The organism is Geitlerinema sp. PCC 7407, assembly GCF_000317045.1.
Classification (GTDB): Bacteria; Cyanobacteriota; Cyanobacteriia; order PCC-7407; family PCC-7407; genus PCC-7407.
The window spans coordinates 1,108,250-1,165,920 of the sequence record NC_019703.1 but is presented as its reverse complement, the minus strand read 5'-3'; the positions used below and the strand labels follow the sequence as shown (position 1 = coordinate 1,165,920).

At 58.6% G+C, this 57,671-nt stretch carries 47 protein-coding genes (1 of these 47 cut by a window edge); 30 read left to right on the top strand and 17 right to left on the bottom strand.

The window, feature by feature from the left end:
- Position 1: 1 nt before the first annotated feature.
- The gene (locus tag GEI7407_RS04965; RefSeq protein WP_015171040.1) at positions 2–520 is read left to right on the top strand and encodes an Hsp20/alpha crystallin family protein; all 519 of its coding nucleotides are present in this window, start codon (positions 2–4) and stop codon (positions 518–520) included.
- A 217-nt stretch (positions 521–737) separates the two neighbouring features.
- On the opposite strand, the gene GEI7407_RS04960 is transcribed toward GEI7407_RS04965, so the two are convergent.
- Both GEI7407_RS04960 and GEI7407_RS19340 read right to left on the bottom strand, forming a co-directional pair.
- Positions 738–1,208, bottom strand: a complete 471-nt coding sequence (locus GEI7407_RS04960) for a peptidoglycan-binding protein (protein ID WP_015171039.1) — start codon at positions 1,206–1,208, stop codon at positions 738–740.
- Positions 1,209–1,306: 98 nt separating this feature from the next.
- Positions 1,307–4,834, bottom strand: a complete 3,528-nt coding sequence (locus tag GEI7407_RS19340; RefSeq protein ID WP_015171038.1) for a PAS domain-containing protein — start codon at positions 4,832–4,834, stop codon at positions 1,307–1,309.
- A gap of 602 nt (positions 4,835–5,436) precedes the next feature.
- On the opposite strand from GEI7407_RS19340, the gene GEI7407_RS04950 reads away from it, so the two are divergent.
- From GEI7407_RS04950 to GEI7407_RS04890, 13 genes are all read left to right on the top strand, one after another.
- Complete coding sequence (locus tag GEI7407_RS04950; RefSeq protein WP_015171037.1) at positions 5,437–6,210, top strand: WecB/TagA/CpsF family glycosyltransferase; 774 nt, start codon at positions 5,437–5,439, stop codon at positions 6,208–6,210.
- Between the two features lie 423 nt (positions 6,211–6,633).
- Entirely contained in the window at positions 6,634–8,295 is a 1,662-nt protein-coding gene (locus tag GEI7407_RS04945) for an alkaline phosphatase family protein (RefSeq protein ID WP_015171036.1), read from the top strand.
- An 89-nt stretch (positions 8,296–8,384) separates the two neighbouring features.
- On the top strand, positions 8,385–10,040 hold the full coding sequence (locus tag GEI7407_RS04940) for an alkaline phosphatase family protein (RefSeq protein ID WP_015171035.1): 1,656 nt from the start codon (positions 8,385–8,387) through the stop codon (positions 10,038–10,040).
- Positions 10,041–10,161: 121 nt separating this feature from the next.
- The gene (locus GEI7407_RS04935; RefSeq protein ID WP_015171034.1) at positions 10,162–10,890 is read left to right on the top strand and encodes an acyltransferase; all 729 of its coding nucleotides are present in this window, start codon (positions 10,162–10,164) and stop codon (positions 10,888–10,890) included.
- Positions 10,891–11,024: 134 nt separating this feature from the next.
- The gene (locus GEI7407_RS04930) at positions 11,025–12,329 is read left to right on the top strand and encodes a glycosyltransferase (protein WP_015171033.1); all 1,305 of its coding nucleotides are present in this window, start codon (positions 11,025–11,027) and stop codon (positions 12,327–12,329) included.
- Positions 12,330–12,568: 239 nt separating this feature from the next.
- Positions 12,569–13,633 carry a polysaccharide biosynthesis/export family protein gene (locus GEI7407_RS04925; RefSeq protein ID WP_015171032.1) on the top strand — a complete coding sequence of 355 codons (1,065 nt, stop codon included), beginning with the start codon at positions 12,569–12,571 and terminating at the stop codon, positions 13,631–13,633.
- The gene (locus tag GEI7407_RS04920; RefSeq protein ID WP_015171031.1) at positions 13,630–15,117 is read left to right on the top strand and encodes a hypothetical protein; all 1,488 of its coding nucleotides are present in this window, start codon (positions 13,630–13,632) and stop codon (positions 15,115–15,117) included. Before GEI7407_RS04925 ends, GEI7407_RS04920 begins: the two co-directional genes overlap by 4 nt.
- A 149-nt stretch (positions 15,118–15,266) precedes the next feature.
- Positions 15,267–16,619 carry an O-antigen ligase gene (locus GEI7407_RS04915; protein ID WP_015171030.1) on the top strand — a complete coding sequence of 451 codons (1,353 nt, stop codon included), beginning with the start codon at positions 15,267–15,269 and terminating at the stop codon, positions 16,617–16,619.
- A 199-nt stretch (positions 16,620–16,818) separates the two neighbouring features.
- Positions 16,819–17,958 (top strand): glycosyltransferase, encoded by a 1,140-nt coding sequence (locus tag GEI7407_RS04910; protein WP_015171029.1) that lies wholly within the window; start codon positions 16,819–16,821, stop codon positions 17,956–17,958.
- Between the two features lie 66 nt (positions 17,959–18,024).
- The gene (locus GEI7407_RS04905; protein WP_015171028.1) at positions 18,025–19,305 is read left to right on the top strand and encodes a lipopolysaccharide biosynthesis protein; all 1,281 of its coding nucleotides are present in this window, start codon (positions 18,025–18,027) and stop codon (positions 19,303–19,305) included.
- A 38-nt stretch (positions 19,306–19,343) separates the two neighbouring features.
- On the top strand, positions 19,344–20,375 hold the full coding sequence (locus GEI7407_RS04900) for a glycosyltransferase family 2 protein (protein WP_015171027.1): 1,032 nt from the start codon (positions 19,344–19,346) through the stop codon (positions 20,373–20,375).
- Between the two features lie 693 nt (positions 20,376–21,068).
- Entirely contained in the window at positions 21,069–22,100 is a 1,032-nt protein-coding gene (locus tag GEI7407_RS04895) for a glycosyltransferase family 2 protein (protein ID WP_015171026.1), read from the top strand.
- A gap of 190 nt (positions 22,101–22,290) precedes the next feature.
- The gene (locus GEI7407_RS04890; RefSeq protein ID WP_150109724.1) at positions 22,291–24,507 is read left to right on the top strand and encodes a hypothetical protein; all 2,217 of its coding nucleotides are present in this window, start codon (positions 22,291–22,293) and stop codon (positions 24,505–24,507) included.
- 14 nt (positions 24,508–24,521) lie between these two features.
- Here the strand turns inward: GEI7407_RS04890 and GEI7407_RS04885 are convergent, their stop codons facing one another.
- Positions 24,522–24,971 (bottom strand): hypothetical protein, encoded by a 450-nt coding sequence (locus GEI7407_RS04885; RefSeq protein ID WP_015171024.1) that lies wholly within the window; start codon positions 24,969–24,971, stop codon positions 24,522–24,524.
- A 155-nt stretch (positions 24,972–25,126) separates the two neighbouring features.
- On the opposite strand from GEI7407_RS04885, the gene GEI7407_RS04880 reads away from it, so the two are divergent.
- Entirely contained in the window at positions 25,127–25,795 is a 669-nt protein-coding gene (locus tag GEI7407_RS04880; RefSeq protein WP_015171023.1) for a class I SAM-dependent methyltransferase, read from the top strand.
- Here the strand turns inward: GEI7407_RS04880 and GEI7407_RS04875 are convergent.
- The 6 genes from GEI7407_RS04875 to GEI7407_RS04850 form a co-directional block, all read right to left on the bottom strand.
- A complete protein-coding gene (locus GEI7407_RS04875) occupies positions 25,792–26,292 on the bottom strand; it encodes a gas vesicle protein K (protein ID WP_223294484.1) in 501 nt (166 codons plus the stop codon). The genes GEI7407_RS04880 and GEI7407_RS04875 overlap by 4 nt on opposite strands.
- A gap of 108 nt (positions 26,293–26,400) precedes the next feature.
- Positions 26,401–26,799 carry a gas vesicle protein gene (locus tag GEI7407_RS04870; protein WP_015171021.1) on the bottom strand — a complete coding sequence of 133 codons (399 nt, stop codon included), beginning with the start codon at positions 26,797–26,799 and terminating at the stop codon, positions 26,401–26,403.
- A 42-nt stretch (positions 26,800–26,841) separates the two neighbouring features.
- Positions 26,842–28,200, bottom strand: coding sequence for a gas vesicle protein GvpN (gene gvpN, locus GEI7407_RS04865; RefSeq protein ID WP_015171020.1), 1,359 nt, complete (start codon positions 28,198–28,200; stop codon positions 26,842–26,844).
- Positions 28,197–29,258 (bottom strand): gas vesicle protein GvpC, encoded by a 1,062-nt coding sequence (gene gvpC, locus GEI7407_RS04860; RefSeq protein ID WP_015171019.1) that lies wholly within the window; start codon positions 29,256–29,258, stop codon positions 28,197–28,199. Before gvpC ends, gvpN begins: the two co-directional genes overlap by 4 nt.
- 98 nt (positions 29,259–29,356) lie before the next feature.
- Positions 29,357–29,575, bottom strand: a complete 219-nt coding sequence (gene gvpA, locus GEI7407_RS04855; protein WP_015171018.1) for a gas vesicle structural protein GvpA — start codon at positions 29,573–29,575, stop codon at positions 29,357–29,359.
- A 450-nt stretch (positions 29,576–30,025) separates the two neighbouring features.
- Positions 30,026–30,841, bottom strand: a complete 816-nt coding sequence (locus tag GEI7407_RS04850) for an endonuclease/exonuclease/phosphatase family protein (RefSeq protein ID WP_015171017.1) — start codon at positions 30,839–30,841, stop codon at positions 30,026–30,028.
- Between the two features lie 305 nt (positions 30,842–31,146).
- Between GEI7407_RS04850 and GEI7407_RS21775 the strand changes: the two genes are divergently transcribed.
- Positions 31,147–31,269 (top strand): hypothetical protein, encoded by a 123-nt coding sequence (locus tag GEI7407_RS21775; RefSeq protein WP_015171016.1) that lies wholly within the window; start codon positions 31,147–31,149, stop codon positions 31,267–31,269.
- 555 nt (positions 31,270–31,824) lie between these two features.
- Here the strand turns inward: GEI7407_RS21775 and uvrB are convergent.
- On the bottom strand, positions 31,825–33,828 hold the full coding sequence (uvrB, locus tag GEI7407_RS04845) for an excinuclease ABC subunit UvrB (RefSeq protein WP_015171014.1): 2,004 nt from the start codon (positions 33,826–33,828) through the stop codon (positions 31,825–31,827).
- Positions 33,829–34,192: 364 nt separating this feature from the next.
- On the opposite strand from uvrB, the gene GEI7407_RS04840 reads away from it, so the two are divergent.
- Together GEI7407_RS04840 and GEI7407_RS04835 are read left to right on the top strand one after the other, a co-directional pair.
- Positions 34,193–34,375 carry a CsbD family protein gene (locus GEI7407_RS04840; RefSeq protein ID WP_015171013.1) on the top strand — a complete coding sequence of 61 codons (183 nt, stop codon included), beginning with the start codon at positions 34,193–34,195 and terminating at the stop codon, positions 34,373–34,375.
- 575 nt (positions 34,376–34,950) lie between these two features.
- Positions 34,951–36,756 (top strand): family 10 glycosylhydrolase, encoded by a 1,806-nt coding sequence (locus GEI7407_RS04835; RefSeq protein WP_015171012.1) that lies wholly within the window; start codon positions 34,951–34,953, stop codon positions 36,754–36,756.
- Here the strand turns inward: GEI7407_RS04835 and GEI7407_RS04830 are convergent.
- Positions 36,685–37,626 (bottom strand): PIN domain-containing protein, encoded by a 942-nt coding sequence (locus GEI7407_RS04830; RefSeq protein WP_015171011.1) that lies wholly within the window; start codon positions 37,624–37,626, stop codon positions 36,685–36,687. The two genes, GEI7407_RS04835 and GEI7407_RS04830, sit on opposite strands and share 72 nt — an antisense overlap.
- Positions 37,627–37,750: 124 nt before the next feature.
- Positions 37,751–39,244: a site-2 protease family protein gene (locus tag GEI7407_RS04825; protein ID WP_015171010.1), complete on the bottom strand. Its 1,494-nt coding sequence runs from the start codon at positions 39,242–39,244 to the stop codon at positions 37,751–37,753.
- A gap of 265 nt (positions 39,245–39,509) precedes the next feature.
- On the opposite strand from GEI7407_RS04825, the gene der reads away from it, so the two are divergent.
- The 11 genes from der (at position 39,510) to GEI7407_RS04775 (ending at position 49,288) form a co-directional block, all read left to right on the top strand.
- Complete coding sequence (der, locus tag GEI7407_RS04820) at positions 39,510–40,871, top strand: ribosome biogenesis GTPase Der (protein WP_015171009.1); 1,362 nt, start codon at positions 39,510–39,512, stop codon at positions 40,869–40,871.
- A gap of 15 nt (positions 40,872–40,886) precedes the next feature.
- Positions 40,887–41,807, top strand: coding sequence for an energy-coupling factor transporter transmembrane protein EcfT (locus GEI7407_RS04815; RefSeq protein ID WP_015171008.1), 921 nt, complete (start codon positions 40,887–40,889; stop codon positions 41,805–41,807).
- Positions 41,711–43,228 carry an anthranilate synthase component I gene (locus tag GEI7407_RS04810; RefSeq protein WP_150109723.1) on the top strand — a complete coding sequence of 506 codons (1,518 nt, stop codon included), beginning with the start codon at positions 41,711–41,713 and terminating at the stop codon, positions 43,226–43,228. Before GEI7407_RS04815 ends, GEI7407_RS04810 begins: the two co-directional genes overlap by 97 nt.
- A gap of 79 nt (positions 43,229–43,307) precedes the next feature.
- Positions 43,308–43,754, top strand: a complete 447-nt coding sequence (gene acpS, locus GEI7407_RS04805) for a holo-ACP synthase (protein ID WP_015171006.1) — start codon at positions 43,308–43,310, stop codon at positions 43,752–43,754.
- 122 nt (positions 43,755–43,876) lie between these two features.
- Complete coding sequence (gene pipX, locus GEI7407_RS04800) at positions 43,877–44,149, top strand: transcriptional coactivator PipX (RefSeq protein ID WP_015171005.1); 273 nt, start codon at positions 43,877–43,879, stop codon at positions 44,147–44,149.
- Complete coding sequence (locus tag GEI7407_RS04795) at positions 44,146–44,829, top strand: YggS family pyridoxal phosphate-dependent enzyme (RefSeq protein ID WP_015171004.1); 684 nt, start codon at positions 44,146–44,148, stop codon at positions 44,827–44,829. The genes pipX and GEI7407_RS04795 overlap by 4 nt, the downstream gene beginning before the upstream one ends.
- 426 nt (positions 44,830–45,255) lie before the next feature.
- On the top strand, positions 45,256–45,843 hold the full coding sequence (locus GEI7407_RS04790) for a cell division protein SepF (protein ID WP_015171003.1): 588 nt from the start codon (positions 45,256–45,258) through the stop codon (positions 45,841–45,843).
- Between the two features lie 85 nt (positions 45,844–45,928).
- Positions 45,929–46,699 carry a pyrroline-5-carboxylate reductase gene (gene proC / locus GEI7407_RS04785; RefSeq protein WP_041268275.1) on the top strand — a complete coding sequence of 257 codons (771 nt, stop codon included), beginning with the start codon at positions 45,929–45,931 and terminating at the stop codon, positions 46,697–46,699.
- 155 nt (positions 46,700–46,854) lie between these two features.
- Complete coding sequence (locus GEI7407_RS21310; protein ID WP_015171001.1) at positions 46,855–47,031, top strand: hypothetical protein; 177 nt, start codon at positions 46,855–46,857, stop codon at positions 47,029–47,031.
- A gap of 77 nt (positions 47,032–47,108) precedes the next feature.
- A complete protein-coding gene (locus GEI7407_RS04780) occupies positions 47,109–48,329 on the top strand; it encodes a M20 family metallopeptidase (RefSeq protein WP_015171000.1) in 1,221 nt (406 codons plus the stop codon).
- Between the two features lie 554 nt (positions 48,330–48,883).
- Positions 48,884–49,288: a hypothetical protein gene (locus GEI7407_RS04775; protein ID WP_015170999.1), complete on the top strand. Its 405-nt coding sequence runs from the start codon at positions 48,884–48,886 to the stop codon at positions 49,286–49,288.
- Between the two features lie 429 nt (positions 49,289–49,717).
- Here GEI7407_RS04775 and GEI7407_RS04770 read toward each other — a convergent pair whose 3' ends face one another.
- Together GEI7407_RS04770 and GEI7407_RS04765 are read right to left on the bottom strand one after the other, a co-directional pair.
- Entirely contained in the window at positions 49,718–50,044 is a 327-nt protein-coding gene (locus GEI7407_RS04770; RefSeq protein ID WP_015170998.1) for a DUF2973 domain-containing protein, read from the bottom strand.
- 224 nt (positions 50,045–50,268) lie between these two features.
- A complete protein-coding gene (locus GEI7407_RS04765; protein ID WP_015170997.1) occupies positions 50,269–50,589 on the bottom strand; it encodes a DUF2605 domain-containing protein in 321 nt (106 codons plus the stop codon).
- Between the two features lie 213 nt (positions 50,590–50,802).
- On the opposite strand from GEI7407_RS04765, the gene thrS reads away from it, so the two are divergent.
- The gene (thrS, locus tag GEI7407_RS04760) at positions 50,803–52,644 is read left to right on the top strand and encodes a threonine--tRNA ligase (RefSeq protein ID WP_015170996.1); all 1,842 of its coding nucleotides are present in this window, start codon (positions 50,803–50,805) and stop codon (positions 52,642–52,644) included.
- Between the two features lie 88 nt (positions 52,645–52,732).
- On the opposite strand, the gene murI is transcribed toward thrS, so the two are convergent.
- The 3 genes from murI to clpB form a co-directional block, all read right to left on the bottom strand.
- The gene (gene murI / locus GEI7407_RS04755; RefSeq protein ID WP_396229531.1) at positions 52,733–53,620 is read right to left on the bottom strand and encodes a glutamate racemase; all 888 of its coding nucleotides are present in this window, start codon (positions 53,618–53,620) and stop codon (positions 52,733–52,735) included.
- Between the two features lie 83 nt (positions 53,621–53,703).
- The gene (locus tag GEI7407_RS04750) at positions 53,704–55,533 is read right to left on the bottom strand and encodes an N-acetylmuramoyl-L-alanine amidase (RefSeq protein WP_015170994.1); all 1,830 of its coding nucleotides are present in this window, start codon (positions 55,531–55,533) and stop codon (positions 53,704–53,706) included.
- 511 nt (positions 55,534–56,044) lie between these two features.
- Positions 56,045–57,671, bottom strand: partial view of an ATP-dependent chaperone ClpB gene (gene clpB / locus GEI7407_RS04745; RefSeq protein WP_015170993.1) — the 3' portion only. It continues 1,031 nt past the right edge of the window; only the last 1,627 of its 2,658 coding nucleotides appear in the window; its start codon lies beyond the right edge, outside the window; its stop codon occupies positions 56,045–56,047.

Genomic DNA, 57,671 nt, shown 5'->3' with positions numbered 1-57,671 from the left:
TATGTTGACTCGACGCTGGCACCCATTCCGGGATATCGAACTCCTGCGCCGTCAATTTGATCAGATGTTTGACGATCTGACGCACCTAGAAGGCGGCGTTCCCTTCGCCCAGGTTCCCGCCATCGAGCTTCAGGACAACGGCAATGAGCTGATTCTCAAAGCCCATCTGCCGGGTCTGGCAGCCGAGAATCTGGACATTCAGGCCACCCGAGAAGCCGTGGCGATCGCCGGAGAATATCGCCAAGAGGAGAAAACCGAAGAAAAAGGCTATCTTCGCTCTGAGTTTCGCTACGGCAAGTTCCGCCGCCTCGTGCCGCTGCCGACCCCAATTCGCAACGAGGAGGTGAAAGCAACCTACAAAAACGGCGTGCTGACGCTCACTCTGCCCAAAACCGAAGAAGCCCGCAACCGCGTGGTGAAGGTCAATTTGGCCGGTGAGCTTCCCCAGGGCGAGGTCGCCCCTGAGCCCGTCGGGACTGCCGAGGGCGATCGCGTCACGGTCGAAGTTCCTGAGCAATAGCCGCACCCGGGCGAAGCGCTGGCTCGCAAACCTAGCCCGATGGCTCTAGCAGCGCTAGCCCTTCAGCCCTAGGCAGCCCAACTCAAAAAGGTCAGACTCTCTCTGGGAGAGCCTGACCTTTTGCTTTGCATCATCGAGCGAGTCGGTACGACTCAGAACATCTAGGAGGGCAGCCAGCGGCGGCCCAGGGCCGCTTTACCCTGGGCACACCAGCCGGTTAGGCAAACGCCAGCATCTGAGCCATCTGAGCAAGCGCTGCCCAGGTCTGGCGACCCACAATGCCATCAACCGGCTTCAGCTGCCGATCTTGCTGAAACTTCTTCACTGCGGCCTCTGTGCGGGGGCCAAACTCTCCGTCGATCGCGCCAGCGTAGAATCTGGCATCCGTCAGGAGCGTCTGGGCAATCTGGACCGACGCGCCCCGGCTGCCCTGGCGAATCATCGGGTGTTCGGCCGGTTGATTGGTCTTGAGGGCCTGCCAGGTCTTGGGGCCAACCACGCCGTCTCGGGTCAGCAGCTTCGAATACTGGAAGGCTTTGACCGCCGTCTCGGTTTTGGGACCAAAGAAGCCATCAACCACTACGCGATAGTCAGCGCTGACGCGAGTGTTGAGCAGAGTTTGCAAATCCCGAACCGCAGCGCCGCGAGCATTGAGTTGGAGGGTGGGGTTTTGAATGGGAGTGAACATGGGAGCGATTTCTCGGTGAGTGAATGTTTGTATTCACTACCTCAGGGTGCAGACGGGGCTTTTCGCAGGCGATCGGGTACCCCTTCGGGTACTCTTGCTCAGTCGTCTCCTGGCTCGAGAAAGCGCGAGAGGGGTTCTTCGGGCTGCTGTAGCGGGATTTTGATCAAGAACGTGGCCCCTTGGCCGGGAGCAGAGCGGCACTCTAGAGAGCCGCCATGCTTTTCGGTGACGATCTGGTAGCTGATGGAGAGCCCCATGCCGGTGCCTTTGCCAATGGGCTTGGTGGTGAAAAAGGGGTCAAAGAGGCGCTGGAGCACGTCTTCGGGCATGCCGGGGCCGTTGTCGGCGATCGCAATCAGGACCTGGCCGTTTTCTAGGTCTTCGGTCCAGATGTGAATCTGGGGCGAGGTTTCGGAGCCGACGTCTTCGGCGTCTTCGAGAGCATCGATCGCATTACTAAGGATGTTCATGAAGACCTGATTGAGCTGGCCGGCGTAGCACGCCACCCGGGGCAAATTCCCGTAGGACTTGATCACCTCGATGCCGCAGCGATCGGACTTTGCCTTGATCCGGTTCTGCAAAATCATCAAGGTGCTGTCGATGCCGTCGTGAATATTCACGGCCTTCATGTCGGCTTCGTCCATGCGCGAGAAGGTGCGCAAGGAAGCGACAATTTTCTGGATGCGATCGGCCCCGACCTTCATGGAGTTGAAGAGCTTGGGCAAGTCCTCCACCAAGAAATCTAGGTCGATGGCGTCTGCCTCATCCCGCACCGCAGGCACCGGGTCGGGATAGTGCTGGCGATAGAGGTCCAAGAGGCCGAGCAAGTCCTGGATGTAGCTGTTGGCGTGGGCCAAGTTGCCGTAGATAAAGTTGACGGGGTTGTTGATTTCGTGGGCCACTCCCGCCACGAGCTGACCCAGGCTCGACATTTTTTCGCTCTGGATCATCTGGGCCTGGGTGCGCTGTAGCTCTAGCAGAGCATTTTGGAGCTCTTGGGCTCTGGCCTGACTCTGGGCGTAGAGCTCGGCTTGGTTGAGGGCGATCGCCAGCTGGGACATCACCGCCTGAATCAGCTCTACCTCGCTAGTCAGCCAGGGCCGAGTCTCGCCGTGATTGACGCAGACGATCGCCCCCAGCTGGCCCGACGGCATCTGCATCGGAATCAGCAGCACCGCCCTAAACTGCAGCGCCCGGCAGAAGCGCTGCCACGCCTTGTCCTGGGTCGTGTCCAGATCCACCATGGCGATCGGCTCTAGGCGCAGCAGCTTCGAGGCCATCGTGCCCATCACCGAGGTCGGATAGTGGCCCACCAGACTGGCCAGGGACGCACACCGAGCCTCCCGGGTCACCTGCCAGTGGGGGTTTTCCGTCTCGGGGTGATACCACGCAAACTGGCAGCGATCGACTCGCAAAAAGCGCTGGATCTCCTGGAGAGTCGTCGCCAAAATCGTCTCAAACTCGAGAGAGTTGCGAATACGCCGCACCAAGCGATTGAGCAGGCGCTCCCGCTGGGCCTGCTCCCGCAGCCGCTGCTCCGAAAAGCGCAGCGCTTCTTCGGCCCGCTGTCGCTCCGACGCCTCCAAAAAAGCGCTGATAAAGTCCGCGACCGACCCTGCGAAGTTGATTTCCTCCAGAGACCAAGAGCGCGGTGTGCTGGCGTGCTCAAAGCAGACAACGCCGACCATTTCCCCGCGCAGCCACACCGGCGTATCCATCAGCGCCCTCACGTCGTAGGGCTTGAGATAGGTCTCGGTAAATTCTGCGGTGCGCGGATCGGCCAGGGCATCGGGGGTCACCAAGGTCCGCTCTTCCTGAAGGGACTGGAAGTAGCGCGGGTAGTCTGCCGCCAAAAGCTTCAGGCCGTCGCCGTGCTCTCCGCTCGCGAGGGCGTAGTAATCAAAGCACTCAATGGCTGTCTGGTTTTGGCTATAAAACCACAGCCCCGCGGACACTTCCAGGGTGGCGCAGGCGATTTCTAGGACCTCTTGGACCTTGGAGCGCAGATCGTCATGATCCTCGAAGCGCTTGCGCACCAGATTCCCCAGGGCTTCGCCATAGCGGCGCAGGTTGTTTTCGCTGCGGCGCAGAGACTCTTCGGCATTTTTTTGCTCGGTGATGTCGATGTTGACGCCCAGGAGCCCCCGCACGGCTTCTCCGTCACACACGGGCACAAAGAGGGTCGAGAAGATTCGCTCCTTACCGGCGATCGCAAATCGATTTTCCTGGCGCAGCACCTCCCCGGCCATCACCCGGCGGTGCTGATCTTTCCACACCTGCAACACCGCGGGCGCCAACTCCAGATCCTCAGGCCGCTTGCCCAGCATCTCGCCCCACAGGTGAATATCGGTGGCATTTTGCATGACGTAGCGACCCTCCGGATCGCAGACCCACACCGCAAAGGGCAGGCTATCCACCAAAGTCCGCAGCCGCGCCTCGCTTTCTCTCAGGGCGGCTGTGCGCTGATTGACGCTGTCTTCGAGCTGCTCGTTCAGGCGCTGGAGGGCCAGCTCAGCCTCCTTGAGCCGGGTAATGTCCGTCATCAGGCCGTCCCACAGCACCGAGCCGTCGGGCTGCTGCTCGGGTCGCGATGCCCACTGGACCCACTTCAGGTCGCCGGTGGGCAGGGTGATGCGTCCTTCCCAGTGCAGCGGCTCTAGGGTCTGGGCCGAGCGGGCGATCGCCGTCTCCAGGCCGGGCCGGTCCTCCGGATAGATCGCCAGCTTGATCAGCTGGGCATCGAAGCGGATCTGCTTGGGCGCCAGGCCCAGCAAGGGACGAGACCCAGAGGTCACTAGGGGAAAAGACCAGGCGCCATCAGGAGCGCGGACCAGCTGAAACAGCATGCCAGGGACGTGGGCCGACAGCTTCTGGAAGCGGGACTGACTTTCGTAGAGCGCCGACTGCACAATGTGCTGGTCCGTAATATCCCGGATCGTTCCCACGATAAAGGCCTGGCCCGAGACATCGCGAAACAGGGTCTTTTTAGTCGAGATGCAGTAGGTTTGACCCGCAGCGTCGGTGAGCATCTCTTCATTCACGTTGGGCTCTCCCGTGGCCAAAACCAGGGCATCTTTCGCCCAAAATTCTTCGGCCTGCTCCGGCGGAAACACATCGTAGTCGGACTTGCCCAGCAGGGTTTCTGGCCGGTGCCCCATCATGGCCGCCATGGCCTCGTTGAGGTAGACCCAGCGATGCTGGCTGTCCTTGACGAAAAAGGGGTCGGGAAAGCTGTTGAGAACGTTCTCTAGGAAGCTGTTGGCGGCCCGGAGGTCAGCGCTGGTTTGGTAGTGCTGCGTGATGTCCACAAAGCGGTACAGCCACCCGCTCCAAAGCTGCCCAGGGGGTTGCAAAGAGGCAATGGAGATCTCGAACCAGCGGCTGGGAGCACCAGCCTGAGGGATTTCTTGGCACACAAGCCCGCTCACCGACCGGGGGCGATCGCCCGCAAACAGCGGCTCAAGCCACGCAAGCTCTGGCAGTTCGGGGAGGGTTTTGCCGACGATGGGGGTGGTGTTCGCTAGACCCGCGATCGCCCGAAAAGCCGCATTACACCCCTGAAAGACACCCTGACAATCCGTCCAGCAGAGCGGATCAGGGAGAGCATTCAAAATCGTTGACAACATCCCGCAAGTCCCTAAATTTCTAAAACATCGTCTTAAAAACAGCTCACGCAAGCCCAGAAAGCAAAATTATGGGAGCGGCGATCGCTCTCTCCACGCTGTGCCAAGGGACTCAAGCCCTAGAACTCTTCACCGCTTCAAGGCGTTCTAGAAAAACTTAAGGTCTAGTGTGCCCAAATCTTACAAAAGATCCCGTTTTGTGAGCGATCGCCCTTCCCTCACGCCCTTACCCCTGGGCCTTTTCTGCCAGTTTGGGGCAGCTTCTCCCAGATTTTGGGCAGCGGTCCCCAATCGACGCCCCGCAGAGCTCCCCGTACTCTCCCTGAGACAGCCTCCCGTCCTCAGGTCAAGGGCATTACCCTCCCCTCAAAAACACGTAGAGCGCTAGCCAAGGCGATCGCCCGCGCCAAAATCCCCGTAAAATCGCGATCAGGCCCCTTAACATAAACTTCATTTAACCTGGTCAAGAATTAACTCGTGTAATTTTTCAGTGAAGTTTACGTAGAACTACTAGTGACCGTTCAGACCCCTGTGCGAGGATTCGCGTATTCAAGTCCCACACTGCCCGAACGCTCAACTCACATTCCGACAGGGGGAATGCGTCGATGAATAAAATCAGTATCCTGAACGTCGCCGTCGATAACTTATCGCTTCAAGAGCTCCTCGAACAACTCGATCGAGGCGTCGTCTTCACGCCCAACGTCGACCACCTAGTGAAGCTTCAACAAGATCCTGATTTTTGTGAAGCCTACGACGCCGCCCACTTCCGCGTCTGCGACAGCAAAATTCTTTACTACGTCTCCCGCTTCCTGGGTTCTCCCCTGCGAGAAAAGATCTCCGGCTCGGACCTTTTCCCCGCCTTCTACGAGTACCATCGCCACAACCCCGACATTCACATCTTTCTGCTCGGCGCCCGCGAAGGCGTCGCCCACACCGCCCAGCAGAAAATCAACGCCAAAGTCGGCCGCGACATCATCATCGACTCCTACTCTCCCAGCTTCGGCTTCGAGAAAAACGAAGCGGAATGTGAGGCAATCATCGATCGCATCAACCAGTCCGGCGCCACCGTATTGGCCGTCGGAGTCGGCGCGCCAAAACAAGAGAAATGGATCTGCAAATACAAAGATCGGATGCCCAACGTCCGCATCTTCCTAGCCATCGGCGCCACCATCGACTTTGAGGCAGGCAACGTCTCTCGCGCCCCCAAATGGATGAGCGACACGGGCCTCGAGTGGCTCTATCGCCTCGTCATGGAGCCCAACCGGCTGTGGCGGCGCTACCTCCTCGAAGATCCCCTCTTCTTCTGGCTGGTCCTCAAGCAAAAGCTAAACCTGTATGCCGCTCCTATCGCGGTCTACTCCACCGAGTCCAAGTCCTGACCTTGTCGCCCTGCTGTTCTGAGCAACGGTGAGGAACTCGTGACTTTTTATCCTCCCCAAGGGTCAAAGCTTCCTGAGGCAACAACCTGCTCTAAGACGTGCAGCTTCTCCCTGCGCGTCTTTTTTTGCGGGAATTTGCAGAGCACTGCCCGATTTCAGCCCGTTGCAAAGGAACAACTGGCCTAGAAACCTCAAAGCTTCAGCTCACTTTCCTCAGTATTTCCAAGGAAACTTTACTCAAAGTTTACGCAAGCCCTAGATATCTTCGAGGAGTTTTAACCCGCCAGAGAGTCTCAACCACTAACGTATCTAAGTAGCTGCCTCGGTATTTCCTCCGCAGCAATGCTGTTGACTCGACCCGCGCTTCGCATCCTGCCTCGACTCAGGGTGTGCGTGACCTCATCCAGGACCAGAAGTATTGACATGAAAAATCCTGTTATCGCAATTGGGCTTGATGCAGCGGAACCTTCTCTGGTTGAGAAGTGGATGGCCGACGGCCACCTGCCGAACCTTCAGCGCCTGCGCGATCAAGGCGCGTACACCCGGCTCAATAACTTTGAGTACTATCGCGCAGAGACGCCCTGGACGACCTTTTTGACCGGCGCTTCGCCCCACAACACCGGCTACTGGTCACCTGTCAAGTTCCACCAAGCGGACTACAGCGCGGAAGAGATCGGCGCTTACGACTTCCAGGAGCATCCGCCCTTCTATGCCCTCAAGGACGGCCACCGGGTGGCGGTCTTTGACATGCCTCAAGCGCCGCTCTCGGACACAGTCAATGGCATTCAGGTGCTCGCCTGGGGAGCCCACTCGCCCATGACCCCGAGCCACTCCCTGCCCGCGAACCTGCTCCAGGACATCATTGAGCAGCACGGAGAGCACCCCACCCTGCGGGAAGACCACGCCAGCACTCTCGATGTGGCGGCCCTCGATGAGCTGCGCCAAAAGCTGGAAGTCGGCATCGATCGCCGCGCCAAGATTTGCCAGGACCTGCTGCAGCGCGAACCCTGGGACCTGCTGCTCACCATTTTTGGCGAGACTCACTCGGCAGGTCACTACTTCTGGCACCTGAGCCAAGAGGACCATCCCCTCTATCCGGTGGTGGGCGGCAAGCTGGCCCAAGACCCGCTGCTGTCGGTATTCAAGGCCGTTGACCGGGCGGTGGGCGACATTGTCAGCGCCGCACCGGCAAATGCGCACATCCTCGTTTTTGCGGCCCACGGCATGGGCTCCAATGTGATGGACCTGCCCAGCATGTTCTTTTTGCCAGAGTTCCTCTATCGCTGGAATTTCCCCGGTGAGTACGGGCTGGCCTACCGCGCCGATGGCCAGGTGCCCGCCGCGCCCATGGCGGGGGCTCGGGCCAAGCGGGGCTGGCTGGGAACCATGTGGAGCCTCAAGCACGAAACCAATTCCCTCAAAGGGTTCTTGCGCCAGAAGCTGCCCACGAAGGTGTTTAACAAGCTGGCGCCCCTGTTTGGCAAGGCTCGCGGCAAAGAGCTGCTCTCGCCGTTCCAGCTGCAAGCCGAAGGGGACCCGCTCTATTTCCAGCCGGCGCTGTGGTACAAGCCTTTCTGGACGCAGATGAAGGCCTTTGCACTGCCGAGCTTCTCCGAGGGCTACATCCGGATCAACCTGAAGGGCCGAGAGCCTCAGGGCGTGGTGGACCCGGCGGAGTATGACGCGGTGTGTGATGAGATCGTCCAGAAGCTGCGCCAGATGAAGGATGCCCGCACGGGAACGCCGATGGTGAAGGACATCATCCGCACGCGCCAGTCGGCCCTCGACAGCGATCCAAAGCTGCCCGATGCAGACTTGGTGGTGATCTGGCAGGAAGCTTACACGACGGATACGGTGACGAGCTCGGAATTTGGTCAGATTGGTCCGGTGCCTTATCTGCGCACGGGCAGCCATCGATCGGAAGGGTTTTTGGTGGCGAGTGGTCCAGCGGTCCAGGCGGGGGCTTCGCTGCCGACGGGTCACGCGCTGGATTTGGCGCCGACGATTTTGAGCTTGATGGAGGCGCCGATTCCGGCGCAGTACGAGGGCAAGCCGCTGGTCAATGTGCCGGTGCTCTCGAGCTAGGGGCGATCGCCTCCTGAGCTGACAGGGCTCACAAAGCCCGGATATCACTTGTTTTCCCCGTTATTTGAGCAGTTTCCACGGAGAAGGATATGAAGAGGCCCGTCATTGCTATTGGCTTGGATGCCGCTGAGCCGCCCGTGATTGAGCGCTGGCTGGCAGAAGGCCATCTACCGACCCTGCGTCGTCTGCGGGAGCAGGGCGCTTACGGACGGATCCAAAACTTTGACTATTACCGGGCGGAGACGCCGTGGACAACGTTCTTGACGGGGTGCTCTCCCCACAAGACGGGATATTGGTCGCCGATCAAGTTTCAGCCGGACAAGTACGAAGCGGATCTGGTCGAGGCCTACGAGTTTGACGAGTTCAAACCCTTCTATGCCCTCGGCCCGGACTATCGCGTGGCGGTGTTTGATATGCCGCAGACGACGCTGTCGGAGGATGTCAACGGGGTACAGGTCCTGGCCTGGGGGGCTCACTCGCCCCAGACGCCGAGCCATTCTCAGCCAGAGAGCCTGTTTCAGGAGATCGTGGATCAGTATGGTCCTCACCCCGGCCTGCACGAGGACCACGCGGACTGCTACGACCTCAAGGGGCTGGAGAAGCTGCGTCAGGTCCTGGAGACGGGCATCGAGCGGCGGGGCAAGATTTGCCGCGACCTGCTGAAGCGCGATCGCTGGGATTTGCTGCTGACGATGTTTGGGGAAGCCCACGCGGCGGGCCACTTTATGTGGCACCTGAGCCAGCCGGATCACCCACTGTATGAGGTGTTCAAGCCGCTGGCGTCGGGAGATATGATGCTGTCGGTGTTCCAGGCGATCGACCGGGCGATCGCAGAAATCATCAGCGCGGCCCCCGAAGACGCCTACGTCGTGGTGTTTTCGGCCCACGGCATGGCCTCCAATATCATGGACCTGCCCAGCGGCACCTTCTTGCCGGAGTTCCTCTATCGCTGGAGCTTCCCGGGCCAGTACGGCCTGGCCAAGGGCGACCCCAATACGCCCCCAGGTGCGCCGATCGCCCGCTGCCAAAAGGACTCCTGGCTGTGGGATGTCTGGTCCCGCAAGCACGACACCAATCCGCTCCGCAGCTTCCTGCGCAGCAAGGCTCCCTACAAGGTTTTCAAGAAGCTGGAGCCCCTGTTTGGTCGTAGCCAAGGCCCGGATCTGGTGTCGCCTCACCTGCTCAATGAGCAGTCCGATCCCCTCTGCTTCCAGCCGACGGAGTGGTACAAGCCTTGCTGGCCCCAGATGAAGGCCTTTGCGCTGCCGAGCTTCTCCGAGGGCTACATCCGGATCAACCTAAAAGGCCGCGAAGCCAATGGCATCGTGACGCCGGAAGAGTACGACGCTGTGTGCGAAGAAATCACGCGGGAGCTGCGCCAGATGAAGGACGCCCGCACCGGCACGCCCATGGTGACGGAGGTGATGCGGACCCGCAAATCAGCGCTGGACAACGATCCGAAGCTGCCCGATGCGGACCTGGTGGTGCTCTGGCAAGAGCAGTACGCCACGGATATCGTGGACAGCCCGACGGTGGGCCGCATTGGCCCGGTGCCGCACTTCCGGACGGGCAGCCACCGCTCCCAGGGCTTCCTGTTTGTTCAGGGGCCTGAGGTGGAGGCGCACTCCGAGGTGACCGGCCACGCGCTGGATCTGGCGCCGACGATCTTGAGCCTGATGGATGCGCCGATTCCGGAGCAGTGTGAAGGCAAGGCGCTGCTGAAGACCAAGGTGTTGGCGAGCTAATTTCCTGGAGGCAGGTCGGGCCTATCGCTCACCTGCCTTTTTGCTGAGGGCGATCGCCCCCTGACTGACTTTTTCTTCCCATTCTGTTGGCACTGCCCCCCAGGGCAGAGACATCCTCACTATGACTGCACCCAAAACCACTCCCGGCAAGCAACCCACCTGGCTTGAGTCCCTCTTGATTACCAGCATCGGCTGGATTCCCCTGAGTCCGGGCCGGATTCTGCGGCGGCTGCTCTACCGGCAAATCTTCGCGCGGGTGGGCGATCGCACCGATATCCAGCCCAACGTCGAATTCGCCATGACCCAAGGCATCGAGCTGGGCTACTCCGTCCAGCTTCACCGGTACGTGCGCATTCGCAGCATCGGCCAGGGCAGCCGCATCCACCTGCACGACTACGCCCACCTGGATCGGGGCGTCGACATCAAGACCCATCGTCAGGGCTTCATCGAAGTGGGCGAAAACACCTACATCGGCCCCTACACTTGCCTATCGGGCGACGCCATCCGCATCGGCAAAAACTGCATGATCGCCTCCCATTCCGGGATCTACGCCAACAACCACAACTTCGCTGACCCCAACCGCCCCATCTGTCAGCAAGGCAACAGCTACAAAGGCATCGTGATCGAAGAAGACTCCTGGCTCGGCAGCGGCGTCCGCGTCCTCGATGGCGTCACCATCGGCCGAGGCAGCGTTGTGGGCTCGGGGGCTGTGGTCACCAAGAGCCTGCCGCCCTACTCGATCGCCGTGGGCGTCCCGGCCAAGGTGATTGGTCGGCGCGGCGAAACTCAGGCGGCTGCCCAAGCCGTCGAGGCAGAAGTTCACCACGTGATTGCGGCGACGCAGTCTTAAATCCGGAAATGCCTTTCCCTGCGGCGTAGCTCCTAAGGAATTTTACTGAGGAGCGCCCTTGTGAACCTGGCAGTGTTGGGCTGCATCGCCAACGCCCTGACGTTTCTTCCCTTATTCAGTGCAGTACAGTCCCCATGGTGACCTCCTCCCGCAAACCGCGCATTTGTCTCGCGCTGCCGGGCATTCAGTACCAGCCGCGATCGCCCTACGTCCTGAGCACCCTTCCCATGGTGCCCTACCTGGAAAAGGACTTTGACATCACCCTGGTCTATCGCAAGGTGCTCGACACCAGCGAAGCCGACCACATCGAGCACAAGTACCTGACGTTGGTAGACCCCCACACCATGTCAGAGCGCGAAAAGCTCAACACCTTTTCCTACTGTGTCCCCGAAAACTACGTTGCCCTGTGGAAGTGCCGCCGCCAAATCCAGGAGTTTGCGGCCCGTCATGCCCGGGACTTTGACCTGGTTTTTGAGAAAGAGTGGCCCATTTTGGGAGCGTTTTCCAGCGCTTTCGGTCGCTACGGCGTGCCAACGGTGATTTTGGTGGAGGCGATGTACAAGTATCCCAAGGCGCCTCAGATGAGCCTGGCCAAGAAAGCCGCTAGCATTGGCTTTCAGCGTCTGCGGCCCTATCTGCGGGAGCGGTGGTGCGATCGCGTCGACAGCATCGTCGCCGAAACCCCCGAAATGAAGACCTTCTTGCAGGATTACGGCTACGTCAAGCCCGCTACCCCTATCTATCCCATTCCCTACGGCGTGGATCCGGACACCTTTGCGCCGCGCGATCGCGCCCAGTGTCGCCAGGAGCTGGGGATTCCCCAGGACGCCTACGTGCTGACCTATGTGGGCTCCCTCAACCGCTTCATCCAAGAGCCCGCGCCCATCCTCGAGGCCCTCGGTCGCGAGAAACCGGCCAATGTGGTGCTCCACGTGGTGGGAGACGGCAGCAAGCGCGAGGAGCTCGAAGCTTTGGCTCGCCAAAGCGGTGCATCTGCGGTGTTTCACGGTCGCCTCGCCCAGAAGGAGGCGGCCCGCTACATCGGGGCAGCGGACCTGACAGTGGCGCCCTACAACAAGTACCTATACATGGCGGACCAGTTTACCTGCGCCAGCCTGAAGGTGCCGGAGTATCTCTCCTGCGGGCGTCCCGTTTTGAGCATTCCGTGCGATCGCATGGAGACGCTGCTCGGGGGCGGCCAGTACGGTTTTTTGGTTGGCAATGATGTGGAGGCCTACCAGCAGTTTTTCCGGAATCTGCCCAGTCGGGAAACGCTCCACCACATGGCCGATCAGATTCTCCGCGACATCGACAATGGCACCCTCAAAGACCGGCAGATTCTGCTGCGCTGGTGGGACATTGCCGACCTCTATAAGCAGGTTTTTCTGGAAACTTTGGAGCGGAAACAAAAGTCTCAGTCTTTGGGGCTTGCTAGCTAACAGCGAAGCGTCCTCGGAAACCCTCCGAAAGCCGTATTCGCGATCGCCCTCTTTCCCTCTACCATCAGAAAGAATTCTCGCCCAGCGCCTCAGAACTCCCGCTGAACGCCTAGTTAATGAGGATTCTCCGAACGACAGAATCAAGATTGACTGCGGGGGTTTGCGCGATCGCCCTTGGCACCGCTCACCTCCCGCCGCGAGGCCTATTGCCCAGTCCCTCGATCGGTATTAGTGCGTCCATGTTTTCTAGGAAGACTTCCCTTTTTGGCCTAGCCGCCACCCTCCTCGCCGCCCTCACTAGCGGCCCTGCCCTGGCGCTGCCCCTTTCACCGGGCGATCGCCTGCGGCTTTTCATCCCGGGCGAAGAAGGCCTCCCCGAAGCCGAACGCCTGAGTGCCACCTACGAGGTCAACCTCGATGGCACCCTCAAGATTCCCTACATCCCGCCCATCCCCGTGGCTGGGCGAGAAGTCGAAGACATCGAAGCTCAGCTTGCTCAGGATCTGGTGGCTCGCGGATTTTTCCAGCCCCAGTCCTCCCAGCTCAGCCTTCAGATCTTTGAATGGGCGCCTGTCCAGGTCACGATCGCCGGGGCCGTTTTTGATCCAGGCCGCGTCCTGATCAACCAAGCCGAATCCAAAGGTCGCGACCTTCCCGCCTCGATCGCCACAGTGTCCGGGGACTATCCCCCAGAGCGCTACCTCACCTCAGCCCTCCAGCTCGTCGGAGGCATCAAGCCCAACGCCGACGTCCGCAATGTGCGCGTCCTGCGGGGCAACCGTGAGCAAGTCGTCGATCTCTCGGGGGTCTTTACCGGATCGCCCGTCGACGACATTCCCTTAGCCGCTGGCGATCAGGTCATCGTGCCGGAGCTGGCCGAAGACCAGCCCAACTTGGTCCGTCCCTCTCAGATCACCCCCACCACCGTTCGCGTCTTCTTCTCAAACTTGGCGGAGGACAACGCCCGCGGCAACGCGGGCACCGTCGAGCAGTTCGCCTACGGCGCCCGCTTCTCCCAGGCCGTGGTAGCCGCCAACTGCGTCGGCGGCAAGCGCTCGGTCAACGCCAAGCGCACCGCCGTCTTGATTCGGACCGATCGCGACACCGGCGAAACCGTCGCCATGGAGCGACCGGTCGAAAGCCTGATCAAGGACTCCGGCTCCAGTGAGGCCAATCCCTTTCTCCTGCCGGAAGACAGCGTGGTTTGTTACGATTCAAATGTCCAAAACCTCGCTGGCGTCTTCAATTTCCTAAATACCGTTCTGAACCCCATTTCTGTGATCAAGAGGATTATTTTTGAATGACTGATGAACGACTCACAGTCTCTGGACCCCTCACAGAGAAACCGGAACAGCGAGGACGCTGGCTTCGCTATCTAGGAAGCGCGATCGCCATCAATGGCGTCCTGTGGGGCGTAGCCCTGAGCTACCTCAACAACGTCAAGCCCGTCTACACCAGCGAGTGGACCATCACCCTGCCCGGCCCAGAGTCCTACACCAACGTCAACCTGCCAGACATTGGGGCGGCTTCTTCGCGCAGCGTCTCGGCCTACGAAAACCGCAACCAAGACCCGCGGGAAAACTATAAGTTTGTGGCTGGCAGCTCCAGCGTGCGCCAGCGCGCGGCCAATCAGCTCGGCGTCTCCCCGAGCGAAGTCGGCGGCATGCGCATCGAAATCATCCCCAACACGACCCTCATGCAGTTCTCGGTGAGCGCTGACACGCCCGAAGAGGCCCAAAGTAAAGCCCTCGCCCTGCATGAAGCGCTAGAATATCGCCTCGCGGAGCTGCGCAAGCAGGAAAGCGAGAAGGAAAACGCCAATCTCGAAGCGGCCCTCCAGGCAGCCCAGGCCAAGCTAGATACGGCCCAGCAGCGTCTCTCGTCCTACCAGGCCAGTACGGGCTTTGCTAGCAATGAGCAGATTGTGCAGCTGCTCAACAATATCGAAAACCTCCGCCGTCAGCGGGCAGAAACCCTGGCCAATCTCCAGCGCGTCAACGCCCAGTACACTCAGCTTTCAGGGAATCTGGAACTGTCGCCCAACGAGGCCGCTGATGCCTTCGCGCTTCAGGCTGATCCTCTCTTTCAGCAGTATCAGCAAGAGTACAGCACGGCGACAGCGGACCTGACGGTGATGACCTCCAAGCTCGGCCCCAATCACCCCAGTGTGGTCCGGGCCCGCGCCAAAGAGGAGGCGGCGCGTCTGGCAGTGCTGGAGCGCAGTCAGGCGATTTTGGGCCGATCTGTGGATTCTCTGGCGCTGGCGCGGCTCAGCCTCAATGGCGGCAACGACAGCCGGGGAACCGCCCGGGAAACGTTTTTCCAAAATATTGTGACCTCTCAGGCCGATCTCCAAGGTCTCCAAGCCCAGGCGGGCGAGCTTCAGCAGCAGATTCAGCAGCTTGAGGGCCGACTGGAAACGCTGTCTCGCTACAGCTCGGAGGTGGAGGCCCTGCGACGAGATTTGCAGGTGTCTGAGGCAGTCTTTTCTTCGACGCTGGCCAGCCTAGATTTGGGACGGACCAATGGCAATGGCTCCTATCCGCAAATTCAGCTGCTCGCGGATCCCTCTTTGCCGGATGATCCGACGTCTCCCAAGACGAAGCTGGTGCTGCTCGGGGCGATGATGGGCTCTACGCTGGTGACGCTGGGGCTGCTGATGCTGTGGCTGCGCAAGCGGCGCTTTGCGGGCGATCGCCTCAGAGAGGCTCATCCAGAGATGCGTCCGCTGCCCGAAGCCGTTCCAGCAGATCAGTGGGCTAGCAGCAGCACTGTCATTCAGGATTAGCGATACTCTGGCCCTAGTAGCGCCGATTCAGGCTGCTAACGGGCCTTTGAGACTTGCGCGCTTTTGGCTGCTCTCCTTTTGGCGCACCATCGGCCCCTAGCTCCAGCGATCCTTTGTTCTTCTACCCCACCCTCCGGGTGCGTTGCCCCATGCTTTTGCCACGGCAATCCGGCCAAACCCGCGATCGCGGGCTGTGGATGACCCCCCGTAGCTTTGAAGAGGCTGTCGTCTGGTACACCATCATTGGCATGAATGTCCTCTACTTCATGGGACTGCCCTTCATCTTGGTGCCTGTGATGAGCTGGATTCTCTTTGGCCGCCTGGTGTGGCTGCTCTGGTGCCAGAGCGACGCAACGCCACCAGAGGAGCGCATTCACATTCCGCTGTCGCTGTGGCTGTGGACGGCGGGGATTTTGGTCATTGGCGTTGCCCTGGTGATGGGGCACTTTGACTGGGGGTATGGCCTCGGGCGCACCATCAAGTCCTTCGTCAATTTCTTTTTGCGGACCTGGGCTGTGCTGGCGATTTTGCCGTTGGCAGGCTGTCTCAAGATTCGGCCTCAGCTGATCTATCGCGCTTGCTGCATTTTGGCGATTCAGTGCATCGGGCTAATCGGGGTGGGCTTTGTGATGAGCCTGGCCAATGTGGATATGCCCCTCTATACAGTCTCCTTGGCAGCCAAAATCGGCGGGAATGGCCTGCGCTTTTACCATGTGAGTTTCTATGTCATGGAGGGAAGCACTGCCCGCATGAAGCTTTTTGCGCCGTGGCCACCAGCTTTGGCGTTTGCGGGCAGCGTTTTGCTGTTCCTGTGCTGGCGCGAGCGCAATCAGCTGCTCCGATTCTTGGGAATGTTTGGCAGCGCGCTGATGATGTGGACCTCGGCGTCCCGGATGGGGCAGGTGTGTCTGGTGGCGGTGCCAGTACTACAGTTTCTGCTGGCCAATGTCTCGCGGCCCTGGGTTCAAATCGGTTTGGGGGCGGGGGCGTTTGGCGGGGGGCTCTTCAGTGCCCAACTTTACCAGGCAGCCAAGGATTTTAAGGCTCAGCTTGACGGGCAGCGGGCGTCTTCGTCCCACGTTCGGGAGGTGCTGGGAGAGCTGGCGCTGTACAAGTGGCACGATGCGCCGATTTGGGGCCACGGCCTGCTGGAGTCAGAGGGACCTGAGGTGGTGGCGAGGATGCCCATTGGCAGCCACCACACGTGGCTGGGGCTGCTGTTTGCCCATGGCTTGGTGGGTTTTTTGGGCATGGGCTTCAGCTTTGCGGTGGGCTACATCACGCTGATCTGGAAGTCGCAAAAAAGTGAGCTGGCGGAGACGGCGCTGGCGGTCCTGCTGGTGATGACGCTCTTTTCCCTGGGCGAAAATCTAGAGACGCTGGCGTATATCTATTGGCCGGGACTGGTGGTGCTGGGGATGGGAATGGCGGTGCAGCCTGGATCGGAACGGGTACAGACGCCTGAGCGATCGCCGGCGATCGCAGCGTCCCAAACCGCCTAGGGCCGGCCTGCGAGGGGTTTTGACAATTTGTGAAGCTCTCATAAAGCCTCGAAGGGGCTTCAGTCCCTGGTAGGCAAGGGGAAGCTAGAGAAAATACGGAACAGGGCTCACTGGCCACCAGTGCAAGGCTTTGCGCGAATATTTTTTTTCCCTAAAGCCCGCTGGATAGGGTCCCAATCCGTCTTTTTGATATGGCACCATGCCTTTAGCCAAGCGTGGCTCCGTAGTTCTACAGACTCATGAACGAAGGGGCGATCGCGGGCGACTCGGTACAGACTCCGTGCAGTTCCTGAGTCCGGCTTTGGCCGCCTTGCCCTTTGAGCGGTGGATCGAATTGCACGTTTACTCCAGTGAGGAGCGCAATATGCCAACGGTGTCCGTCATTGTGCCTGCCTACAACGCAGCCAAGACGATTGTCGAAACCCTAGAATCCCTGCGGGCACAAACTTTTTCGGACTTTGAAGTCATCGTGATTAATGATGGCTCCACAGACAACACAGTGGAGATTGTCCAGGCATTCGGGGATCCCCGAATGCAGGTGTTTTCTTACGAAAATGGCGGCCTGCCGGTGGCCCGCAATCGCGGCATCGAGCGCGCAACGGGCGAGTTTTTGAGCTTTATTGATGCGGATGACCTGTGGACGCCGGACAAGCTAGCGGCCCAGGTTCAGGCGCTGCGCGAGCATCCCGAGGCGGGCGTCGCCTATAGCTGGACGCAGTTTATCGATGAGCAGAGCCGGTTTTTGTTTGCCTGGAAGCCGCTCTACCACAGCGGGGATGTCTATCCTCAGCTGCTGCTGGAGAACTTTATTTCCAGCGGGTCCAACCTGCTGGCGCGGCGAGAGGCGATCGCGGCGGCAGGCCTGTTTGACCCGACGCTCAAGTCGGTGGAGGACTGGGACTACTACCTGCGTCTCGCGGCCAAAACCCAGTTTGCTGTGGTGCCCCAGTACCAGATTCTCTATCGGCGATCGTCCCAGTCGATGACCACCAAAATCGACGTGATGGAGCGGGCGAATCTCACGGTGATCGAGCGGGCCTTTCGCCAAGCGCCGGCCTCGCTCCAGTCCCTCAAGGGGCGCACTCTGGCCAATGTGTATCGCTACCTGGCCAAGCAGTGCCTGTCTAATTCCTGGGACCGGTCGGGTCTGCGGCAGGCCTACCAAAAGCTCGGGCAGGCGATCGCCGCCTATCCCCCCACCCTTTTGAGCCAAGAGACCCTGCGCATTGTGCTCAAGCTCTTGGTGGTGCAGTTTTTCCCGCAGAAGCTGGCCGCCCAGATTGTGCGGTTTATTAACAAGACCTTGCCCTTGGTGCGGGTCGAGACTCCAGCGAGCTAGCAAGCATCAGCGGGGGGCGATCGCCTCTCGCATCTATTGGCATGTTCCTTTCGGTTTTTGAGCACCATGGTCAAAGTTGTCGAGCAAGTGAGCGCAGCCATCCAGAAGCGGATGAGCGACGGCTTCGTGCGCAATCTCGGCTGGATGGGCGTCTCCCAGCTGATCGTGCGGATCTCCCGCCTCGCGGCCACCGTCATTTTGCCGCGCTTCTTGTCCCAGTATGACTACGGCCTCGCTGCTCTGGTCCTGACCACCTACGAGTTCACCCAGGTTTTCACGCGCATCGGCATCAGCGCCAAAGTCATCCAGGCCGAAGACGATCGCCTCGAAGAAATCAGTCACAGCGCCTACTGGCTCAACTGGGTCGTCTACACGGCCCTCTTCTTTCTTCAGTGTCTGGCCGCCTTTCCCATCGCCTGGTTCTACAACGACAACCAGCTGATCGTCCCCATCTGTGCCCTCGCCGTCACCTACCTCATTGGACCCCTGGGACGGGTCCAGGCGTCCCTTGTCCAGCGGGAAAACCGCTTCAAAATCGTCGCCCTCAACCAGACCATCACCCTAGTCACCGCCAATATTTTGACGGCGCTCTTTGCCTTTTGGGGACTGGGCATGTGGGCGATCGTGCTGCCGCGCATCCTGGTGGCCCCGATCGAATTCATCGTTTACTGCGCCTATCACCCCTGGCGCTGCCGCAAAGGCTTCACCACAAAGTACTGGGGCGAAATTTTTAAGTTTGGCTCCAGCATCCTGGGCATCAACCTGCTCAAGACCCTGCGCGACAACATGGACTATCTGATCGTCGGGCGCTTTTTGGGCCTCAAGGAACTGGGAGTCTACTACTTCGCCTTCAATGCGGGCCTGGGCATTAGCCTCTCGATTATTCAGTCCATCATTGTGGCGCTGTACCCGCACCTGTGCGCGGTCCGCTCCGACTTCGCCAAGCTAAAGGAAAGCTATTACAAGAGCCTGCGCACCATCGGCAAAATCATGGTGCCTTTTGTCTTGGTTCAGTCCGTTTTTGCGCCGTTTTACGTGCCGGTTTTGTTTGGCAAAGAGTGGGTCGTCGCAGTGCCGGTGCTGATTTTGATCTGTCTGTCGGCGATTCCCCGGCCCTTTGATGCGGCGGCGTTCCAGCTTTTGGCCTCAGTGGACAAGCCCCAGATCGGCCTGCTGTGGAATGTGGCCTTCACGCTGCTCTTTACGGTGGCGCTGATGATCGGCGTCTATTGGCAGGCCATTGGCGTAGCGGCGGCGGTGCTGATTATTCACGTGATCTTTGTGCCGATCTTCTTGATCTGGACCAATCGCTATGTTTTCGGTCCGCGATCGCCCTTTGCCACCTAGGCTGTTGCCCTCACTCATCCTCCTCTGCGAGCCCTGCCATGGAAAAGGTTTCTGTCATTATTCCGGTTTACGGCGTTGAGAAATTCATTGCAGCGACCGTGCAGTCGGTCCTAGGCCAGACCTACGAGAATTTCGAGATTCTGATTGTGGATGACGCGTCGCCCGACAACAGCGTGGCGGTGTGCGAGCAGTTTGGCGATCAGCGGCTGCGCATCCTGCGGCAGGCCAACCGGGGCCTGGCGGGCGCGCGCAATACGGGGATTCGTCACGCCACCGGGGAGTACATCGCGTTTCTCGATGGGGATGACCTGTGGCAGCCCGAGAAGCTGGCGGCCCACGTGGCCCACTTGGAGCGATCGCCCGAGGTTGGGGTCAGCTTCAGCCGATCAGAATTTATCGACGAGGCGGGTGCGTCGCTCCATACCTACCTGATGCCGAAGCTGCAAAACATCACGGTGGAGGATCTCTTTCGCGGCAGCCCCATCGGCAACGGCTCGGCGGCTGTCCTGCGGCGGGAGGTCTTGGAGGCGATCGCCTTTGAGGACAGCCGCCACGGCAGCCCAGAGGTCTGCTACTTCGACGAGCAGTTTCGCCGCTCCGAGGACATCGAGTGCTGGCTGCGCATCGTCCTCCAGACTCCCTGGAAAATTGAGGGCCTGCCCGAGGCGCTGACCCTCTACCGCGTCAACGCGGGCGGCCTCTCGGCCAGTTTGTTTAAGCAGCTCGAGTCCTGGGAGCAGGTCCTCGCCAAGACGCGCACCTACGCGCCGGAGCTGGTGCAGCGCCTAGAGCCCATGGGCATGGCCTACCAGTATCGCTACCTCGCCCGCAGCGCCATCCGCCTAAAGGCCGCCTCGGACGCCGCCCGCCTGATGCGCCGCTCGGTCACCACCTACTGGCCGATTGTGCGGGAGGAGCCGAAGCGCACCCTGTTGACCTTTGTGGCGGCGCATTTGCTGTGGCTGCTGCCCCAGCCGCTCTACGCGTCCCTGGAGCGGGCCGCCACCCAGATCACCGGCAAAGGCCAGAAAGATCAGATTTTGAAGGAGCAGGCAGAGCAGGCTGTCTAGGGAATTCCAGACGCTTTTGAGCAGTTTCTAGCGCTTTGCGGACGGCGATCGCCGTCCGCCGCTTTGGCGTGCCGTCCTAGCGCAGGCGTCCCCTCTCGCAAGATTCTTATAAGACAAACTTAAGACCCATAGTGATACAAAAACTGGTAATTGATAGGCATTAATTGCTACTAAATAAACACTAAATCTCAGGATTTACACGTAGAGATCTTGAGCCGCTTTTTTAGGTGGCGAAATTTTAATTTACGCACTCTCGTGGAGTACGGAAGGCTGCCCAGAAACGTTGCCAAATCCCCAATGCCTTACTCTGTCAGGATTTGCCAACAAAATCAGGAGCCTTGAAGACGGCGATCGCCCCTTGAGTTCTCGAATTTCGCGCAATTGTTCGCCCAAACTTTAAAGTTTTGGGCTGGATTGTTTTGTTTCGGTAAACTTGAGCCGTTTTTTCCGTGTTTTTACTCTCCGTATGTCAACGTAGCCTTTAGTGTTTTCCATTCGGGAAAAGGGTTCATTTCAAACTTTGGCTACTGCTCACCCCAAAGTTTGCAGTTCTCTCCCTAAAAACCCTTAGTTTTCTCTTTCAATTTCGGCCAGCAGCGATCCGTTGCCTGCATCAATACTGAGGCTTGTGTAGGTTTAGCTGGCTGGTGTGTGCAGATTGTCCGTGTAGTCCGTCCTCGCGTAAATACGGTCATGAAAAAGGTTTCCGTCGTCATCCCGGTTTACGGGGTTCAGCAGTACATCGCAGCTACCGTCCAGTCCGTCTTGGATCAGACTTACCAAAATCTGGAAGTGATTTTGGTGGATGACGGCTCCCCCGACCGGAGCGTCGAAATCTGCAAGACCTTCACCGATCCACGGATTCGGATCATCCGCCAAAAGAATCAGGGCGTCTCGGCGGCGCGCAACACGGGCATTCACCACGCCACCGGTGACTACATCGCGTTCCTCGATGGCGATGACCTGTGGGTTCCTGAAAAGATCGCCAAGCACGTCGAGCACCTAGAGCGATCGCCCGAAGTGGGCATCAGCTTCAGCTACTCTGCCTTTATCAACGGCGAGGGAGAACCTCTGGGCATCTATCAGACCGCCAAGACCCAAGACATCACACCGGGCTACGTCCTGTGCCGCAACCCCATTGGCAACGGCTCGACGCCGGTGATTCGCCGGGAAGTCCTGGCCGCGATTCGCCACGAAGAGGTGGGCGCTGACGGCCAAGTCCACCCCGTATACTTCGATCGCACCATCCACAACATGGAAGATGTGGAGTGCTGGCTGCGCATGGCGGCGCTGACCCACTGGAAGCTGGAGGGCATCCCCGAAGCGCTGACTCTCTACCGCATCCACGCCAACGGCCACTCCGCCAAGATCGACAAGCAGGTGGCGGCCCTCGAGCGCGTGATCGAGAAGGTGCGGGGCTACGCGCCAGAGGTGATCGCCACCCATGGAAATGCCGCCCGCGCCTATGAACTGCGCTTTTTGGCGCGCCGCTCGGTGCGATCGCGCGATCCAGAGACCGCCGTCAAGATGCTGCACAAGGCGCTCAAGGCCCACTGGCGCATCGTGCTGGAGGAACCCCGGCGATCGCTGATGACCTGCGCGGCGGTCTACGCCCTGTGTCTGATTCCGACGTCGTTCTACGCGCGCCTCGAAGATGCCGCCATCAAGGCCGTGGGCGCGAGCCAAAAACGGCGCATCGAGCAGGAGAGCGCCGAGGCGGCCTAGGGCTGCTGCATTGGGTTTGTTTTTGGCTGTTGTCGCCCCATCATTCGCCCTGGGGTGCCACTAAGGGGGGCAAGGAATCAGGTTCTTTGCCCCTTTTGCTGTTAGTCCTTAATGGTTTATGAAACTTCTTTTCAGCGCACTCTTTCGATCGTTGGCCGCCGGGGTTTCACACCGCACAATGGTGAACGGAATGGGTCATCAGGTTTCAGGATCGGTAGGTGCCCTCATGGTGGACGAAGGCGATCGCAGAGGACAGAGACGGTGGCGCTTTGCGCTGCTGTTTGCGGCGGCGCTCGTGGCGGCGATCGCCCTCCAGCCCCTGCGCCAGGGCCAGTTGCCCAATTTACTGGGGCAAGTGCCCGAGCAAATCCTGGGGGAATCTGCGCCAGGGACATCGGGGGTCCGGCTCGGCGACGCCAATGTCGCCATTGGGGGCGGCGGCTATGTGACGGGCATTTATTTCCATCCCCAGGTCCCCGATTTGGCCTATATCCGCACCGATGTGGGGGGCTTTTATCGCTGGGAAGCGGGCGATCGCTGGGTCCCAATCACTGACCATTTCACCCTCGATCAGAGGAACTTCTACGGCGGTGAAGCCCTGGCCCTCGATCCCAACAATCCCGACATTGTCTACATCGCGGCGGGGAAATATCTCTGGGACAAGTCCGGATCCCTGTTCAAGTCCACGGACCGGGGCCAAACCTGGACCCAGCTACCGCTCGAGCTGCCCATCGGCGGCAATGAGCCTCGCCGCTGGGTGGGCGAAAGGCTAGTGGTGAATCCGCACAACTCCAATGAAGTGTGGTTTGGGTCGCGCAGCAACGGTCTCTGGCGCTCTAGTAACGGCGGCCAAACCTGGCAAGCGGTGGAAAACTTTCCGGGGGAGCCAGACGACGAAGTGGGCATTTCGGCGATCGCCTTTGACCCCGCCCAGACCGGTCGTCTCTTCGTGAACGCCTTTGAAGATGGCGTGTATGAGTCCGTCAACGGCGGCCAAACCTGGCAGCGCCTGAGCAGCGGCCCTAGGCGCGTGCGGCAAATGGTGGTCGATGGCCGGGGCACGCTCTACGTCACGAGCGAGGAAGACTGGGGCGTGGCGCGATACCGCGATCGCTGGCAGGCCATCACGCCTCCCAAGGCCAAAAAAGAGGCAGTCTTTAATGGCATCAGCCTGAGCCCCCACAATCCGGGGGAACTGGTGGTCAGCCTGGGCGAGACCCCGCGCACGGCAATTTTCTACTCTCCAGACGGCGGCCAAACCTGGCAGGAGCGCACCGTCGAGACCCGCAGCACGGTGCCCTGGTGGACGAACTTTATGCGATCGCAGCCCGCGATCGCCTCCCTGCGCTTTGACCCCTGGGTCCCCAACCGCGTCTGGCTCACAGACTGGTACGGCGTGTGGCGCACCGATGACATCCGCGCCGAGCCCAGCCTCTGGACCAACTACGTTCAGGGCCACGAAGAAATCGTCACCTTTGCCCTGGCCGCTCCCCCCGAGGGTCCGCTGCTGCTCAGCGGCGTCGCCGACGTGGACGGCTTCCGCCATGCCGATTTGCAGCGCTACCCCAGCAGCCAGCTCGGCCTCGAAAAGGACAAAACCGCCTGGCAAGACACCTACAGCATCGCCTACAGCGCCCGCCAGCCCCTGAGCCTGGTCCGCGTGGGCGGCAATCGCTGGGAGAACCGCTACGGCGTCGCCCTCTCGGCGGACGGCGGCCAAACCTGGCAAACGCGATCGCTGCCGTCGGAGGCCATGCCGCTGCGGGTGGCCGTCTCGGCCACCGACCCCAGCAACTTCGTCGTGACCCTCAGCGACGCGCAGCCAGTGGTCACCCAGGACGGCGGCCAAACTTGGCAAACCGTGTCGGGCCTGCCCGAGGGGGGCAATGGTCCTTGGAACTGGTCCCAGTCCCTGGCAGCAGACGCAAAAGAAGGGGGTGTTTTTTATTACTACGCAGACGGCACCCTCTACCGCAGTAACGACGGCGGCCGCAGCTTCCTCACGCTCAACGATCGCCTGCCCAAGGAGTGGTGGCACAGCCTCAAGGCCGAGCCAGGTCAGGAAAAAGAACTTTGGCTCAGCCTCAACCAAAAAGGGCTGCACCGCTCCCTCGACGGCGGCGCCACCTTCCAGCAGATTAGCGCCGTGGAGCAGGCCTATCTGTTCGCCCTTGGCAAAGCGCCTCAACCGGGTCGCCCCGCCGCCCTGTATCTCTATGGCACGGTCGCAGGTCAGCCCAGAATGGGCATTTACCAATCGCTGGACCAAGGCCAAACTTGGCAGCCCCTGGGCAACCCCGAGCGGCCCATCGGCAATGAGCCCAACGTGATGGAGGCCAGTCAGCAGCAGTTTGGGCTGGTGTTTATTGGCACCAATGGCCGAGGGATCTACTACGGCGATCGCTAGGGGCGCGATCGCGACTAGGACGAAAGTCCGTAGGTTTGCCAGGTTAGCGGCCCATCCCCTGGCGGCTGGGGCACGGCCAGTCGCCAGACTTTGCCCTCGCTGTCGGCCTGGAGATAGAGGTCAAGGGCGTTTTCGGTCTGGGTCACCACCTGATGGGGAAACTTGAGGGTGAGGTCGTAGGTGCCCCGGACGTGGGCCGCCGGCTGCCCCTCGATTTGCAGGGGCTCCTGCTCACGAATCTCAACGTGCCGAATCTTGATTTTGGGCAGTGCCGGGGCAATGCCCTTGGCTCGGCCGTAGGATTGAATTTGCTGGGCCAGGGTTTGCTGGGTTTGGCTGACCTGGAGGGCGATCGCCTGGCGCACGGTTCGCTGGCTCGGCAGCAGGGCCTTTGGCCCACCACAGGCAGTCAGAATGCCAATCAGCATCAAAGCCGCGATCGCGCCCATGATTCGTTTCACCATTGCCCCCTCCACTGCATCACGACACCTGCTATTTTCTCCCGAAGCTTGTCACTTCGAGCACTCTTCCCAAGCTAGCATCGACCCAAGCACTGCGCTTCTGTCAGCTTTCTCGCCCGTCCGCACCAGAAACCCGTTAATCCTTTTCTAGATTCTTTATGTCTAATCAAAGCCTCGGCCTGAGCGATGCGCTCTACCAGTACTTGCTGGCGGTTTCGGTGAGAGAACCCGATATTCTGCGCCAGCTGCGCGCCGAAACGGCTCAGCACCCCATGCACCAAATGCAGATCGCCCCGGAGCAGGGGCAGTTCATGGCGCTGCTGATCCAGCTCTTGGGTGCCCGCAAAACGCTAGAGATTGGGGTTTTCACCGGCTACAGCGCCCTCGCAACCGCCCTTGCGCTGCCGGAGGAGGGGCGCATCGTCGCCTGTGACGTGAGCGAGGACTACACGGCGATCGCTCGCCGCTACTGGGAAGCCGCCGGAGTCGCCCACAAAATCGATCTGCGCATCGCCCCGGCCCTCGAAACCCTCGATCAGCTGCTGGCCGAAGGGCAAGCCGAGAGTTTTGACTTTGCCTTCATTGATGCCGACAAGGGCAACTACCTCGCGTACTACGAGCGATCGCTCGCCCTGGTGCGGCCCGGCGGCCTGATCGCCATCGACAACGTCCTCTGGGGCGGCCAGGTCGCTGACCCCAGCGTCACCGACGCCGCCACCGAAGCGATTCGCCAGCTCAACCAGCACCTGCACCCCGATGAGCGCGTCAGTCTCAGCCTCGTGCCGATCGCCGACGGCCTCACCCTCGCCCTCAAGCGGCCTCGCTAGGGCTCTGCTGGCGGCTTCGCGTCTGGCAGGGGGGGAGCGGCGTGCAGAGGACGCGAAGTCAGCACCAGCAGCAGCTTGGCGTGAATCAGGTTAATTTCAGCCAGCCCCAAATCCACACTGCCCTCTAGCACCACTCCCGTATGCAGCAGGCGGTCCAGCAGTTCCAAGATCGTCGGGTTGCTGGAGGTTTCCCCGGGGTAGTAGCTGTCGCCCTTGGGCAGCAGCGTGCCAATCTCGCCCAGGTCAATGTTGAGGTCCGCCGGATCAATCTCGAAGACCTCGCACAAGTGGACGATCTGCTCTTCTAGCTTGCGCAGACTGTCCGCCGCTCGGTCCAGTTCTGCATCGCTCAAGGCCCCCGTTTCCATGCGGCGGATCACCTGAGCCTCCATGAGTTGACGCACCAATTCCAGCACCGTCAGCAGCAGCGGCGCTAGCCCAGCATCAGGGCTGGACTTCGGTTGGTTTCCGGTCGGTAGGATAGAGTCTTCGGCCAAGGATACACAGTTTGCCAACGAGAAACGCTCGCGGCCACGACAAAAATTCTTCGGCGAGGCAGGTCAGCGCCTTTTCCAAAGCCGCAAGCGCCGTGGAGGCTAGAGCCACTATTCGCGAGGTTGTTGGGTCGGGCTATATTCGGTGGTCGTCGGGGCCGCCTGAAGGGCAAGCCCAGCGGCTTGGCGCAGCTGTCGCAGCTCGCTTTCGAGGCTTTCGATGCGGGCCTGGAGTTCTTGATTAGAGGCGCTCAGGGCGTTGGCTTTGCTGCTGAGGTAGGGGTCGCTTTCCCACCAGTTGACGCCGATTTCGCGGGCCTTGTCCACGGACGAAATCAGCAAGCGAATGCGAATATTCAGCAGCTCGGTGGAGCCAACGGACACGGAGATATCGCCGGCAATCACAATGCCTTTGTCCAGGACCCGCTCTAGGATGTCGGCCAGGGTTGACCCCGAGGTGGCCGTGGCGATCGCGCCTCGACCTTTGGGGGCAGGGGGGCTGTAGGTCACAACGTTTCTATCCTCAATGCAGCACGTTCGGGCGATCGCCTGTTAGGAGACCGGCACCACAGAACCGTCTCGCTGCACCAGCACGGCGCCCTTTTCGGTCAGGGACTTGAGGGCATTGACCGTCTGAATGCGGCTGAAGCCAAGGGCACCTTCAAGCTCGGACAAGCGGGCACCCTGGGACTCCTGCAAATAAGCGTAGATCGCCTGCTCTGGGGATGCCAGTGATTCTTCAGGGACTGGGGGGGTCAGGTCCGCCGCCAGGGCCTCCAGATCGTGGGCCAGGGCGATCGCCGCTTCGGCCAGGGGAGGCAGGGTTTCTTCGAGGTGGGCGGGAGCCGCCTCTTCTGCTAAAGCTTCAGGCGCTTCTAGCGTGTCAGGCTCTGCTTCCGGCTGGGTTTCGGCCAGGGTTTCGGGGGGTGCCTCGCTGGTGCTCTCCTCGGGAAGGGGCGCGATCGCGGGGGCAGGCTCGGCAGGACTGACGCCCAGAGCCGACTCCAGCCCCGACTCCAAATCTTGGTAGGCCGGATCGTTCAGCAGCTCCCACAGGAACTGCGTCGCTTCCTTGAGCGGCAGAGAGCTGCGTGACAGCAGCACGTCGCTGCACACGTCCCGGAAATCGGGGTCGTGGGGCCGCGCCACGATGTTGTGGTCTTGGCAGACCTTGGCCACCATCAGGCAGGACCGCAGGCCCGAGGACTTGTCGGTGTTGGTGGTGCGCTGGCGAAAGGCCCGCACCAAGCGCACGATCAAGAGGGCGCTGGCGCGATCGACGCTGGCTTTTTGGACCAGGATTTCTTGCTGGGTGAGCTCATCGGGCTCTGGCAAGTTGATGGTGACGAGGCGATCGAGGAGAGCGTCTTGGGTGCTGTGGACCCCGCAGTATTCCTCTGGGTTGGAGGTGAAGATCGCCCGAAAATGAGGGCTAACCCGAATGTATTCAGTGCGGTTTGAGCTGGGGGGCAGCACCAGCAGCTTTTCTTCTAGGGCCGCCAGCAAGACGTTGTTGACTTCGGGGCGCGATCGGTTGAACTCGTCATACACCAAGGTGAATCCTTCCCGGCAGGCCATGGTCAGCCGAGAGTCAACCCAGTTTTGGCGCAGCTCATCTTCGACTTTCACCACGCTGTGAATGAAGTTATCGACGACTTTTTTGCGGGTGTAGCCGAGCTGGTTACCAATGAGGTCAGAGGTTTTGAATTCATCGTCCCCAAACACCAGCATGATGGGCCGGGTAAGGAGATCGGCGAGGTGCATGGCCAGGGTGGTTTTGCCGGTGCCGGCAGCGCCACGCAAGTGGACCGAGAAACCCGATTGCAGGTAGCGGAGGGCTCGACGCGTGACACGCTCGACAGCGGGGGTGCTGACAAAGTTGCGGGAGCGTGCTTGCAAGATCGTGGTCACAGAACAGCTTCCTCTTGGGTGTGGTAAACGCGATCGCGCTGACTAATTAAACCTTTTTGGATCAGGGCTTTGAGGGCGTCCACAGTTTGGACGCGGTTAATTCCCAGGGCCAGCTCGATTTCGGAGAGTTTGGCGCCGCGAACGTTGTGCAGGTAGGCGTAGACCTGCTTTTCGATGCTGGGGGGCTCGATCGCCACGGGACGCTGAAGGGCGATCGCCGACCCCGCCGGAGGAATCACGGGGATAGCCACCGAGGGAACGACGGCCTCCAGGGCATCAGAAGTGCCGGAGTCGTCACCCCACACCTGCGATCGCAGGGTTTGCCGGTACTGCTGCAAGTCGCGGCGCAGGGTTGCCCAGTCCTGGGTCAGGCGGGTCAGGGTTTGGGCGCGATCGCTGCGAGAGCGATCCAGACGCTGGCGCAGCTGATAGGCCTGATCCTTGCGCACCAGCTCCAGCTCCCACAGATAGCTCTGCACGTCCGATCGCAGCGTCTTGAGAAATAAAGCCAGATCTCGGGTCATCTGGGCTTTCATCAGGCAGCGCTGCTGCTGGTGAGTCGCCAAATCAGCCTGAACCGCCGCGCGCAGGGCCTGGACTTCGCCTTGAAGGGTGTGGCGCAGGGCGGCGATCGCCCCGGTCAGGTCCGCGTGAAACTGGCGCAGGTCTCGATGAATTTGCTGGGCCATCAGCGATCGCTCCGCCGCCGTCAGCGCCAAAAACTGAGCCGTGCTCGCCTGCAAAGACGCCACGTAGGCTTCGAGGGTTTGGGCCATTTCCTGGGCCATCGCCCGACGCTGCTGGCCCGCGCTCGCCAAAAACGCCTGGGTCTCCTGGTGTAGCTGCTGCCGAAACTGCTGCTGCCGCTGGTGGCGGTCTCGACTATCTTGGTGCAGCTGCGCCTGAAAAGCGTCGAGATCTCGGCGCAGCCGGAGCGTTCGCGCCTGCCGTTCTTGCTGGATTGATGCCAACGTCTGCCGCACCTGCTGGCGACGCTGGGCAGCATCTTGATGACGCTGCTGCCGCTGGACCTGCCACTGCTGCTTCAGTGCAACCATCCCACAAGACCCCCTTACCCAACTGAACACACAAAACACAAAAGACGCCAGAAGGCGTCAAAGGGGAGGCTCAAAAGCCTCCCTCAGACCCATCGAAGCTAAGCTGCGGGCACGGCTGCCTGAGAGGTCAGACCCACGGCTTCTGCATACTTTAGATAGGTTTCCACAGAAGCAATCACGATTCGGGCTTCCACTGCCAACAGTTCAATACCCACCAAAGAAACGCGCACCCATGCATCTATAACGATTCCTTTGTCCAGGATCCGGTCAACAACTTCGGCCAAGCTGGAGGAAGAGTTCACTTTTTCGACAGCCATGATTCAAGTCCTTTCAGTTACTAGGATGAACAGTCTAGTTTGCGTTTGAAGTGTCACCTTTTGGCGCTGCAAGCTAGATGCCACAAGAGTTTCAGCTCATGCCCCTTATCCTATGGGTTCTGTCAGTTTGAGGTCTGAGTGTAAACACTGAAAATGCTTTTATTTCTTTTTATCTAAAGGTTGAGAATGGTCAGCGCTTACACCGAGCATTTAAGGACAATTTTGGGTAGGTTGATGTCGAGGCGATCGCCGGGAAAGCCCTTCTAATAAGGTTTTAGGAAAACCTAAACTAAAGAAAAACAAGTGTTGCAAATTGATGCTTTCAGTAACGTTTCAAACACAATTGGCAACACTTGGTGATCCTCTTCGCGCCAGGTTGACTAGGGACCTTATATCGAAGTTGGCTTAGAGCTTTCTTCCAGTCCTGCCAGCCAGTTTGGGACATCGATTTTAAACCGGTCCCTCGGCACGCACAGAGGCCACAACGGGATGGTGATCTGAAGGCCAGATTCCCTGCCAAGACTGGCGATCGACCGTAACCCACTGGAGCCGCAGACGGCGATCGCAGTAGATCGTGTCCACCGCATCAAAGGCAACCCCAGAAAAATCATGAAACGTTAGCTGGTCCTCAGGCGGCAGCGTTGCCACGGTGTCCACCAGGTGCAGGTCCGGCGCGATCGCCCCTTGCAGCGTGCGGCGAGCCCGATCGCCAGGCCCAGCGTTGAAGTCGCCCAGCACCAGCACCAGCGGCCCCATTCCCCAGCGCTCCGCCCGAGACACCACCATCTGAGCAATCCGGGCCCGCAGCAGCTGGGCGCTGCGATCGCGGGCTGTCGCGCTGCCATAGTCAAAATGGGTATTAAACACCAGCAGCGGCGCTGCCAAATACGTAGACGAAAAGCAGGCCCACGTCACCATTCGCGGCAGCAGATTGCCCCAGCTCGGCGTTATGCTGCCTGGGGCTTCGGGGGTTTCGCTCAGCCAAAACTCTCCCCACTCTCGGCAGGTCAGACGCTGGGGCCGATAAAAAATAGCACAGGCTTCCCCTCGGCCATTACCCAAGCGATCGCCGCCCAAACTTTGGTAATCTTTCAAATGACGGTGCAAGTCCAAAAGTTGATGGGCTTGACCTTCCTGAGAACCCATCAAATCTGGGGCATAATAAGAGACAAGAGCCGTTACGGCCTCTCGCCGAACACTCCACGCAGCCGTGCCAGGATCTGGTTTGTCATAGCGCAAGTTCAAGCTCATGACGATCAGTTCCATCGAAAAGCTCCTTTATGCGTAAGCCCCCAGCTTGCAAGATTCTTCTCAGGCGAATCAAGTCTTGCACCTTTGCGGGAGCCCTAGAGGAAGCACTGTTGCACTCTAAGGATCGTGCTGTATCTCTCCCTCGAGAGTACACCCCCATTACGAACTCAACTCACGACTTCTTGGACACGACTGCTTAGAAAAGTGAGTTTTTGGAGAGTGACAAGGGCGCGTTAAGCAGGTATTTTTCCTGTTAAACGGACGCTCAACGTTTCAGTAACTCTCTGCTATCCTATAAACCAATTCGAATCGGAGAATTTATGACTTTTGCGGAGTACATCAAGCAGCAAGAGCATCAGACCTGGCAATCCAAAATTCGTCAGCTCAAGTGGGAGCTAAAACAGCCCCGACAGCCCCTCAAGGCTCCACGCCGCGGCCGCTAGCTCCACGCCTCTTCTCGTTTCTGACTCCCCAAAGCTTGCATTAGTCGATACGCGATCGCTCAATTTTTATTCCAGGATTCGGGCCGTTTGCCGCAGCGTTGCGGAGCTTTGGATCTTGGCTAAAAACAGCTCTCAAATCTGGATTCGCTAATACTTTGTAGGTAGCTAGATTCAGGTTGCTTCGAGAGCTCAATCGAGGAAAAACCCTCAGTTAAACGCGATCGCGCCTTTGAGTTCAACGCATCCTGCGGGATGGGTTTTGACTGGGTTGCTCTACCAAAAGATCTGCAAAGATCGATCGATATTGCGAGTAGATATTGGCTTGTTTCGAGCCATCAGAAATACACGAGAAAGCAATCGCTTCTGCAATTCAAGAACCGGCAGCGTCTAGCAAGGCGCGATCGACAGCGATCGCACCAAAAACAGCCTTACCCGCAACAGCGCTGTCAGGACAATGAGACCTCCAGTCTCAGCGAATCTCTCATCACCAAACCGCAAGCAGCGCTCCAAATATTTGGAGCGCTGCTTGTTCGCGAAAAAGAGCTTACTGAGGCTTTAGCTGCGCCGACCAAGCAGTTTCTCACGGAGCTGCTTGATGCGATCGCGGAATTTCGCTGCCTCTTCGAACTCCAGATTTTTGGCCGCTTCTTTCATCTGCGCCTCTAGCTGCGTAATCAGCGCTGGGATGTCTTCTAGGGGCAGATCGTCCACCTGCTCATAGGCCAACTCCAGCTCTTGGGCATTCAGGCGGCGCGAGACCTCCAAGAACGACAAAATCGCGTTCTTCGAGCGGCGCACGATCGGCTGAGGCGTAATGCCATGCTTGAGATTGTGCGCAGTCTGAATCCTGCGGCGGCGCTCGGTTTCACTGATGGCCTTTGCCATGCTGTCGGTCAGGTTGTCGGCATAGAGGATCGCCTGACCGCGCACGTGACGAGCCGCCCGACCGATGGTCTGGATCAGCGATCGCTCCGCCCGCAAGAAACCCTCCTTGTCTGCATCCAGGATCGCCACCAAAGACACCTCCGGCAGGTCCAACCCCTCCCGCAGCAGGTTCACCCCGATCAGCACATCAAAGTGCCCCTCCCGCAGATCCTGCAAAATTTCAATTCGCTCAATGGAATTGATTTCTGAGTGCAAGTAGCGGACCTGCACAGCGCGCTCTTGCAGGTACTCGGTCAGGTCTTCTGCCATCCGCTTGGTGAGGGTCGTGATCAGCACCCGCTCCTTGCGCGAGACTCGCTCCTGGATTTCGCTCAGCAGATCGTCTACCTGTCCCTCGGTCGGCCGCACAAAAATCTCTGGATCGACCACCCCCGTCGGTCGAATGATCTGCTCCACCACCGCCTGCTCAGACTGCTCAACCTCCCAGTCTCCGGGCGTCGCCGACACAAAGATGCACTGGCTCACCTTGGTCCAAAATTCCTCTGCTTTGAGGGGGCGATTGTCGGCGGCGCTGGGCAGCCGGAAACCGTGGTCCACCAGCACCCGCTTGCGGGCCTGGTCTCCGTTGTACATCGCCCGAATCTGGGGCACGGTGACGTGGGACTCATCGATCACCAGCAGCCAGTCCTGGGGAAAGTAGTCGATCAGGCACTCCGGCGGCTCGCCCGCCTGTCGGCCAGCCAGGTGACGGGAGTAGTTCTCGACGCCGTTGCAGTAGCCCACTTCTCGCAGCATTTCGAGGTCGTAGCGAGTGCGCTGCTCCAGGCGCTGGGCTTCCAGGAGCTTGTTTTCTTTTTCTAGGAAATCAAGGCGCTGATTGAGCTCCGCCTCGATGTCGTCGCAGGCGATCGCTAGGCGATCCTCGGGGGTGACAAAGTGGCGAGCGGGATAAATGCTCACGGACTGGAGGCTCTGGAGCGTCGCGCCGGTCACCGGATCGATGTAGCGGATGGCGTCAATTTCATCACCGAAGAACTCGACGCGAATAATCCGATCTTCGTAGGCGGGGCCAATTTCTAGGACATCGCCTTTTACCCGGAAGCGACCGCGCCCGATGTCAAGGTCATTGCGGGTGTACTGGACAGACGTGAGGTCCCGCAGGATTTGCCGCTGGTTGACCTCGGCTCCGACCCGCAGGGGAATGGCGGCCTTGAGATATTCGGCGGGGATGCCGAGGCCATAGATGCAGCTGATGGAAGCAACGACGATGACGTCCCGGCGCTCAAAGAGCGATCGCGTCGCCGAGTGCCGGAGCATGTCGATTTCTTCGTTAATAGAGGCCGTTTTCTCGATGTAGGTGTCGGTGACGGGGATGTAGGCCTCGGGCTGGTAGTAGTCGTAGTAGCTGATGAAGTACTCGACGGCGTTGTGGGGGAAAAACTCTCGCAGTTCGTTGCAGAGCTGGGCTGCGAGGGTTTTGTTGTGGGCCAAAACCAGGGTGGGCTTGCCAATGGTCTCGATGACTTTGGCGCAGGTGTAGGTTTTGCCGGTGCCGGTCGCTCCGAGCAGGGTTTGGAAGCGTTTGCCGGACTGAAGATTTTTTGTGAGTTGCGCGATCGCCTGGGGCTGGTCGCCCGTGGGCTGGTAGGGGGCTTCGAGACGAAACTCAGCCATGATTTGAAGATGTGATGAGGGTGCAAGGCTCGTAGCTGTGATTCTAGCGCAAAGCCTTTTAGCAATGCGGTTCTGAGCCGCAAGAACTCATTGCCTAAAAATCGCTTTTTGGTGCCTTAAAAAGGCGATCGCCCGTAGTCTTTATCAAGACAAGGTTTTTTACCTTACTTCTCGTCACTTCTCGTCAGCTTGCGCGAATATTCACAACATCCGTGACAGGAGAGATTCTCAGAAAGTTTTTTCAAAATTATCTATTACTTACGAATGAGGATGGCGATCGCCCCTTCTTTTAAGCTGAAATTATCAATTGGCATTTAGCAGTTCCCGATTGGTTTTCTTTAGCATTAAAACAGGAGTTTGACTCATGAGTCTTGAAGATAGAGCAAAAGCAGCCGCTAAAAACATTGAGGGAAAAGCGCAAGAAGCCAAGGGAGAAGTCACCGGCGATCCCCAAGACAAGGCTGCTGGCAAAGCTAAGCAAACTGAGGCAGAAGCTCGCAACACGGTAGAAAACGCGAAAGATAAGATGAAGCGAGCGATTGACTAAAAAGATTGTCCATTGGCCCAGTTTCCGAGGGCCGATCAGGACAATACCGAGGTGCTATAGCCTCCCTCCCCGTCAATGCAGACTGGCAAAAAGCACTCCCGACTTGGGAGTGCTTTTTATTTCACGGGCCTTTCTTTAACTTCGACTTATCTAAAAATTATTGGAAAACCCGACTGAAGCTTCTAACAGGCTTTCTCAAAGAATTAAAAATATTTCTCCACAACATTAGCACTACTTAATAGCTATCCAAACACTTGCTTACTTTCTTTAATTCAATAACTATTTTTCACACAAAATATTTCTTAATCAGAGACTGAACAATCTGTTGTAACCAAATAATCTGCGTGCAGATTTTTAGGCAGGATAATCTTCTTCGACCAGACGATTTACCTAACGAGTATCTTTACTGAGCGATCGCGCTTTACCGGTTGCCTCCGACTGGAACAGGCAGCGTAAAAGTGTGTCGATCAGTATCGGTGGGCTGCATTGTGTTGCGGTGCTTCGATTCAGCGATCGCTTTATGCAACACTGGGCAAAAAATCGACTCACCGTTACTCTGCCATTTTGAGACACCTATGAATCGTTTCTTGATCGGGGTCGGGCGATCGCCTGTTGCCTGGTTCGCGCTTTCACTGCTCGGGGCGATCGCCGCTCCCCCAGCCCTCGCCCAGTCTCAGTTTGCCGATCTGTCGGGCCACTGGGGTCAGGCCTGCATCAGCCAGCTTGCCCAGAAAAACATCCTCAGCGGCTATCCCGACGGCACCTTCAAGCCCAACGCGACCGTCACGCGGGCTGAGTTTGCGGCTATGGTGCGCCGCGCCTTTCCCAATGCGGCCAACACCCGCAGCGCCTCCGCCTTTAGCGATGTTGGCCGCAGCTACTGGGCCCACGACGCCATCCAGTCCGCCTACCGCACCACCTTTTTGTCAGGTTATCCAGGCAATCGCTTCAATCCCAGTCAGCAGATTCCTCGGGTGCAGGTTTTAGTTTCCCTGGCCAGCGGTCTCAAGGCTACGCCGAGCCAGCCTGCTAGCGCGATTTTGGGTCAGGCTCTCGAGGATCAGGCCAGCATCCCCAGCTACGCGGTGGGGGCGATCGCCGGCGCTCTCGAAAAAGGCTGGGTGGTCAACTATCCCAATGCCCGCCGCCTCAATCCCAATCAGCCCGCCAGTCGGGGCGAAGTGGCTGCCTTCCTGTGTCAGGCTCTGGCCGGTCAGAGCGTGCCCGCGGCCCTGGTCCCGCCGCAGTACATCGCCAAAGCCACCAGCAGCGTGCCCAACCAGGATCGGGCCGAAATTCGCGGCGTTTGGCTGACCAATATCGACAGTGATGTCTTGTTTAGCCGCGATCGCCTGCGCGCGGCCCTGGCAGAGCTCGATCGCCTAAACTTCAACACCGTCTATCCCACCGTCTGGAACTGGGGCTACACCCTCTATCCCAGCAAGGTGGCCGAAAGCGTCACTGGCCAGAAGCTAGACCCCGAGCCCGGACTACAGGGCCGAGACATGCTGGCTGAAGTGGTCAAAGAAGGGCGCGATCGCGGCTTGACCGTCCTGCCCTGGTTCGAGTTTGGCTTCATGGCTCCCGCCGATTCCCAGCTTGCCCAGCGCCGGAGCGAGTGGCTGACCCAGCGCCGCGACGGCAGCAAAATCTGGATGGAAGGCACCCACGAGCGGGTCTGGCTGAATCCCTTCCGGCCCGAAGTTCAGGACTTCATCATTGATTTGGTGGTCGAGATTGTCCGGGACTACGACGTCGACGGCATCCAGTTTGACGACCATCTGGGTCTGCCCGCAGATCTCGGCTACGACCCCTACACCGTCGCCCTCTACAAAGCAGAGCATCAGGGCCAGTCCCCCCCGAGCAATCCCCAAGACCCCGAGTGGGTGCGCTGGCGAGCCGGCAAAATCACCGAGTTTATGGGCCGCCTTTTTGCCGCCATCAAAGCGGAAAAGCCAGACGCCATCGTCGCCCTCTCGCCCAATCCCCAGGAATTTGCCTACACTAGCTTCTTGCAGGACTGGCAAACCTGGGAACGGCGGGGCTATGTCGAAGAGCTGATGATCCAGGTTTACCGCAACGACCTCGATCGCTTCCAGGCAGAAATCTCTCGGCCCGAAGTCCAGGCAGCCCGCCGCCATATTCCGGTGGGAATCGGTATCCTGAGCGGCCTCAAGGGACGCAACGTGCCCAGCAGCCAGATTCGCGCTCAGGTCGAAGCGGCCCGCCAAGCCGGAATGACGGGAGTGTCATTTTTCTTCTATGAGACGCTGTGGAACCTCACCGAGGAGCCGAAGGGCGATCGCCAATCAACCCTCCAGACCCTCTTCCCCAAACCCGTGGAGCATCCCAAGATCCGCGACGGCTGGCAGCCCCAGTGAGGCGTGCCTGTGCGGCAGCTCTCGGGACTGGGCGGGCGATCGCTGCCAAAACTCCTGGAAGCTCGCCGGAGACAGCATTCGCCAGCCCACCCCCACCGCTACCGCCACGCCCAGCAGCGACAGCAGCAGCGACACGATCTGGGATAGGCTATCGGGCTGCATCGACTTCACCTCGGTCACGCGGACTCGAGAACGGGTCGGCGAGGGATGGGCGCGAGACGCTACCGCCGAGGAGCCATAGCTCCGGGTGGTGCCATGGGAGGCGTGCACAGGGGCATGATGGGAGGCACCATGGGCAACAGAATGGGCGATCGCAGCTCGGCTCTTGGGAGAGGCCAAGGGTTGCAGCAGCTCGCTCTCGGCCCGAATCATCATCTGGAGCCGCTGGACCACCGCCAAGGGGCGCTGGTGAGAGCGGCTCCACTGACGCAGCTCCACACTGGTAATGGCGCACAGATTGCGCACATTCAGCGAAAAGCAGCGCTGGCGCATGGCTGGACTATCGGATACCAAAATAATCAGCTTCTCTAGCTGCTCCTCGGCCAGGCCGTAGGCACACTGGGCGATCGCCAGCTTCATGCGCGCCTGCCGACTCATTTCCTGCCCCAGCAGCGGCATCAGGCCGGGGTGCTCACCCTGGGCCGTTGTCACTTGCCAAAGACTCTCAGGAGAAAAGCGCAAAAATTCTCGCGCTGTTTTTTCCTGCTCAACCTCCGGAGCGCGGCCAGACGCGTAGTACTGGATTTCTTCAAACACCGATTGGGGCACGGCGCACACGCCCAGACGCGAGAAATTCGGCCACTCTCGCACCGTCGTATTGAGCAGCGCGCCAAGGTCAAACACAAACAGGACTGACGGGGGGGCTAACATGACTTTTTACTCAGGAACACGGCTTTCATCCAAAGTTTAGCGACTCTGTTCCCCTTGGGAGCCCCTCCCAAAGACTTGGTTGAAAGTAAAACCCAGTCTGGTTTTCAGCCGTTAGTGTCCATCCTTACCCACCAATACCGAGACGTCCTGCCAGGCTCGGCGTCAGCGGAAAAAGGGTCATGACCGTCAAAAAAAGCGCCAAAAGTGCTAAAGCCGCTCGAGCGTCATTGGGCTCGGTCAGCTCCTCTAGGGTGGGACGCTCTGGCTGGCGCTGTAAAAAGAGCACCAATACCCCCCAGTACAAAGCTAGGGGATTTGCGAGGGAGGCGATCGCTAACAAAATTAACGTGCCTACCGTCAAGCGCGCCGCCACCCGGCGTCCATAGATCGCCTGCACTATTCTGCCGCCATCGAGCTGGCCCGCTGGCAGCAAGTTCAGCGCCGTAATCACCAGACCCAGCCAGCCAACCGCCATCAGAGGATGGATATTGACTACCGTGTCTTTTAGCTCTGCTCCCAAAATCACCCGCGCTAGGGTCCCAACCAAAATCGAGCCCTCGAAGAACTCCGTCGGCACCGTTTCAAAGTAGCCCGGCAGCGGCTGCGGTAGGCCGCTGGGAATCGACAGCAGCAGCCCCACCACCAGCATCACCAGGGACAAGAGCGCCCCCACCGCTGGCCCCGCAAAGGCAATGTCAAACAGCACCGTCCGGTTGGGCAGCAGAGACTCAAAGCGAGTAATCGCGCCGAAGGAGCCGAGCTGCCACGCCGGAATGAAATAGGGCCAGCTCAGGCGAATTTTATAGCGGCGGGCGGTGACCCAGTGGCCCACCTCATGGAGCAAAATCACCGCCAAAATCCCCAGTCCCAGGGGCAGCGCATCCTGCAATCGCTGGGGATCGCTGAGGACATCCACGCCCAGCTGCAAGCCCCCGCGCTCCAGGCAGGTGGCCACGGTCGCTAGAAACAGCGGCACCGCAAAGACTTTTTGGGCCAAGCCGCCTTTTGGTGGATCATTAGCGCTAGGCAGGACGATGACCACGGGCTTTTGGTCTTGGTTCTCGACCAAGAAGAGGCGGTAGCGATCGCCCAACTGCTCCGTCAACGCAGATGACAGGCGCTCGTGGGTTGCCGCTGGCTCACCCCGCAGATTGCCCTTGAAAATGACCCCGTCCTGATAGGGAATCGTCTCTGTGGCAAAAAAGGTCTCAATGCCAAACAGCCCCCGCATTTTTTGCAGGTCCTCGGCCGGGACGGGGGTAAAGGCGGGCTCAGGCTCCTGGGGTTGCGCGATCGCGGGGGTTTCCTCGCTGGCGGCTTCTGCTGCGGCATCGGCGATCGCCGCCGCCCGACGGGGAAGAGCGCCTTTTTGACCCGCTGCCCGCAGCTGTCGTCCCAGCAAGATGTACACCGCCGTGGACGCCACCAGCAGGAAAATCACCCCCACAATATTGAGGTAGATCCCCGCCGCCGCCAGCCCAAAAAACAGCAGCCACGGCAGCATCAGCGCCACGGACTGGAGCCAGGCAAAAATCCCGACTTTCCCGTAGGGCCGCGCCCGGTAAAAGCCCCACGCCAAAATCGCCAGCGCAACCAGCAAGATTAGAGCCGTAATCATTATTTCATCAACCTTTTCCAAAGTTTGAGGCTGCCCAGAGCGCTCTTAGCCCTGGCAACCACACAAGCTAAATTGAGATCTATTTCTTAAATCTACCTGACTACGGGCAAGGGGTTGAGCCTTTGCGCCTCGGCGGATTGCTTTGTCTTGCTAGTCAGCGAGGCTTCAGGAGATTCCCCACCGCTCGTCATCCTCGTTAGAATAAGAGACTGAATATTTTTCAGACATTCTCTACGAACGTCAGCTGCTCTGACGGCATATCACCATGGCCCTGCCGATTGTCGCCATTATCGGTCGCCCCAATGTGGGCAAATCTACCCTCGTCAACCGCTTCGCGGGGGTGACCGATTCTATTGTTCACGATGAGCCGGGGGTGACACGCGATCGCACCTACCGTCGCGCCTTTTGGCAGGACCGGGAGTTCATGGTGGTAGACACGGGCGGCCTGGTGTTTGACGACGACACAGAGTTTTTGCCCTATATCCGGGAGCAGGCCATGGCCGCGCTGAGCGAGGCCCGCGCCGCTATTTTCGTTGCCGATGGCCAGATGGGGCCGACGGAGGCCGACCACGCGATCGCCACGTGGCTGCGCCAGCATCCCTTACCGGTGTTTTTGGCCATCAACAAGTGCGAGTCGCCCGAGCAGGGCGTGACCCAAGCAGCGCAGTTTTGGGAGCTGGGACTTGGGGAGCCCTACCCAGTCTCGGGCATTCACGGCAACGGCACCGGGGACCTGCTGGACGCGCTCATTCAGCATCTGCCTCCGATCAGCGAGATCGAAGAGACGCCAGAAACGCGGGTCGCCATCGTGGGCCGCCCGAATGTCGGAAAATCTAGCCTCCTTAACGCTTTTGTTGGCGAGAATCGGGCAATCGTCAGTCCGGTATCCGGCACCACCCGGGACGCCATTGACATGCTGGTGGAGCGAGGCGACAAGACCTACCGGCTCATCGACACAGCGGGCATTCGCAAAAAGAAAAACGTAGACTACGGTCCAGAGTTTTTTGGCATTAACCGGTCCTTCAAGGCGATTCGGCGGGCCGATGTGGTGCTGCTGGTGATCGACGCGGTGGACGGCGTGACCGAGCAAGACCAAAAGCTGGCGGGCCGGATCGCCGATGAGGGCCGCGCCTGCGTAGTGGTGGTCAACAAGTGGGACGCGGTAGAGAAAGATTCCTACACCATCTACGACTTTGAGCGCATGGTGCGCGATCGCCTGTATTTCGTGAACTGGGCGGACATGATTTTCACCAGCGCCCTGACCGGGCAGCGGGTGCCGAAGATTTTTGATCTTGTTGATGCGGCGGCGGAGCAAAACCAGCGCCGGGTGAGCACGTCGGTGATCAACGAGGTGCTAGAAGACGCGCTGCGCTGGCAAAGTCCACCGGCAACTCGCCAGGGCAAGCAGGGCCGCATCTACTACGGCACTCAGGTCCAGAGCAAGCCGCCGACCATCACGCTGTTTGTGAACAATCCGGCTCTGTTCAAAGAAAATTACCGGCGCTATATTGAGCGGCAGTTCCGTCAGTCTCTGGGCTTTAGCGGGACGCCAATTCGGCTGATTTGGCGGGGCAAGAAGTCGCGGGAGCTGGAGCGAGACAATCCAAACCGGGCAACGCGGGTCTAGCACAAGAGGGCATTCATGGACTTGATGCGATCGCTGCCTCTAGGACTTTACCTGGAGCAGCCTGTCACCTGGCTTCATCGCTTGGATTCGCGGGTCAAGCTGGGCTGGCTGATGATGTTCTTGCTGACGCCGGTACTGGCGAGCCCAGCTTGGCGGGTCGGGCTGGTAGGAGCGCTGATTTTGCTGACGCTGGGGGCGCTGATCCCGCTGCGGGTGTGGCGCCAGCAGATGGGCTGGCTACTGGTGCTGTGCGCCATGATTTTGGTGATGACGGCGATCGCCCCCGATGGCCTAGCAGCCGAGCATCAGCCTCGCTTACCAACCAGCTCGGCCCAAATTTCTGCGGAGTCAGCCGCCAAAAGCGCTAGCGCTCCCAGCCTGCCCCAGCCAACGGACTACAGCTATGTGCTGTTTGAGCAGGGACCCATCAAGGTCACGCGCCAATCGCTGGATCTGAGCGTGCGGGTCAGCACGCTGATTTTCACGCTGATCTACAGCACCAATTTGTTTTTGCTGACGACAGCGCCGGAGGAGATCACGGCGGGACTCGAGGACCTGATGGGGCCGCTGCGGTGGCTGCGGGTGCCGGTGACCGAGATTGCCCTGACCCTGACCCTGGCGCTGCGGTTTATTCCGCTGGTGCTCGAAGAAGTCCAGAATCTGGTGCGGGCGGTGCGCACGCGGGCTATCAACTGGAAAAAGCTGGGGCTGCGGGGCGCGACCCAGATTTGGCTGACGGTGGCGGAGCGGCTTTTGCAGAATTTGCTGCTGCGGGCGGAGCAAATCGCTAGCGCCATGGTGGTGCGCGGGTTTACCAGCCCCGATCGCCACCGCGTCGAGTGGCATCAGCTGCGGCTGCGGGGAGCCGACTGGATCGCGATCGCGTTTTTGGTGGCCTGCGTGGGAGCTCGGGCCGTCTGGGGAGGCGAAGCGTGAGCGAGGTTTTGGCGCCCTGGCACTGGCGATCGCTCCCCTTGGGCGGACGCAGCGGCTCAGACATTTTCGAGGCGCTCTTTCGGCCCCGCGACCCCCAGGCGATCGCCGTCTTGCTAGAGAGCCCGATCGCCGCCGATCCGTCCCAGCGCAATCCCCACGCCCGCTACTCTCTCTGTGGCGGACCGCCCCGCCAGTCCAGGGGTCAGGCCCAGGTTTGGGTGCCCCCCGTGGGCCAAATTTTGCCGACTCTGCGGGCACAGCTTCAGCGCGCTTCTGGGGCCGCCCTCGAGCCAGAGGTGGCGGATCTGCCATTTACCGGCGGGTGGCTGGGCTGGCTGGGCTACGACCTGGCCTGGGAGATCGAGCGTCTCCCCAGCCTCAACCCTGATCCCCTGCCTTTTCCCGTGGCCTTTTGGTACGTGCCAGACTGTTTTGCCGTGCTGGACCACTGGGAGCAAACGCTGTGGTTGGCCGCCAGCGATCCGACGGCGCTAGGAGATCTAGAAGAGAAACTGGCGCGATCGCCCGAAGCCCCAGCGCCAGCCCCCCTAGAACCGCACCCCGTCACCTTCCAAACCGAGCAAAGCGCCTACGAAGCCGCTGTCCGTCAGGCCAAAGCCCATATTCAAGCAGGCGACATCTTCCAGGCCAACTTAACTCTGCGCTTCGAGACAGCCACCGCCCTGCGGCCCTGGGCGCTTTACCGCCTGCTACAGCAGATCAATCCTTCACCCTTCGCCAGCTACTGGCAGACGCCCTGGGGCTGCGTGGTCAGCGGCTCGCCGGAGCGCCTCGTCCAGCGCCAAGGATCCATCGGCCAGACCCGGCCGATCGCTGGCACCCGCCCCCGGGGCCAAACCCCCACCGACGATCGCAGCAAGGCCGAGGAGCTCCTGAGCAATCGCAAAGAGCAGGCCGAGCACATCATGCTCGTGGATCTAGAGCGCAACGACCTAGGACGGGTCTGCACTTGGGGCTCGGTGGAGGTCGATGAGCTGCTGACCATCGAGCGCTACAGCCACGTCATGCACCTCGTCAGCAATGTCCGGGGCACGCTCCAGCCCGACTGTGACAGCATCGATTTGGTTCGGGCGCTGTTCCCGGGCGGCACGATCACTGGCTGCCCCAAGGTCCGCTGTATGGAAATCATCGAGACCCTGGAGCCGGTGCGCCGGAGCCTGTTCTACGGGTCCTGCGGCTATCTCGATCAGCGAGGCAATCTGGACTTGAATATCTTGATCCGCACGCTGCTCATGGCCCCCGTGCCCGACAGCCATCTGCACCAGGTTTGGGGCCAGGTGGGAGCGGGCATCGTGGCGGACAGCAATCCGACCTTGGAGTGGCAGGAGTCGCTGCAAAAGGCCAAGGCCCAGCTGGCTGCGCTGGGGCTGGTGCCGTCCCAGGTGTCCCTGGGCTGCTAGTACGTCTCGGCCCTCCAGGCCTTCTGTTTTCGGGGCAGATCGTGACCCTCAATCCTGATAAAGTGAGGGGAAGAATTTCGTGAGACTGCTCACTTTGGACATCCGCCTTGGCACTGATGTTGTATACGTTCCCCGAATCCAGGCAACGCTGGAGCGCTTTGGGGAACGGTTTTTACAGCGAGTTTATACGCCTGCGGAGCAAAAAGATTGCTGGCAGAGTGCCGTGGCGATCGCTCCGAGTCTGGAGTGGGAAGCAGCCGATCGCCGCACCAACGCGCCCATTCAGCGGCTAGCCGGACGCTGGGCAGCCAAAGAAGCCATTGTCAAAGCCCTGGGCACTGGTTGGCAGGGCGTGCGCTACCGAGACGTTGAGATTCAGCGTCAGTCCAGCGGCGCTCCGATGGTCAAGCTGTATGGCGCCGCAGCCCAGCGCCTCAGTGATTGGCAGCAGCCCCAGTGGCAGCTCAGCCTCAGCCATGACGGAGACTACGCGATCGCCACGGTGATTCTCTTTTGTCTCGCTTGATTCGCCCCTGGCTCCCTGGCTGACGAGCAGGGGACAGCCGAGATCCTCTTTGGACCTAGTCACCCGAATATTGTCAGCATTCGAGTGGTATTCTGATCTCTCTTTGTCCGTCCAAAATCTGAATGAACACCGAGACCTACCTGAATCACCCCACCTTCGGCCTTTTGTTTCGCGTTTGTTTGGTGGAAGACAATCAAGAGCTGTTCTCTACCCTCTACGCTCAGCGCCTCTTTTTCCTAGTGAGCAACGGACCAAGCGGTATCAAATTCGACCCAGTGGGTCGAGGCGATGCCCGGATGCTCGTGGAGCATCAGCTGCGACTCCTGCGGCGCCAAAGCAGCGTCAATGAGGCTTACAATCACCTCCAGCGGATCTATAAGCAGACTTTTCAATGAACCACTCTGCAGCGCCTAGCGCTTCGGGCGATCGCATTGCGCAAATTCGGGCTAGCATCCCGTCTTCGGTTCGCCTCATTGCCGTTACCAAAGGCTTTCCGGCTGCTGCTATCCGCACAGCCTACGCTGCTGGCATCCGAGATTTTGGCGAAAATCGGATCCAAGAAGCCCTCGACAAGCAGGCTGAGCTGCAAGATCTAAGCGATATCACCTGGCACCTGATTGGTCATCTCCAGAGCAACAAAGCCACCAAAGCCGTAGAGTCCTTTGACTGGATTCACTCCGTCGACAGCCTCAAGCTAGCCGAGCGGCTCGATCGCCTCGCCGCCGAGCAGGGGCGATCGCCCAAGGTGTGCCTCCAAGTCAAGCTGCGTCCCGATCCCAGCAAATATGGATGGTCCGCCGAGACGCTCCTCCAAGACTTGCCAATTCTCAATCAGCTTCAGCACCTCAAAATTTGCGGATTGATGGCCATTCCACCCCTCAATCTCGACGATGCTGAAACCCTGATGGTATTCCAAGATACCTATCAGTTAGGTCAGAGCATTAATCAGCTCAATCTGAATAATCTTCAGATCCAAGAACTGTCTATGGGAATGTCAGCTGATTACCCATTAGCGATCCAGGCAGGGTCAACCATGATACGCCTAGGACGCTTGCTCTTCGGTGAAAGGACCTAAACCTCTTGCTTCTCAGCCGGAAACGTGGTTAGTATATTGTCGCTCTGCTAGGGCGATCGCCCAGCAATCTTTTTGGGATATCACCCCCGACTGAAGACTTGGCAGACAAATTAGTTCCTGCAAGCAGCTGAAAGCATTAGATTTAGGCGAAAACATTCCCATCCAAGCGCTGTTTTCCTAAACTTTTCCAACCGACCGGTTCGCGCTAGAGATCTAAGGTATACTGTTGACTCAATTCAACTAGAGCAACATGGGGTGCCAACAAACAAGCTGACAGGTAGGACTTTTAAATCTTCCTTAAGGTCTTGCTTCAGATGTTTGAAAAGGTGGTCTTAGCAGTTATTTTTGCTGTGGTTGGCTATCAGTTTTCTTCTATAAGTAAGAGCTGCTTGCAGGCTTGACCTTAGTTGTGATGGAGCGTCAACGGTGAATACGATTTTCACAAAGCTACGGGACTTCGTAGGCCTCAACGACCCGATGGACTACGAGTATGAATACGACGAGATGGACGGGGAAGAGTACCAAAACCTCTACCAAGAAGAAAATCCTCAACAGCCAGCGGTAACCGAAGAGGAAAACCGGGCTCGTCGTCGTTTTCGGGAACGCGCATCAGTCTCTCAAGCAGGAATGGGACCTACGATGAATAATGTGATCGGCATGCCCGGTGCGGTAAACGGCATTTCTGAAGTGATGGTGATGGAGCCTCGCTCTTTTGAGGAGATGCCCCAAGCTATCCAGGCGCTGCGCGAGCGCAAGTCCGTTGTGCTGAACCTGACGATGATGGATCCTGATCAAGCTCAGCGAGCTGTGGATTTCGTGGCAGGCGGCACCTATGCCATCGACGGTCACCAAGAGCGAATCGGTGAGAGCATTTTCTTGTTCACGCCCAGCTGCGTGCAGGTCAGCACCCAGTCCAACAACTTCGAGACGCCGGCTCAGCCGCAGACCTACGCGCCCCGTCCCGCAGCGCCGACTCCTGCATGGAGTGCTGAGCCTGCAGCCCGGATGGCCTAGTGTTTCTAGCCTTTAGAGCACGACCAAAGGTTTAAGGAAATCCACGGACTTGGTGATTCAACTTGGCATTATTGGAGGCGGGATAATGGGCGAAGCCCTACTATCCCGTCTTCTGCGTCAGGGTACTTATTCCCCTGATGCGGTAATGGTGAGCGAGCCCATGCCCCAGCGGCGTGACTATCTAGCTCAGGAGTATGGTGTTCAGACGAGTGCTGACAATCAGGCGGCAGCGATCGCAACTGAGGTGTTGCTGATTGCGGTTAAGCCGCAGATCTTTGACACGGCCCTGACAACGCTCACCGTTGACGCGGTTCCATCTACTACGCTGGTTTTGTCGATCTTGGCAGGGACTCCCCTAGCGCGCCTAGAGGCGGCGTTTCCGGCCCATCCGGTGGTCAGAGCCATGCCCAATACGCCAGCTACGGTGGGTGCTGGCATCACGGCGATCGCCGCTGGCGATCGCGTACAGGCCCACCACCTCGAAACAGCCCAAAAGGTCTTTCAGGCCGTGGGTGAGGTGGTGCAAGTTCCCGAACACCTCATGGACGCTGTTACTGCGCTGTCGGGCTCAGGGCCGGGCTACATTGCCGTTGCCATTGAGGCGCTGACCGATGGTGGCGTTGCCATGGGCTTACCCCGGACGATCGCGGCTCAGCTCGCGCTCCAAACCGTTCGCGGCACCGCAGAGCTGCTGCACGAAACCGGCTGGCATCCCGCTGAGCTCAAGGACCGCGTGACCAGTCCCGGCGGCACGACGATCGCCGGAATTGCCCAGCTAGAAGCCTCGGGATTCCGCTCAGCTTTTATTGAGGCGGTTCGCGCCGCCTGTCGGCGATCGCAAGAGCTTGGCTCCTAGAGTTTTTACTCACCCTATTCATCATTTTGTGCTTTCGAAAGGCCGCGTTCCTCCGAGCGTGGCCTTTCGATTTTTCTGTTTAAAGGCGATCGCCCGTAAGGAATGCGCTTTACTCGGTGTGGATCAAAAGCTATTCCAGTTGCCCCCACAACACCATGACACCATCTTCTAGTTCTGAGCAGGTCGATCGCCCCTTCGACTGGCCCCTGGTCCCGGACAATGGCAATCCCGTCGACACCAGCAACGACATCTATGATTTGATCCAGCTTTGCGAAGAACTAGAGTCCACCAATCAATCTATTTCTCCAGCTCCAAGCACCTGCCGCCCCTAACAGAAGCGCAAAGATTGCGCGATGTCAAAAGGTCTGAGCATACTAAGAAATACTGAGACCTGCTTCCCGGATCGTCTGTGCTCACTCAAATTAAACACCTCGCCCAAAAGCTCGCGCCCCGTCTCGTCGAGATTCGTCGCCATCTCCATAGCCATCCCGAACTGAGCGGACAAGAATATCAAACCGCCGCCTATGTCGCTGGCGTTCTCTCGTCTAGCGGCCTCCAGGTACAGGAAATGGTCGGCAAAACGGGCGTCGTAGCCGAGCTGCATGGCCAGGGAGAGGATCCTCGTCGCCTAGCGATTCGGACCGATTTAGATGCCCTGCCGATTCAGGAGCAAACTAATCTCGAGTTTGCCTCGCGCAAGCCGGGAATCATGCATGCCTGCGGTCACGATATCCACACCACCGTTGGGCTAGGCACAGCGATGATATTGGCTCAGATCGCCGATGATCTGCCGGGCTCCCACCGTTTTTTGTTTCAGCCTGCCGAGGAAACAGCCCAGGGAGCCCGGTGGATGATTGAAGACAACGTGATGACAGACGTCTCAGCCATTTTGAGCGTTCACGCCTTTCCGTCCATCATGGCAGGCAATATCGGCATTCGTCACGGAGTCCTTACGGCTGCCGCCGACGATCTAGAAATCATTATTTTGGGGGAGTCAGGCCACGGTGCACGCCCCCACGAAGCCATTGATGCGGTTTGGATTGCGGCCCAGGTGATCACCACTCTCCAGCAAGCCATCAGCCGCACCCAGAACCCGCTACGTCCCGTTGTTTTGACGATCGGGCAGATTCACGGCGGCCGGGCTCCCAACGTGATTGCCGATCAGGTTCGGCTCCAGGGCACAGTGCGATCGCTCCATCCCGATACCCACGCTGAGCTGCCCGCCTGGATTGAAAAAATTGTGGCGAGTGTTTGTCAGTCCTACGGCGCCCGCTACGAGATGAACTACCGTCGCGGCGTGCCGTCGGTTGTGAACAATCCGGCCCTGACCCAGCTAGTCGAAGCGTCAGCGCTGGACGCATGGGGAAGCGATCGCATCGATATCCTACCCGAAGCCTCTCTCGGCGCTGAAGACTTTGCCCTCTACTTACAGCACGCTCCTGGCATGATGTTCCGCCTTGGCGTCGGTAAGCCCCAAGGCCCCAACTATCCCCTGCATCACCCCAAATTTGAAGTGGACGAATCCGCAATCATCACAGGAGTCATTACTCTTGCCTATGCTGCCTATCAGTTTTGGCGACAGCCTATCTGCTACCCCACTCATCACTTAGTCAGCCCCAGTTCTCAGTAAATCTTCCTCCATTTCATGAAGATTAGAGATTGTCCAGAAGTACAGCCTTGGGGAGCTTAACGTTTCTATTTTTTAAGCCAGTTATGCTTTAACCAATACATAAAGATATTTATCTATTAGCAAATCAATCACTCCCACAAACATTCTGAAAAGCGTTACACAAAAATCCTTGAAATTATCTGTATCATTGATTCCACCGTACTCTTAGACTTTCTTCGAATTCTTCAAGAAAGCAAAAAACAACTTACTTTATAAAGTGTGCGGACGTGGAATTAAGATTTCAAAATTTTTTATAAAATTCTCACGCTATCTTGTTCTTTTCATAAGAAAATATGGGTTAATCAATAAACATCCTCAAAGCTTCGTAGTTCTACTCATCCATCCGATTTACGCGCTCACTTACTTTAAGCAAAAGTGAGCGATCCCACGGTCGTCGAAGACTTTTAAAATCCTTTAGACTTTCCTTATAAGCTGCCTGATAGAAATTTTTTCTCTCCTTTGATTTTTCAAGCTTAGATTTTCTCCATTCACCAACTTGATATTTGTGGTTAACTATGATTTCTAATTTGAGCTCTGGATTGCGGTCTACCTCCGGCACAACCAGCACTACCATCAACTACTCAAATTACATTCTAGGCGCAGCAGTTTTCGACCTGAATGGCTTACCCAAAGAGTATTTGATGAGTGGAGAAAACAGCAATATCAGTTGGGTTCAGACCATTTTTCAAGCTTTGGGATTGCGATCGCTCCTCACGTCATCTCTGAAGCTAGAAGGCTTTCACTACGCAGTTATCCACGGAGACGGCTGCGAAGCCATCGTGGTCAAGCAAAGAACCCAGTACACTGCTTTTTTGCTGCAAGTCGGCAGTGCAGAGATCATTGAACCCCAGTTCTTAGAGTGGATTCAGGCATTTGACCTGGGTCTGCTGCGTGCCAATCCACGCTTCCACGCAGCATAAATTCGCTCCCACTCTATCCAATCATTCACCGTTCTTTAGCGCGACGTTTAGCCCAAGCTTCTCAGTAGGTCTTGCCGTAGCATTGATTAGGGAGCTTGGTGATTTATATCCTCAGAATGGTTCTATTACTAGCCGAGAATAGGTGCAAGATTAATTCGCCCTTAATACCGCCGGCATTTTTCCCATTCCGAGTGGCCAATCAAACTATTGGCTTCCTGCGGGCAAACGTCTCACAGAAGTCTCTAGCCCTCAGCCTTGACTTAAAGGCCTAGTGGGCAGGTTGAAGATTCTCACGCCAATTGCGCCTTTGCAGTTCGTACTCTCGGCGAACTTTAGAATCTGCGCATAGTGTGACGCAACAGCAAGGGATTCGATTTCTCCAAGCTCGAAGGAACCCTTGGTTAACCCAAAACCTGGCTGGCGGATAGACTATGCCTCTTCTGGCGTTTCCCCAGTGCTGGGATTGGGGGAAGCATTGTAGAGTGCGTCAAGGCGCTGGCGTGCTTCTTCAACATTGACTGAGCGCATGACCAGCAGGGGCTCTTCAATGAGTTGACCGGTTTCATCCAAAAATTCGGGATGCGGTACGCTGCGGCGCTGGCGATTGAGGCCTTCAGCCGCGTTGACCTGGAAACGGGCTGGGGTCTGCGATCGCTTATTTTCTGACGCGCTCAACATCATCAAATTCCGCACCAAATTGACCACAGCTAAACCAGCCAAAAGGGTGAACGTGAGGATGTAAAGCAGATGTAGCATCGTCGATCGCTCCAGGTCGCTAAGCCTACACAGGGGTGCTCGGTCGGTAGAACCACCATATTCAGGTGCTTAGTGGCTCTTTCCAATATTTTCAGTTTACAAGGACCCTAGGCGGACTAGCGCTTTTCCCAGAGTCTGTTTCCTACGGCTAGATCACTGATCGCTGGCCAAGGCACTAGCAAGTTTAGACTTCTCGCCCACGCCTAGGACGAACTCTTGCGACCCTAGCTTCTCGATTTTTCTGTACGCAAGCGCATTCCAACTTGCCAACACTCGGTCACCAGTTGGTGCCATGGCATGAGGGCTGCCGTTTCAACTCCCACCTGTCCATCTGTCGCATTAAAGAGTGCCTGAGCAGCCATGACTTCCTGCTGTGCTTGGCACACCCGTGCCAGCAGGTCAGCCTGTTGGTCTTGGCTCAAGAACGTAATTTCCTCTGATTCTAAAAGCGATCGCGATCGCCCAAACCAGTACTGAAAATCCTCTAGCAGAGGCAGTAGGACAGTCTTTAGCAGATCGGGTTCTGGCAGATCTGAGCTAAACATTAATTTAAAGCAGATATGAGTCTAACGCTCACTAATCTTAACGCAATTTACTTTTCTTTACAAAAGCACTTCAAAATCCAGTTCATGGGTGTCCATCGTCCCTATCAGCCCTTGCTCTGGCAAATTCCTCGCAAGTCAAGAGGAGAGAGGTCGATAGAATAGAAAAACAAAATCGTTATTCACCCCGCACTAGTTTTTGTAGAAGCGATATCAATGGTTCAGCAGCCAATGCCATCTTCAGAACTTTCCGCCCCCTCCGAAGCAGCCAACGGACAGGTCGAGAAAATCCACTTGCCGCGCACCAGCGAATCCGAAACGCTCAAGCGAATTCGCCACACGGCATCCCACGTCATGGCAATGGCGGTGCAAAAACTCTTCCCCAAAGCCCAGGTCACCATCGGGCCTTGGATTGAACACGGCTTCTATTACGACTTCGATCTGCCAGAACCCTTCACCGAAAAAGACCTTAAATCCATCAAAAAAGAGATGGAAAAAATTATTCGGCGGAAGCTACCGGTCGTGCGAGAAGAAGTTTCGCGCGAAGAAGCCCAGCGCCGAATTACCGCTCTGCAAGAGCCCTACAAGCTGGAAATCCTAGAAGGCCTTCAAGAGCCGATCACTCTCTATCACCTGGGCGAAGAATGGTGGGATCTCTGCGCCGGTCCCCACGTCGAAAATACCAGCGAGCTCAACCCAAAGGCCATTGAGCTGGAGAGTGTTGCTGGCGCTTATTGGCGCGGAGACGCCAACCGAGCGCAGCTTCAGCGCATCTACGGTACTGCCTGGGAAACCACCGAGCAGCTCACCGAGTACAAGCGGCGCAAAGAAGAAGCCCTCAAGCGCGACCACCGCAAGCTGGGTAAAGAACTAGGTCTGTTTATCTTTTCGGATCAGGTGGGTCCTGGCTTGCCGCTGTGGACTCCGAAGGGCACGATTTTGCGATCGACCCTCGAAGATTTTCTGAAGGACGAGCAGATCAAGCGGGGTTACCAACCTGTCGTCACGCCCCACATTGGTCGGGTTGACCTGTTCAAGGCCTCAGGGCACTGGCAGAAGTACAAAGACGACCTGTTCCCCATGATGGGCGAATCTGAGGACGAGGGCTTTGTGCTGAAGGCGATGAACTGCCCCTTCCACGTGCAGATCTACAAGTCCTCTCTGCGCTCCTATCGAGAGCTGCCGATGCGCCTGGCCGAATTTGGCACGGTGTATCGCTATGAGCAGTCGGGAGAACTGGGCGGCCTTACTCGAGTCCGCGGCTTCACTCAAGATGACGCTCACATTTTCGTGACGCCGGAGCAGCTGGACGACGAGTTTCTCAAAGTAGTGGACCTCATCCAGTCCACGCTCAAGGCGCTGCGTCTAGACAAGTCCTTCCGGGCCCGTCTGAGCTTCCGAGATCCGAGTTCAGACAAGTACATCGGTTCGGATGAAATCTGGGAGCGATCGGAGGCCGCAATTCGGCGGGCCGTGGAAACCCTGGGAATGAACTACTTCGAAGGGGTGGGCGAAGCGGCTTTCTATGGGCCGAAGCTCGACTTCATTGTCCAGGATGCTCTGGAGCGGGAATGGCAGCTGGGTACGGTCCAGGTAGACTACAACTTGCCGAACCGATTTGATCTGGAGTATGTGGCCGAAGACGGATCTCGCCAGCGACCGGTGATGATCCACCGGGCACCTTTTGGCTCGCTGGAGCGGCTGATCGGGATTTTGATCGAGGAGTATGCTGGGGACTTCCCGCTGTGGCTGGCCCCGGTTCAGGTCCGCCTGCTGCCGGTGAGCGAGAGCCAGATCGCCTTTGCTCAAGGCGTGGTGAATGAGCTGCGATCGCGCGGCGTGCGGGCTGAGATGGACGCCAGCAATGAGCGCCTCGGCAAGATGATCCGTACAGCCGAGAAGGAGAAGATCCCTGTGATGGCCGTTGTGGGCGCGAAGGAGGTCGAAGCCAATGCTCTGAGCGTGCGCACGCGGGCAAAGGGCGAGCTTGGCAGCATTTCGGCCCCTGAGTTCGTTGAGAAACTGACCCAGGCGATCGCCCAGCGCGAAGAATTCTAGGCAGCTCTCAAACCACTGTGAGCCACGACAAAAAGCAGGGACTGAGAACAAGAGCCTCAGTCCCTGCTTTTTTACAGTTTTGAGGCCATTAGCAAGCCGCAGAGTCCTCGACAGACAAGGGCTGCGGCGACACGGTCGGCAGCTGCACCGTCTCCACAAGCGGCGTGCAGCCGAGCCACTGGATAGAAAGCTGCGCAAATTGCTCAGAGTTACCGCTGACGCCAAAGCGGGTGGGCAGGGGCGCATGGAGGTTGCGCAGTCCCATCAGGTCCAGCTCCTGGGCTGCTGCCGCGACGACGTGCTTGGCCGGGTCTACCAGCTTCACCGATCGCGGCAGGATCTTGCGCAGGACCGGGGCCAAGTGGGGGTAGTGGGTACAGCCGTAGATCAAGGTGTCGATTTCTTGTTCCAGGAGGGGCTGGAGATATTCTTTGGCGATTTCGAGGGTGTAGGGGTCGTGAATCCGATTGTGTTCAATTAGGGGAACAAACTCGGGACAGCCTACCTGCCAGACCTCCGCCGTGGGCTTGACCTCCTGGACGGCTTGGCGGTAGGCATTGCTGGCCGCAGTGGCTGGGGTGGCAATGACCCCAACGCGATCGCCTTCTTGGGCTGCGGCTTTGGCACCCGGCAAAATCAGATCGATGACCGGCAGATCAAATTCGGCCCGCACCACGTCTAGGGCGAGGGCCGCGCTGGTGTTGCAGGCCATGATGACCATCTTGACCTGCTGCTGGGCCATCCAGGTCAGGATTTCTCGCACAAACTGAACAATTTCGGCCCTCGAACGGGTGCCGTAGGGCAGCCGAGCCGTGTCGGCAAAGTACAGGATTGATTCTTGGGGCAGCTGGCGATAGAGCTCCCGCAGCACTGTGAGCCCACCCACTCCGCTATCAAAAACGCCGATGCGCGCCTGATGGGGTTCGCGAGCGGAAACCAGGGACCCGGAACGAAACAACTCCGGCCCGGAAGAAATAGACTTTGGCGATGTGCTCGCCGATGAGCGCAGGGGAGAGTGGGTCACAGGCGTCTCAGGGAATAATTTTCAGGCAATTATACTTAGTAATTCTGCTGAATGTATTGCAGAATTCCACGGGCGATCGCCGCTGCCAGGCGGCTGCGGTATTCCGGACGAGACAAGTTTGCCGCATCCTCGCTGCCCGTAACAAATCCGGTTTCGATCAAAACCGCAGGCATTGAAGTCCGGCGCAGCACGTAGAAGCGGGCCTGACGAACGCCGCGATCGCGCGCGCCAGTCTCTTGGACCATGACGTTGTGGATCGTCCGGGCAAGCCGTTCGCCGCTCGCATAGTAGTAAGTTTCCAGACCATTTACGTCTGGACGACTCATGCTGATGGAGTTGGCGTGGATGCTCACAAACAGCGTGGCGTTGACCCGCTCTGCCAGGGCGACTCGCGGCTCGAGATCGAGATCAATGTTTTCTCGGCGCGTCAAAACGGCCTGTACGCCCTGGCGCTCTAGCAGTGAGGCCACTTCTTTGGAGATTGGGTCAACGATGTCTACTTCGTTCAGACCGTTGATGCCGACAGCGCCGGGATCGGGACCGCCGTGGCCAGGGTCAATCACCACGACAATGCGCCCTCGGGGCGCGGTAGGCAGCGGCTGATTGGGGTTGGTAGAGGCAGTTGGGACGGAGACCGTTGAGCCTCCGGGCGGCGGCGTCACGCCGATCTGCGATCGCTCTAGGGGGACCGACAGCGATCGCTGGCCCGCAGCGCTCAGCTGGCCAATTCGCACCCCCGCCGCTGGCTGGAGCAAAATCGCCACCGTTGTTTCATTTTCTTGGCGCAGGCGAATCCGCAGCAGCGGACTACTAGCGTCAAGAGTGGGTCCTTTGAGATCTTCTGCGAGCTGAGCGGAGGGCAGAGCAATGCGATAGGCGTTGGTTTCTCGGTCCCAGCCGCTGGTGTAGGTCAGCGCTTCGTTGGCTTGGATGACCAGCTGATTGCCTCGCAGATCGACGCCTTCGATGGTAGCTATCTTGGGCTGGGCGGCGGGAGTAGACCCTGTGGAGGGAGGCGTCACCAGAGCAGACGCCGGATTGACCTCCGAGGGCCGGCGATCGCTCACCACCACATTGCCAGTGGGAATAATCACAACGCCACCCAGACTGCTGGCGATCGCCCGGAATTCAGGCGCTTGGCGATCGACCTCTAGAGTGATGCGCGCCGCCTCTTTTTCCTGGGTAACGATCAGCCGATTTACGCCAAAGCGATTAATTGCCATTTCAGACTGGGTGAGCTGAGGCGACACCGTACTGTCTGGCAAATCAATGGTGACCTTGCGGCGATCGCTGCTGCGGCGGACCTTCAGCTCCGGAGCGCGGCCGCTGACCCGCACAAAGAAGCCGTCCGGCGTCACCTGCACTGACTCTAGCTGCGTTGCGCCTGTCGGCGCTGGACGCGGCGCTGGGGACGGCCTCGGAGGCGGCGAAGACGACTGAGCCACGGGCGCAGGCGCCGATCCTGACGCTTCGGCTACCCGTTGCGGCGTCGGCAGATCCACCGTCCACTGCGTTGGCGATATCCCTCGCACCTTCACCTGAGCCGGATCCAGGGTATAGCCCGGGGCCAGCTCGACGACAATTCGGGTGGTTTGGCGATCGAACTGGCCCACGCGCACCGAGCGAATCGCGCCGCTGAGAGACTGATTGACCATCGGCCGTCCCAGGGTCGTTCCGGGCAGATCGAGCACTAGCCGAGTTGGATTCGTAATGAGTTGCGCCTTAGGCTGGACTCCTTCATCGGTTCGAAACTCCAGCCGATTTTGCTGCTCATCAAATCGCCAAGATTGCAGCTTTGCTGCCTCTGCTGGCGACGCTAGTAAGAACATGCCCAAGTAACCGGGCAAAAGCCAGTGCAGTTTCACAGCTATTTCACCTCGTAAGCGTCCTATGGCCGCAGGTTTTACAGAATTTCATCATTACAACATCCCCTGAGCAGCTCCGGTCTAGCAGCATACTTTTGCGCACCAGATCCCAGCCTACAGTGCAAGCTTGCCAAGCAAGCTTGGGGACGGTTGTTTTTCCCTGGTAAGGCTTTGCCATTTTTCGACCATCGCAACGTTCCCTAGCTGGCAGACTGGCACCCATGGAGGCGCGATACTTCTTCGCTATCCTCCGTTCGCAAGCAGTTTGAGAGCTTTAGGGGCGATCGCTTGAACCTCATTTTGACGAGCTCTGCACACAAAGCCCATTAGAGGGGTCAGAGTACACGAAAACGGCTTTCAGGATCAATGGGGGCAACTCCGGAATTCTTAGGCGATCGCCTCCATGTCGAGCTAGTGGCCTGCTTTTTGGCCAATTTCAGCTCCACACGCCAAAAACCTGGAACCTCTTCATTAGTTGAGAATTCCAGGTTTTGGGTATCAGAGGAATATGCTACACCGTCACATCGCTAAGCTCAGCGGGGAATCGCTTGAAGGCGGGACGCTCATTTTCGATATCAACGAAAATGGTGTCGCCTGCCAAAAATTCGCCGCGCAGAATTCTCTTGGCAATCTGGGTTTCCAGCTCTCGCTGGATTGCGCGCTTCAGGGGACGAGCTCCGTAGACCGGGTCGTAGCCCACATCCGCCAGAAAGTCGAGGGCCGCATCGGAGAGCTTGAGAGTCATCTTGCGATCGGCCAAGCGCTCACTGAGTCGGAGGGTTTGCAGACGCACAATTTGGCGAATCTGAGTCTTGTACAGCCGGTGGAAAATGATGATTTCATCAATCCGGTTGAGAAACTCAGGCCGGAAGCTAGAGCGCAGGGCGTCCATTACCCGCGACTTCATTTCTTCGTACTGCAGGGTGTCGTCTTCAGTGCCGCTGGTGGCGCTCACGGCGCTGCTGGGCAGATCCAGGATGTACTGCGAGCCGATGTTGCTCGTCATGATGATGATGGTGTTGGTAAAGTCCACCGTGTGGCCCTGGGCATCGGTGACGCGGCCATCATCGAGGATTTGCAGCATGACGTTGAAGACGTCGGGGTGCGCCTTTTCGATCTCGTCAAACAAGATGACTGAGTAGGGGCGGCGGCGGATGGCCTCGGTGAGCTGGCCGCCTTCGTCATAGCCCACATAGCCCGGCGGTGCGCCGATCAGGCGGGAGACGGTGTGCTTCTCCATGTACTCGGACATGTCGATCCGCACCATAGCGTCTTCGGTGTCAAAGAGGAAGGCGGCAAGGGCTTTGGCCAGCTCGGTTTTGCCGACGCCAGTCGGCCCCAAGAAGATAAAGCTCGCGGTGGGGCGATTGGGGTCGGCTAGGCCAGCGCGCGATCGCTGAATCGCGTCGGCTACCGCCGTCACGGCCTCATCCTGGCCGATCACGCGCTGGTGCAGCTCCTCTTCGAGGTTCAGCAGCTTCTGCATCTCTGACTCGACCAGCTTGCTGACCGGGATGCCCGTCCACTTGGAGATGATTTCGGCAATATCGGCTTCGGTGACCTCTTCTCGCAGCAGGGACTTGCCGCTGGTTTGGGTGTGGGCAAGCTGCTCCTCAGCGACTTTGATTTGGCGCTGCAGCTCAGTGAGCTTGCCGTATTTCAGCTCAGCAGCGCGATTGAGGTCGTAGTCGCGCTCAGCCTGCTGGATTTCGATGTTGACGCGATCGCTCTCTTCCTTGAGCGACTGAATTTGATCAATGACATCTTTTTCAGCCTGCCACTGGCCATTGAGGGTTCTTTGTTCCTCTTTGAGATCGGCCAGTTCCCGCTCGAGACGCTCAAGGCGATCGCGGGAGGCCGGATCACTCTCTTTTTGCAGGGAAAGGCGCTCCATCTCCAGCTGCAAAACCTTGCGGTCTACTTCGTCTAGCTCCTCCGGCTTGGAGGTGATTTCCATTTTGAGCTTAGCCGCCGACTCATCGACTAGGTCAATTGCCTTGTCGGGCAAGAAGCGATCGCTGATGTAGCGCGTCGAGAGCGTCGCCGCCGCCACCAGAGCACTATCAGAAATTTTCACCCCGTGGTGTACTTCGTAGCGCTCCTTGAGGCCCCGCAAAATCGAGATCGTATCTTCCACC

What these genes read in the sequence shown, in the direction of transcription:
- GEI7407_RS04965 (WP_015171040.1), top strand. Translation starts at nt 2, where the DNA reads ATGTTGACTCGACGCTGGCACCCATTCCGGGATATCGAACTCCTGCGC.
- GEI7407_RS04960 (WP_015171039.1), bottom strand. Translation starts at nt 1,208, where the DNA reads ATGTTCACTCCCATTCAAAACCCCACCCTCCAACTCAATGCTCGCGGC.
- GEI7407_RS19340 (WP_015171038.1), bottom strand. Translation starts at nt 4,834, where the DNA reads ATGTTGTCAACGATTTTGAATGCTCTCCCTGATCCGCTCTGCTGGACG.
- GEI7407_RS04950 (WP_015171037.1), top strand. Translation starts at nt 5,437, where the DNA reads ATGAATAAAATCAGTATCCTGAACGTCGCCGTCGATAACTTATCGCTT.
- GEI7407_RS04945 (WP_015171036.1), top strand. Translation starts at nt 6,634, where the DNA reads ATGAAAAATCCTGTTATCGCAATTGGGCTTGATGCAGCGGAACCTTCT.
- GEI7407_RS04940 (WP_015171035.1), top strand. Translation starts at nt 8,385, where the DNA reads ATGAAGAGGCCCGTCATTGCTATTGGCTTGGATGCCGCTGAGCCGCCC.
- GEI7407_RS04935 (WP_015171034.1), top strand. Translation starts at nt 10,162, where the DNA reads ATGACTGCACCCAAAACCACTCCCGGCAAGCAACCCACCTGGCTTGAG.
- GEI7407_RS04930 (WP_015171033.1), top strand. Translation starts at nt 11,025, where the DNA reads ATGGTGACCTCCTCCCGCAAACCGCGCATTTGTCTCGCGCTGCCGGGC.
- GEI7407_RS04925 (WP_015171032.1), top strand. Translation starts at nt 12,569, where the DNA reads ATGTTTTCTAGGAAGACTTCCCTTTTTGGCCTAGCCGCCACCCTCCTC.
- GEI7407_RS04920 (WP_015171031.1), top strand. Translation starts at nt 13,630, where the DNA reads ATGACTGATGAACGACTCACAGTCTCTGGACCCCTCACAGAGAAACCG.
- GEI7407_RS04915 (WP_015171030.1), top strand. Translation starts at nt 15,267, where the DNA reads ATGCTTTTGCCACGGCAATCCGGCCAAACCCGCGATCGCGGGCTGTGG.
- GEI7407_RS04910 (WP_015171029.1), top strand. Translation starts at nt 16,819, where the DNA reads ATGCCTTTAGCCAAGCGTGGCTCCGTAGTTCTACAGACTCATGAACGA.
- GEI7407_RS04905 (WP_015171028.1), top strand. Translation starts at nt 18,025, where the DNA reads ATGGTCAAAGTTGTCGAGCAAGTGAGCGCAGCCATCCAGAAGCGGATG.
- GEI7407_RS04900 (WP_015171027.1), top strand. Translation starts at nt 19,344, where the DNA reads ATGGAAAAGGTTTCTGTCATTATTCCGGTTTACGGCGTTGAGAAATTC.
- GEI7407_RS04895 (WP_015171026.1), top strand. Translation starts at nt 21,069, where the DNA reads ATGAAAAAGGTTTCCGTCGTCATCCCGGTTTACGGGGTTCAGCAGTAC.
- GEI7407_RS04890 (WP_150109724.1), top strand. Translation starts at nt 22,291, where the DNA reads ATGGGTCATCAGGTTTCAGGATCGGTAGGTGCCCTCATGGTGGACGAA.
- GEI7407_RS04885 (WP_015171024.1), bottom strand. Translation starts at nt 24,971, where the DNA reads ATGGTGAAACGAATCATGGGCGCGATCGCGGCTTTGATGCTGATTGGC.
- GEI7407_RS04880 (WP_015171023.1), top strand. Translation starts at nt 25,127, where the DNA reads ATGTCTAATCAAAGCCTCGGCCTGAGCGATGCGCTCTACCAGTACTTG.
- gvpC (WP_015171019.1), bottom strand. Translation starts at nt 29,258, where the DNA reads ATGGTTGCACTGAAGCAGCAGTGGCAGGTCCAGCGGCAGCAGCGTCAT.
- gvpA (WP_015171018.1), bottom strand. Translation starts at nt 29,575, where the DNA reads ATGGCTGTCGAAAAAGTGAACTCTTCCTCCAGCTTGGCCGAAGTTGTT.
- GEI7407_RS04850 (WP_015171017.1), bottom strand. Translation starts at nt 30,841, where the DNA reads ATGGAACTGATCGTCATGAGCTTGAACTTGCGCTATGACAAACCAGAT.
- GEI7407_RS21775 (WP_015171016.1), top strand. Translation starts at nt 31,147, where the DNA reads ATGACTTTTGCGGAGTACATCAAGCAGCAAGAGCATCAGACCTGGCAA.
- uvrB (WP_015171014.1), bottom strand. Translation starts at nt 33,828, where the DNA reads ATGGCTGAGTTTCGTCTCGAAGCCCCCTACCAGCCCACGGGCGACCAG.
- GEI7407_RS04840 (WP_015171013.1), top strand. Translation starts at nt 34,193, where the DNA reads ATGAGTCTTGAAGATAGAGCAAAAGCAGCCGCTAAAAACATTGAGGGA.
- GEI7407_RS04835 (WP_015171012.1), top strand. Translation starts at nt 34,951, where the DNA reads ATGAATCGTTTCTTGATCGGGGTCGGGCGATCGCCTGTTGCCTGGTTC.
- GEI7407_RS04830 (WP_015171011.1), bottom strand. Translation starts at nt 37,626, where the DNA reads ATGTTAGCCCCCCCGTCAGTCCTGTTTGTGTTTGACCTTGGCGCGCTG.
- GEI7407_RS04825 (WP_015171010.1), bottom strand. Translation starts at nt 39,244, where the DNA reads ATGATTACGGCTCTAATCTTGCTGGTTGCGCTGGCGATTTTGGCGTGG.
- der (WP_015171009.1), top strand. Translation starts at nt 39,510, where the DNA reads ATGGCCCTGCCGATTGTCGCCATTATCGGTCGCCCCAATGTGGGCAAA.
- GEI7407_RS04815 (WP_015171008.1), top strand. Translation starts at nt 40,887, where the DNA reads ATGGACTTGATGCGATCGCTGCCTCTAGGACTTTACCTGGAGCAGCCT.
- pipX (WP_015171005.1), top strand. Translation starts at nt 43,877, where the DNA reads ATGAACACCGAGACCTACCTGAATCACCCCACCTTCGGCCTTTTGTTT.
- GEI7407_RS04795 (WP_015171004.1), top strand. Translation starts at nt 44,146, where the DNA reads ATGAACCACTCTGCAGCGCCTAGCGCTTCGGGCGATCGCATTGCGCAA.
- proC (WP_041268275.1), top strand. Translation starts at nt 45,929, where the DNA reads ATGGGCGAAGCCCTACTATCCCGTCTTCTGCGTCAGGGTACTTATTCC.
- GEI7407_RS21310 (WP_015171001.1), top strand. Translation starts at nt 46,855, where the DNA reads ATGACACCATCTTCTAGTTCTGAGCAGGTCGATCGCCCCTTCGACTGG.
- GEI7407_RS04775 (WP_015170999.1), top strand. Translation starts at nt 48,884, where the DNA reads ATGATTTCTAATTTGAGCTCTGGATTGCGGTCTACCTCCGGCACAACC.
- GEI7407_RS04770 (WP_015170998.1), bottom strand. Translation starts at nt 50,044, where the DNA reads ATGCTACATCTGCTTTACATCCTCACGTTCACCCTTTTGGCTGGTTTA.
- GEI7407_RS04765 (WP_015170997.1), bottom strand. Translation starts at nt 50,589, where the DNA reads ATGTTTAGCTCAGATCTGCCAGAACCCGATCTGCTAAAGACTGTCCTA.
- thrS (WP_015170996.1), top strand. Translation starts at nt 50,803, where the DNA reads ATGGTTCAGCAGCCAATGCCATCTTCAGAACTTTCCGCCCCCTCCGAA.